The following is a 45597-nucleotide window of genomic DNA, read 5'->3' as shown; positions in this document are numbered from 1 at the left end:
TCTAAATACAACATAGAGCATTAATCCGACTTTCGCCGGGCTATTCTCTACTATAGGGAAGGTTGGATACGCGTTACTCACCCGTGCGCCGGTCGCCAGCATCAAAAGCAAGCTTTCGATCTGCTGCCCCTCGACTTGCATGTGTTAAGCCTGTAGCTAGCGTTCATCCTGAGCCAGGATCAAACTCTTCATTGTAAAAATTTGTTTGTTTCTCCTATTATAAAATAGAAGTATATCTGTCTCAGAACAACTATCCAAATTCAAGAAATTGAAACGGTTTGTTCATTTACCCAAGAGCATTTCTGCTCTTGCTTCTTGTACTACTTCTGTTTATGTAAATCTTTCAAAGAACTCTTTCTTTTAGTGCTTGTCAGGTGGTGTTCCTGATTTGCGGGTGCAAAGGTACAACAAATTTCAATACCAACCAAACATTTTCCAAAAAAAATTCCCAAAAACATGAAAGTTTTCGGGAATGTTTACAATCTCTGTATTACACCTTATATATAATATATAGGCAAATACGAAATTCTATATTTTTGAGGTTTTTATTCAAAAATCTCCTCGATGTCGTTTTCGCCACCAGAATCGTCGGTCTCGCCGCCACCCATCGGACAAGGATCGAAACCGGCGGGAACATCAAACACCTCGTCCTGGTGATATCCTAAGCGGGCATTTTTATAAACCTGCTGCATGTAGAGTGCGAAAATGGGCAGTGCACCCGAGGCTCCCTGACCCATGGCCATAGAGTTGAAGTGGATATCACGATCGTCGCCACCTACCCAGCAGGCGTTAACCAATGTGGGGGTAAGACCTACGAACCAGGCATCGCTATTATTATTGGTGGTACCTGTTTTACCTGCCAGCTGACCGGTGAGGTTATACTTGAAGCGCAGACGACTGGCGGTACCGCCATCAACTACATTGCGCAGCATATATATCATCTTATGTGCACTCTCCTCGCTAATCACCTCGTTCAAACGGGGCTGGAACTGGGCAATCACATTACCCTCGCTGTCCTCGATCTTAGTTACGAACATGCACGCAGCGCGGATACCATGGTTAACAAATGCGGTATAAGCACTGGCCATCTCGCCTACACTGATGTCGCAAGGACCCAGACAGAGGGCCATCGAAGGATGGATATCGGGGTTGCGGATACCGTACTCGTGAAGCAGATCGACGAAGGCACGGGGATTGAGCTTACTCATGAGGTAGGCCGAAATCCAGTTGTTTGACTGCTGCAAGCCCCACTTCAGGGTTACCATCTCGCCGTAGCGGGCCTTACTACCGTTGCGTGGCGTCCACGACTGACCGGCCACGATGTAGGTCTGCTGTACGTTAGGCGCCTCGTCGCAAGGGGTAAAACCATTCTCCATGGCGAGCGAGTACAGATAGGGTTTGATGGTAGAACCAACCTGGCGGCGACCTTCCATCACCATATCGTAAGCAAAGTGCTCGTAGTTAAGACCACCCACGTAGGCCTTTACATAACCATTCTGTGGACACATGCTGATGAAGCCAGTACGCAGGAATGATTTGTAATATTTTATCGAATCGAGTGGCGTCATAATGGTATCCACCTCGCCGTGGTAAGTGAAGACCGACATCTTGGTCTTGGTACGGAACGAACGGTAGATCTCGTCCTCGGTTGCCCCACTCTCCTTGAGCACACGATAGCGCTCGCACTGACGGATAGAACGATTCAGAATCTGCTCTACCTGGGCAGCGGTGAGGTTGGCCGAATAAGGGGCATTCTTCTTTGACTGCATCTCCTTATCGAAGGCGGGCTGCAGGAACTTTACCACGTGCTGGTAGGCAGCTTTTTCGGCATACTCCTGCATGCGCGAATCGATGGTGGTGTAAACCTTCAGGCCATCGGTATAGATGTTATAATTCTCGCCATCGCGCTTCTTGTTTTTGTTACACCAACCGAACAAAGGGTCTGTCTCCCAGTTAATTGAGTCGGTGACGAACTTGGCCATATTCCACGAAGGATAGTTGGCACGGACGGGTTTTTTGGCGGTCATGTACTGGCGCAGGTACTCACGGAAATACTGTGCCAGACCTTCCTTATGGTCGGCCACATGGAACTTGAGAGTGAGTGGCTGGGTGCTGAGCGAATCGTAGGCTTCGGGGGTAAGGTAGCCGGCCTTTACCATCTGACCGAGCACCACGTTACGACGGTCGCGACTGCGCTCGGGATTGCGTACGGGGTTGAAGTAAGAAGGGTTCTTACACAGGCCCACGAGTGTGGCCGACTCGGTAACGCTCAGGTCTTTTGGCTCCTTGCTAAAATAGGTGTTGGCAGCTGTCTTGATGCCCACCGCATTGTGCAGAAAGTCAAAATAATTCAAGTACATGGTAATAATCTCGTCCTTGGTGTAGGTACGCTCCAGTTTGACGGCTATCACCCACTCGATGGGTTTCTGCAGCAGGCGCTCGACGGTGGAGTGAGCCTGTTCGGAATACAACTGCTTGGCCAGCTGCTGGGTGATGGTGGATCCACCACCGGCACTCTTCTGACCTAAGATACCTCTTTTTACTATCGCGCGCGCGAGGGCGATGAAATCCACGCCCGAATGATCGTAGAAGCGCACATCCTCGGTAGCCACCAATGCCTGAATGAGTGATGGAGCGATTTTATTGTAATCTACCATCACACGATTTTCACGATTATAATTCCAGGTGCCCAACAGCTGGCCATCGGCAGAATAAATCTGGGTGGCGAAGCGACTGATGGGGTTCTGAAGGTCTTCGATAGGTGGCATATAACCAATCCAACCCTTATCGATGGCGTAAAAAGCACCGGCCGTGGCCAGGATGGTTAATGTCAATAATGTCCATAGAAAATAGACAAATAGCTTTCTCATATCCTCTTTTTAGTTACTTTTTGGTGCAAAATTACTATTTTCTTTCAAAATACGGCACGGAAATCAGAAATATTGTGTAATTTTGCGCCGAGAAAATTAAATTATTGATGAAAAAGCATAATTTTGTAACAATTGCCGATCTCACTCGAGAGAAGATCCTCTACATGATTGAGATGGCGCAAGAGTTCGAGAAGCACCCCAATCGTGAGTTGCTGAAGGGCAAAGTTGTGGCAACCCTTTTCTTCGAACCCTCAACCCGAACCCGACTTAGTTTTGAAACAGCAGCTAACCGTCTGGGTGCCCGTGTTATCGGATTTGCCGATCCGAAGATTACCAGCGGCACCAAGGGCGAGACACTGAAGGACACCATCCTGATGGTATCGAACTACGCCGACGTGATTGTGATGCGCCATTATATCGAAGGCGCCGCCCAGTATGCTTCGGAGGTAGCCCCAGTGCCCATCGTGAATGCCGGCGACGGCGCACATCAGCACCCCTCGCAGTGTATGCTTGACCTCTACTCGATCTACAAGACGCAGGGCACGCTGGAGAATCTGAACATCTATCTGGTGGGCGACCTGAAATACGGACGAACGGTACACTCGCTGATTATGGCCATGAGGCACTTCAACCCCACCTTCCACTTTGTGGCGCCGAAGGAACTGGCCATGCCGAAGGAATACAAGATTTATTGCGACGAACACGGCATTAAGTATCAGGAGCACACGGCGTTTAACGAGAAGGTGATAGCCGATGCCGACATATTATATATGACGCGCGTGCAAAAAGAAAGATTCAGCGACCTGATGGAATACGAACGCGTAAAGAACGTATATGTGCTGAACAACGACCTGCTGAAAAACGCCAAACCTAACATGAAGATATTGCACCCGCTGCCACGCGTAAACGAGATTGCCTACGAGGTGGACGACAACCCACATGCTTACTACATACAACAGGCCGGTAACGGACTGTTTGCCCGCGAGGCCATCTTCTGCGATGTGCTGGGAATTACACTCGACGAAGTTAAAACAGATAAAACTATTATTCATTGAACATTGAACATTGAACATTATGAATAAGAAGGAGCGATTGGTTGCCGCGATTGAGAACGGCACTGTGATTGATCATATTCCAACCGACAAGACATACCAGGTGGCCAGCTTGCTGGGACTGTTTACACTGAAAACACCTGTTACCATCGGTTTTAACTATCCCTCGAAAAAGGTGGGCTCGAAAGGTATCATCAAGGTGAGCGATAAGTTCTTTACCGACGACGAGGTGTCGCGCCTCTCGGTAGTTGCACCTAACGTGATACTGAGCATTATACGCGACTACGAGGTGGTTGAGAAGCGCAGTGTGGTTACACCATCGGAGATTAAGGGCATTGTGAAGTGTAATAACCCCAAGTGTATTACCAACAATGAGCCGATGAAGACCCACTTCCACGTTGAGAACGGCATTCTGACTTGTCACTACTGCGAGAAGGAGCAGGATATCAACAAAGTGGAACTGTGCTAACATTGAACATTGAGCATTGAACATTGAACATTGAACATTTTTTCCCCAATAAACAAAACAATGAACAGAGACAACACAATCTTCGAGTTGATTGAGAAAGAGCATCAGCGCCAGCTGAAAGGCATTGAGCTGATTGCAAGTGAAAACTTCGTAAGCGACCAGGTGATGGAAGCCATGGGATCTTACCTGACTAACAAGTACGCCGAGGGTTATCCTGGACACCGTTACTATGGTGGTTGCCAGGTGGTTGACGAGGTTGAGCAGTTGGCTATCGACCGCGTTTGCAAGCTTTTCGGTGCTGAGTACGCTAACGTACAGCCTCACTCAGGTGCTCAGGCTAACGCTGCCGTACTGCTGGCCGTACTGAAGCCAGGCGACACATTCATGGGATTGAACCTGGATCACGGTGGTCACCTGTCGCACGGATCACGCGTAAACACATCTGGTTTGATCTACAACCCCATCGGTTACAACCTGAATAAGGAGACCGGTCGCGTAGATTACGACGAGATGGAGCAGCTGGCACTGGAGCACAAGCCAAAGCTGATTATCGGTGGTGGTAGTGCCTACAGCCGCGAGTGGGACTACAAGCGCATGCGTGAGATTGCCGACAAGGTTGGCGCACTGCTGATGATCGACATGGCTCACCCTGCAGGACTGATTGCAGCCGGACTGCTGGAGAACCCTGTGAAGTACGCTCACATCGTAACATCAACAACCCACAAGACTCTGCGTGGTCCTCGTGGTGGTATCATCCTGATGGGTAAGGACTTTGAGAATCCTTGGGGCCTGAAGACACCAAAGGGTGTAACCAAGATGATGAGTCAGTTGCTGAACTCAGCCGTATTCCCCGGACAGCAGGGTGGTCCTCTGGAGCACGTGATCGCTGCCAAGGCTGTGGCTTTCGGCGAGGCTCTGCAGCCTGAGTTCAAGGAGTGGGCTAAGCAGGTACAGAAGAACGCTAAGGTACTGGCCGACGAGCTGGTTAAGCGTGGCTTCGGAATCGTTAGCGGTGGTACCGACAACCACTCAATGCTGGTTGACCTGCGCTCTAAGTATCCTGAGCTGACTGGTAAGGTAGCTGAGAACGCTCTGGTTGCTGCCGACATTACCGTTAACAAGAACATGGTTCCATTCGACAGCCGCAGCGCTTTCCAGACTTCTGGTATCCGTCTGGGTACACCTGCCATCACCACACGTGGTGCTAAGGAGGACCTGATGGTTCAGATTGCAGCCTGGATTGAGGAGGTACTGAACGATCCTGAGAACCCAGAGGTTATCGCAAGCGTTCGCGCCCGCGTTAACGAGAAGATGAAGGATTATCCTTTGTTCGCTTATTAATAAATAAAAGCCCCAGCCGATTGGCTGGGGTTTTTATTTGTTTTATTTCAAATTATCATTGAAATGATTGATGGCCTGGCGGTACAGGTGGTTGCGGGTGTTACCACCCGAGATGCCGTGATTGCGGTTGGTATATACTAACTGACGGAAATCCTTATCGGCCTGTACCAATGCCTCTACGTATTCGGCGGTGTTCTGATAGTGAACGTTGTCGTCGGCCAAACCATGGCAGATGAGCAGCGCACCATGCAGGTTGTTGGCACGGGCGATGGGGTTAACCTCGTCGTAGCCGCTGGCATTCTCCTTAGGTGTACGCATGTAACGCTCGGTATAGATAGAGTCGTAATAACGCCAGCAGGTAGGAGGCGCGATGGCCACACCGGCACGGAACACAGGGCGACCCTCGGACATCGACATGAGGGTGTTCCAGCCACCATAGCTCCAACCCCAGATGCCGATACGATCCTTATCTACATAACTCTGATTACCCAGCCAAAGGGCTGTCTCTACCTGGTCGCGAGCCTCGAGCTCGCCCAGGCGCAGGTAGGTACACTTCTCGAATTCGGCACCACGACCGCCGGTACCACGGTTATCAACGCACACGCAGATATAACCCTGCTGACACAGATACTGCTCGAGGATGGCACCATTGCCAGCCATGCCCAGGCCCCACTGGTTGAGCACCTGCTGCGAGCCAGGACCGCCGTACTGATACATGATGACGGGATACTGCTTGTTGGCATCGAAGTTGGCGGGCTTAACCATATAACCGTTCAGCTGCACGCCCTCGCTGGTGGTAAAAGTAAACATCTGCTTCTGGCCCAGCTCGTAATCGGCCAACTTTGCCTTGAGCTCGTGGTTGTCGATAAGTGTGGTGAGCTTTTTGCCGTTATTCTGGCAGATGGTGTACTGGGCGGGATTGTTGATATCGCTCCAGATATTGATAAAGTACTTGAAGTTCTTGCTGAAAATGGCGTTGCTGACACCCGACTTAGGAGTGAGCGCCTCTACCTTGCCATTCTGGTGGGCCACCATCACCTGCTGCTCGGTAGCACCAGTGGGGTTAGCGGCAAAATAGGTGTCGCCGGTCTTCTCGTCGTAACCGTAAACGGCCTTAACCACAAAATTCTCGTGGACAATCTGGCGCAGCAGCTGTCCGTTCAGGTTGTACAGATACAGATGGTTGTAGCCATCGCGCTCGCTGGGCAGCAGGATGTGCTGATCGGTGAGCTGGATGTCGTCGAGCACCTCTTCCTTGATGTACTTATCAACCTTATCCTCGATAGCCAGCTTGCAAACGGTTGAGAGCGGGTTGGCCATATAGATACGCAGCACGTCCTGGTGGCGGTTCATGGTCATGATGGCCACCTTGGCAGGATCGCTGGTAGCTTTGATACGGGGGATATAATCCTCGGCACCCAGGGGCACATTGATCTTGCGGGTCTGATGACTCTTGATATCGTAGCTCCACACGCTAACCTTGGAGTTAACCTGACCGGGCACGGGGTACTTATAGGTGTAGTCGCCAGGGTACTCGGCAAACTCGGTGCGGGTGGGCTTCAGGCCCTTGAACAGCTGCATAGAGTACTGCTTAACGGCGCTCTCGTCGTAACGGATCCACAGAATCTGCTTAGAGTCGGCTGTGAACACCATCGACGAGTTGGTTGAGAACTCCTCCTCGTACACCCAGTCGGGGATACCGTTGATCACCTCGTTGCGCTTGCCGTCCTTGGTAACCTGACTCTCGGCATTATCGTAGAGCAGCTTTACCAGGAAGATGTTGTTGTCGCGTACGAAGGCAATCTGGTTGCCATCGGGCGAGAACACGGGCGTTTGCTGAGGACCGCCATCCGACAGGGGCTCCAACTTGTTGTTGCGGATGCTATATATATAATAGGTGGCGGTGAACGAGCGACGATAGATGGCCTTGGTGCCAGTCTGGATGAGCAATCGGGTGCCATCGGGACTCATGATGTAACCATCCACCTCACTGATCTCAGCGCCACGGGCGGTGGCTGCATCGAACAGCACGCCTACCTGTTTGCCGGTTTTAAACGAGTAAGTAACAATCTGCTTACCATCGCTGCTAATCTGCGCGTAGGTCTCGCCATCGGCCAAGGGGTAAACGGCGCTGATGGACTTACTGCGGAACTCGCCCTTGGTAATGTCGGTGAGCGTAATCTGCTTGCCAGCCGAAGCACTCACAGCCAGCGCCAGCGACACGCCAAGCGAGAATAATCTTAATTTCTTCATATTTTTCGAGTTTTTACTGTTTCAGACTGCAAAGATAGCGTTTTTTTCGTTAACTTTGCACACTGATGGATTTAAATAAAGTGAATACACCCTATTATAACGACTACGGCACGTGGATACGACGCCAGTTTCCGTACCGTGTGCAGAAGATATCGATAGATGCCGGCTTTACCTGTCCGAACCGCGACGGACGGATATCAACGGGCGGCTGCATCTACTGCGACAACCGCACGTTTAACCCCTCGTACTGTCAGCGACGCCTGAGTGTGAGCGCGCAGCTGGCCGAGGGCAAGCAGTTTTTTGCGCATAAGTATCCCGACATGAAGTACCTGGCTTATTTCCAGGCGTTTACGAATACATACGCCCCTATCGAGCAGTTGAAAGCGCTGTACGAAGAGGCGCTGGCGGTTGAGGATATCGTGGGCATTGTGATTGGCACACGCCCGGATTGCGTATCGGACGAGCTGCTGGATTACCTGGCCGAGCTGAACCAGCGTACATTTGTGCTGGTGGAGTACGGACTGGAAAGCTGCAACGCCGCAACGCTGCAACATATCAATCGCGGACATACGTTCGAGCAGTCGGTATCGGCCTTGGAGCGCACCCACCAACGCGGATTGCTCACCGGCGCGCACATCATCCTGGGACTGCCGGGCGAGGATGCGGCCGAGAGTCTGCGCCAGGCCCCTATCCTATCGCAGCTGCCCATCGACATTCTGAAGATTCATCAGATGCAGATTATCCGTGGCACCAAGTTGGCCGAGATGTACGAACGCGAGCCGTTCCACATCTACAGCGTGGATGAGTACATCGAACTGATTGCCCAGTACATACAACGCCTGCGACCGGATATGGTGCTGGAGCGTTTTGTGTCGCAATCGCCTAAGGAACTGCTGATTGCGCCGCATTGGGGACTAAAGAACTACGAGTTTACCAACAAACTGGTAAACTACCTGAAGCAGAATGATATACACCAAGGTCAGTTGGTTTTGCGGAACTCAGAATAGTTGTTGTTTCGCAGCATCTGGTCGATGGTAAGGTTGTGGCTCTTCATGTAGCGATCAACCATACGGGTATAAACGGTGTTGAACACGTGCTTGCCGTAAGCCTGATTGATGACCCATTGGATTTTGCCGATATGCATGTCGCGCTCCTGCTGACTGAGGGCGCGGTCCTGCGGCATGGGGTACAGACTGAGCAGGTAGAACCCGGCGCAATCGGGCACAATGTAGCTGCGGGTCATCGTGGCCAGCTGACTCTTGGAATAGCCGTAGAGCGGATTCTTGTAAAGGGGATAATCGCTGCCCAGGTACTTATCCAAGCAGATACCGATAGAGCCGTTGCCCACAATCACACTCTGATCGAGCGAACCAATCTGGGCATACACCTCGGGTACCTCGATGCCAGGGATATGCTCGCGCAGATACTTGAACACCTTGGTAAAATCGGCATTGATATCATCCATGCTGGCATACTGCTGCTCGGCCTCGGAAATGATCGCCTGCAAGGTAGAATCCTGATAGAATCGCAGGAACTTGGTGTTAATCTGCTGATCATCCACCTTACCGATACGCAGCACATCCTCGATAAGCGTGCGGGTTTGCATGGGATAAGCGGTGTTCATCTGCTGCAAAGCCGAAAAATCGCCGGTGGTAAGGTACAGACTCTGGATACGGTCGTAGCGATCAACCTTAACAATAAGGTCGTCGCCTGCTGTAAATTGCCATTCACAGCTAATGCATCCAAAGAGCACTATCAACAGGAAATAATATACCTTGCGCACGGGCTATTTTTGTGGGGTAATGATATACTTATGTTAAAAAATTCGTTGCAAATATACTAAAAAATATTTTAAAAACCAAATTTTAACCTAAAATATTTAAATAAAAGTATAAAAACCTGCACATTTTTGTTTATTTGTGTAAAAATCGGGGGCCGTTTGATGGTTTTTGTGTACTTTTGCTCTCTGCTAAGACAAATAAAAAAGATGAAGAAGAAAATGATAACGTTGGCACTTGCTGCCATCAGTGTGATGACCGCCCAGGCTCAGCAGCAGCTGACCGTGAGCGTTACTAACCCATCGGCTGCCGCACGCACCGATCAGGCGGTGATAATCCCCCTTAACAGCTACGGCGAAGTGCGCCGCGCGCTGGTTACCTGCGAGGGCAAGGAGATACCCTGTCAGCTAGATGATCTGGACCAGGACGAGGTGTTCGACGAGCTGTGCTTTTTGACCGATCTGAAGGGCAAACAGCAGTTGAAGTACCAGGTACAGCTGTTTACCGACCTGTGCGACGAACCTGCCAAATACCCTGCCCGCGTGTTTGCCGAAATGCTGATTCGCAACGACAAGGTGAAGGAGAAAAACAAGCACAACAACTTTATCGAGGCCATCACCGCGCGCGGCGACTGCGCTAACTCGTACAACCTGCAGCACCATCACGGCGTGGATTTTGAGAGCGAGCTGAACGGTATCCGCATCTACTTCGACAAACGTCAGACACTGGACCTGTACGGTAAGTTCCAGAAGCGCCTGGAGCTGGAGGAAACCCAGTTCTACACCCAGCCTGAACAGAAGGCTCAAGGTTACGGCGACGATGTGCTGTGGGTAGGCAACACCTTTGGACTGGGTGCGTTCCGCGGTTGGGACGGAAAGCAGCCCACGATGATTGAGCCCGTAGCCTCGCGCACACAGCGCATCATCTCGTACGGTCCGCTGCGCGCCATCGTAGAGTTAGTAGATAAAGGTTGGCAGGCACCATCCACCAACACCTACCACCCATCACCCATCAACCTAACGATACGCTACATCCAGTACGCCGGTCATCGCGACACCGATGTAGAAGTATATTTCACCAAGAAGCATACCGACGTGAGCAACTACCGATTCTCTACCGGTGTGATTAACGTGAAGGGTTCGGAGGAGTTTACCGACCATAAGGGTTTGCGCGGCTGTTGGGGCAGCGACTTCCCCACAGGCGACACCATCAACTTTAAGCGCGAAACGGTGGGCTTGGGTATATTGATACCCCAGCAGTACATGGCCAGCGAGGAGCCAGCCAACAAAGATAACTATGCTTTTGTGGTAAAAGCCAACCAGAATATACTGAAGTACAAGATAGCGTATACCTCTGATAACGAGACATTTGGCTATCATACCGCTAAGGATTGGTTCAACTTCCTGAAGCTGTGGCGCAAGGAGGTTGAACAGCCCGTAAAGGTGGTGATTACCCAGCCATAACTAAAGGGGCAAGGCACTAAACAGCTTGCGACCTTTAGCGTAATACTGCCAGAGCAAAGAGAACGATTTTTGCTCTGGTATTTTTATGGTCTGACGCGAAGCCTGAATGGCTTGGCGGTCGGCTTCAAAATCTTTCTTCCAACGTTTAAAAGCGCGACGGGCACGGTAGATGGCCTTGAAGTCGCCCCAGTTACGACCCAGAATCAGGGTTTCCCAGGCGGCCAGGTAATCCAGGAACCAGCGCCAACGCATCACGTGCTGCAGCTCGCCATCGGGCAGGCATTTATACAGCATCGTCAGGTTGTTGCGGAAGTTCAGGAAGGTCTTCATCGGGTTACCCTTAGGCAGCGTGCCGCCACCAACGTGGTACACGTAACTATCTGGAATGCAGACGATACGGCGACCACGAATGCGCAATCGCCAACACATATCAATCTCTTCGTTATGGGCAAAGAACCGGGCATCCAATCCGTTTACAGCCCAGTAATCGGTGCTGCGAATGAGGAGCGCGGCGCCTGTGGCCCACAGGATATCGGCCACATCGTCGTACTGTCCGTTATCGGCCTCGACGGTATCGAAGATTCGACCGCGACAGAAGGGATAGCCAAAGCGGTCGAGATAGCCACCGCTGGCACCGGCATACTCAAAGCGGTCCTTATCAAAGATGGAGAGCAGCTTGGGCTGACAGGCAGCCACATCGGCATGGGCATCCAGGTACTCGATCATCGGGGTGAGCCAATGGTGGGTAACCTCGATATCGGAGTTGAGCAGCAGGTAGTACTCGGCCTGGATCTGTGCCAAAGCCCGGTTGTAACCCTCGGCAAAGCCCCAGTTCTGATCCAGCACAACCAGCTTTACCTCGGGGTAATGCTGCTGCAGGAACGCCAACGAATCGTCGGTTGATGCGTTATCGGCTACATAAACCGTGGCCTCGTCCTTTGAGTAATTAAGCACGGAGGGCAGATACTGCTCGAGCATCTGGCGACCGTTCCAGTTGAGTATGACTATTGCTACTTTTTCCATTTTTTCGCGCGCGTACATTATATAATACACATTAACGACTCCTTATCGCGGGTCATCTCGCCCAGCTTCACACTGATAAGCTGATTATCGAAATCGGGGTTGGCATCCTTGGCGGGCAGCTCTACACGGATATAGTTCTTTGTAAAACCGTGCATGGCACGACCGCGGGTAGCCTTCTCGAACAGCACCTCGGCCTGCTGGCCGATATAACGCTCGTAGAAAGCATGGGTTTTCTGATCAGAGAGTTCCAGCAAGCGCTTTACACGCTGCTTCTTCTCCTTCTCGGGAACCACGTAGGGGATGCTGAGGGCCGATGTGCCTGGGCGCTCGGAGTATGGGAACACGTGCAGCTGAGTAACATCCAGGCTATCCAGGAACGTGTAGGTCTCCTCGAAGCACTCGGGTGTTTCGCCACGGCAGCCCACCATCACATCCACGCCGATAAAGGCATCGGGCATCAACTCCTTGATACGGTGGATCTTCTCGGCAAACAGCTCGCGATCGTAATGACGATGCATGAGCTTGAGCACCGTGTTGCTACCACTCTGCAGGGGGATGTGGAAGTGCGGCATGAAGGCACGGCTCTTGGCGCAGTACTCGATGAGCTCGTCCGAAATCAGATCGGGTTCGAGCGAGCTGATGCGGTAACGCTGAATGCCCTCTACCCCATCGAGCGCCTTAACCAGGTCGATAAACTTCTCGCCGGTAGTCTTACCAAAGTCGCCGATGTTCACACCGGTGAGCACAATCTCCTTACCACCCTCGGCAGCGGCCTCCTGGGCCTGCGCTACCAGCGAGGCAATCGTTGGGTTGCGCGAAAAACCACGGGCGTAGGGAATAGTACAGTAGGTGCAGAAGTAATCGCAACCATCCTGCACCTTCAGGAAATAGCGCGTGCGGTTACCCTTTGAGCAGCTGGGCGCAAAGGATTTGATATCCTTGGTTTTCTCACGATAATACTTAGCTGTGGGGGCGCCTGTCCAGGCATCCGACAAGAACTGAACCAGGTTGGCCTTCTCGTTAGAGCCTAACACCAGACTTACACCCTCGATCTTTGCCACCTCGTCGGCCTCGAGCTGGGCATAGCATCCCGTTACCACCACAAAGGCACCGGGATTCTCGCGCACCAAGCGGTGAATGGCCTGACGACATTTCTTATCAGCCACCTCGGTTACCGAACAGGTGTTTATCAAACAGATGTCGGCCTGCTCGCCTTTCTGGGCAGTACTTACGCCCAGGTCCTGAAGCATCTTACCAAAAGTAGATGTTTCTGAGAAGTTCAACTTACATCCGAGTGTAAAATAGGCAGCCTTTTTGCCTTGAAATGCTGAGGTATCTATCATATATAAAATAGGTGTATTGTTTGCGGGCACAAAGGTACGACATTTTTTGCAAAAAACACGCATTTTGAGCCATTTTTAAGTTATGTGCGAAAATTACACTAAATTTAACATTTCGTAAGTGGTTGATTTACAGCGTTTTGCGAAAAAGTTACAAAAACCCCTAAAAAAAAATCGAAAAAAATGATACGTTGTATTAAAATAATGCTTACCTTTGCATCGTTTTAATAAACAAATGATTGTTTTACAGATTTTAAAAGCTTAGAAAAAATGAAGAAATTGGTATTCATGTTCGTAGCAGTTGCTGCTATCTCTTTCGCATCATGTGGTAACAAGGCTCAGGCTCCTGTACAGGACACTGACTCTATCGCCGAGGTAGTTGACACTGTAGCTGACAGCCTCGCTGTTGACACAGTTGCTGCTGATTCAGTTGCTCAGTAATTGAACGAACGATTGAGAGAAAGAGCCCGTAGAACTCAGTTCTGCGGGCTTTATTTTTGTTCTGTCCCCAACCCAATGTTATTATTAGGTTAAGGCGCGCGTTTTTCTTGCGCAATCAAAAAGTGTTGCTTATATTTGCAACGTGAAACTTATAAACCAAAAAAGTTATGAAGAAAACCTTCCTTATCCTGGCCATAGCCTTTACAGCTGTTAGTGCCAACGCTCAGTTCCTGTTCCGCATCAGCGGCAAGAAAATCAAAGAGCCATCTTATATCCTCGGATCAGTACACACGTTGCCCGGCTCTCTGCTCGACAGTATCCCCGAATTTATCGAGGCCGAATCGAAATGCCGTCAGCTTTATGCCGAGTACGATATCAGCAGTCAGCAATCCATGGCCCAGGCACAGGCTGCAGGACAGCAGGCTATCAGTCTGCCCGAAGGGAAAAACATCTTTGACGTACTGAATCAGGACCAGATAGACCTGCTGAACACGCGCTTTAAAGAGACTTTCCAAGTGAACTTTACCGACTCGGTGATGAAAAGCGTATGGAACTATCAGCCCAACGTGCTGATTACCACATTCAGCTTGATATTTACAAGTCAGGAGATGCAGAAACATCCCGAGTTAGGCATGACCGGCACACCGATAGACATGTTCTGCATCAATCGTGCCAAGGAGCGCGGATTAAGCTTCGGACAGCTCGACGAGGTACAGCCCGAGGATAAGCTGAAAAAGATGCGCGACTCGCTGAATGCCAAGATCGACGTGCAGGTTGACTCGCTGGTGGCTTTTCTGAGCGACATGGGGCATCGCAAACAGATGATAGCCGACGAGCTGAACACGGTAGCCAAGACCGGAACCTATTGGAAAGAGGGCGATTACGATAGTTTTGCACAATCAGACTACTGGATTTCGCAGGTTAACAAGCAGCCCGAACTGTTTAAGGCCCGCAACGAGCGATGGTTGCCCAAAATCAAAACCGCCATCAGCCAAACACCAACCCTATTTGTATTCGGCGCAGGACATCTGATTGGTCAGTCGGGCATTATCCAACTGCTGCGCAAAGAAGGCTATAAAGTAGAACTAATAAAGAGAAAATAATGAAAGTACTTAAAGTTAACTACTCAAAAAAGTTGCCCGCCATAGGACTGCTGATTCTTGTTCCATTGGTTGGCGTTGTGGCATACTTTTCTATGTGCAACGAAGACGCCTTCAGATTCGTTAGTGCATTCGCTGCTGTCATGTTCGTTAATTTAGCGATCGAACTGATCAGAGGTTGGCGTCGCATCGTTGTCAACGACGAGTGCATAGAGGTAAAAAGCAGGTATAAGTGGACGGTCTGCTTCCGCGACGTAGAGGATTTCTATCCCGTAACCTATAAAGGTCAGTATCTGATTGGCATACACTACAAGCAGGAACACGAGAATTATCGTACCGATGAGTATCTGGACGAAACCCGCGAAACACGCATGGCCTATAAACTCAGTCCCGGTGCTCCCTACGAAATCCCCACACGCTACTTGGACATCAAGCCCCAAGAGCTACTGAAGCAACTAAACGAGAGATTACATCTCCAGAAAATAACAAGCCGCACAGAATAGTGCGGCTTATTTTTTGCTTACCAAACCTGCCAGGCAGCTATCTCTTTAAGCAGTCGACTCATGGCGCGCTCGCATTCTTCGGGATACGTGAGGGTTTGTACAAACCAGAGTTTGCGATGACGCACAAACTTTGCATAAAAGCGGCGCCCGGTAATCTTACCTGTATCGCTATGCAGCGAGCCTGAAAGAATAAAGAAGTCCTTACCCGTGCGTTGATGCGTGGCATGCAGCTCAGCTGCGTATTTGTTGGCAGCCTGATCGACGCTGAGCGAGTCGGCATTACGTTGCACAAAGGCCGCCAGCACAATCTCGATGCTATCCTGCCAAAAACTGAACCTGCAGCAGCCTTTCTCCATCAACGAATCGTCGGAAGGTTCAAAAAACATCGGGTATTTAATGGTGTAATCGTAATCATCATCGTGATAAGTCACCAGCCGTGTCTGCGTCATCGCCCGCTCCAGCTTCTCGGCCAACGGACGGTCATTACATCCACCACAGTTCGACATATATACCATAAAAATCACAAACGCACCAAACGCTAAAAATAAGAATCTCCTCATACCTGTAGTTTTTGACTGCAAAGGTATGAAGAGAATATAAAGAGAGAGAATTATTTGGCTGACATTTGTCTGACAATTCACTGACAGCGATCGAACTATCTGAATTTCAGTTGCTTACTTTTTAAGTCGTTCGATGCACATATCGAACAGATTCTGGATAAAATCGTCGCCGGTGACCTCTTTCAGCTTCTTGATCTCGCTGATAACCAACTTCTTTTCGTCGGCCTCAAGTCCATCTGCGTTCTTGCAGAGATTATAAATCGAGGTGGCGTGATGGGTAGCGGTATTGCCATCGGGATTCTTCAGGAAGAACTTCTTGTAGGTGTTGAACTCGCTGAGCCAGATATACGACGACTTGGGTGCATCGATAGAATCGAGGTTGAACTCAAAGTTGTCTCCAAACCCCTTAATGTTTTCAAGCTGATCGCCTACAGCCTCCATAATCTCGTCGATCTTCAGCGGCTTTCCATTCAGAGTAACGCTTGCTATGCGCCCCTTTCCATAGGATTTGCGTGCTTCGGGCTTCATGGCATAGGTGACGGCCAGTCGGACTATAGCCTCGCCATTCTGCTCTACCCAGTCCATCGCATAGCAATAACGGTATTTCTTGGTAGCGTCATCCTCATCATTAAAGCAGGCATAGACATAATTAGCTCCTTCCTTGGTGCCGATAGCTACCGACTGCTTGCCATCGCCTACAGCAATCTGAATGCGACTATAGTGAATAACGCTAAGCATCGTTTCGTGCCTTTTCTTATCAACCCTTTCATTCACTTCATCCTGGCGATGTGTACCCGTACGATAGGTGTAAGCAACATCCTTATCCTTCTCGAAAGCCTCCTGGATATTCTTGATGTGCTTACGTGCCTGAGCCGAAGCTAAGGTAAAGTCGTACACATCGGCCTGGGCAGTTTTCTGTCCCGTTTCCGGGTCGCGCTCCAAGGTGTGCTGCGTCTTGGTTTCTACTATCTTATCCTTCAGCAGGGCATCAAATGCCTTCTGAATGTTCTGCTGCGCCATCAGGGTTGAGGGCAGCGCCATCAGCATGGCCGACAGAATTAAGTTTTTACTCTTCATATGCAATAAAATTTGTTTGTTCGTTAATATATACTATGGTACCATCTTCTTGCATCACGGGAATGTAGCCGTAAGCGGCCATCTTCGCCTCTATCATCTCGTCTTCAGCCTGTGCCTGGGCTTTAACCTGCGCCATCAGGGCATATGCCTTATCGATATCGTGGATAGTGGGCACTATCTTGCGCTTGCTGCGCTTCTTGGCGGGGGCAGGCTGGGCAGCCGCCTTGGGTGCCAGCACCGTATCGGTATGAACCGTCTCGTTTTGAGGCATCACCATCTCGGTTTCCGACTGTACCGTTGTGGTATCGGTCTGGGCGGTGAGCGGTGCTGCGGGCACAAACGCCGACTGATGAGAGGGAACGGCCAGATACACCACACCGGCAACAACGGCTGCAGCGGCCAGGCTCCAAACCATCCAACGGCGACGGCTTTCGGGTTTCTGCTCTGCGGCGGGCTGAATATCAGCAGGCTCTGCAACGGGCTGCATGGCCTCGATCTCCTGGAACAGCTGCTGGTAGCAGGTCCACTCCTCGGGGATGTTATCGCCCTTGAAGTAGCTGCTCAGGATATCCTCCTCGTCGAGCGTAGAAGTGCCGTCCATATATTTGGTAAGCAACTCCTGAATGTATTCCTTGGTGTACTGTATCATAACTCGTTTCGCTGTTTGATTTCTTGTAATAATGTTCGTCGGGCTCTGGCCAGCAGGGTACTTACCGATGTGGGCTCGATGCCTAACAGTTGGGCTATCTCTTCGTGACTGCGCCGCTCTACTTGTCGCATATAAAGTAAGGTGCGCTGCGTGGTGGGCAGCTGGGCCAGCCGGGATTGCAGCCATTGCTCGTTCTCCTTGCTCTCCAGCTCTTCGTGTGGACTGGTTGTTAGCCCCACCACGGTGGCCTCGTTGAGCGCCTCGGTAGGTTTTCGCCTTTGGTGGTTTCGCAGCAGATGTTTCGACATCAGCGACACGATGGCCTCTACCGATTGGTATTGCTCCAGTTCATGGTGCATCTGCCACAGACGAAGCATCACATCCTGTGCGATGTCCTCGGCCTCTTCCTTACCCGCACCATAGTGGAGACTTACGCTGATGGCTTTTTCGCGCCACGTGCGGGCTATCTGTTCGAATGCATTTTTTTCCATTTACTTTTGCTTTACAATCATTAGACACATAAACGGTCCGAAACCAAACAAGCATTAACTGTATTTAACAAAAAAATCTCCCCATACATGGTATGAAGAGACAAGGTGTTTATGTGATAACTATTTGATTTTCAATTCGTAAGCTTTTCCGCGGTCGGCCTCAATCTTTAAATCTGAATGGGCCTCGATGATGGGCTTTAAACGACGGATAAGCGTGTAAAGCGTTTCGCTGGCGTCGTCCTTTTTAGGCCATAACGTGTCGCAGATTTCGGTTTTCGACAAGCTGTGATTGGGTGAACGGAAAAACATCTCCATCAGCTGTAGCTGCATGGGCGTGAGTTTTACCACGCTGCCTTTGGCATCAACAATGCGGCCATCCAGCAAAGCCAACCCGCCATAAAGACCCTCAATCATCTGTCGGCGGTGCTGATACAAACAGAACATACCCCACAGCATAGCCAAGGTGCAAAAAGCTAAGGCGGGACGTTGTTCCGACATCGAGAAAATGGTAGCAGCTGAACACTGGGCCTCGCAACGGAACGCATGCTGACGGGTATCGACAGCCAGCAGGGCCTGACCGCGCAGGGCATCTAACTGCAGATGGCGGTTAAACACTTTAATGGTATCGGCAGTAATCACATCGCTCTGCTGCTCGTCGAGGGCAAAAGCCAAAGCCTGACTCATATCCTTCTGGACCAGACATTCGGTAGCGCGATAGCTACTGAAACTTGTAACTGCCGATGCGGCAATCAGCATCAGGAACACCAATACGGCGTATTTCTGTTTCATCTTCATCAAGGTTTATTATTCTGGTTGCAAAGATAAGCACTTTCGGGCAGTTAAGCAAGGCTTTTACATTATTTGGCACAAAAAAATCCCGAGGGAGAACCCTCGGGACGCTGTGTCATAATAAATAATGATGCCTTACAGCATGTTATTAATTGTTATGATTTAATCTTTTTGAGTTATGCCTCAGCAGGAGCATCGATTGCCTCGAGAGCCTCAGCCTCGTCGGCAGCCTCAGCAGCCTCTGCCTCGTTAGCAGCAGCCTTCTTTGCATCAGCAGCAGCCTTGATGGCAGCCTCAGCGTCAGCAGCAGCCTGCAGCTCAGCAGCATTCTCAGCAACTACCTTTACAGGGAGCTCAACGATAACCTCCTTGTGGAAGTGTACCAGAGCTACATAGTCGCCAACCTTCTTGGCATCCTTCATGGTGATGATCTTGCGATCAACCTCCTTACCCAGCTTAGCGAGCTCGTCGGCAACCTGAGCAGCACCAACTGAACCATAGAGCTGGCCAGTTACGCTTACCTTAGCGGCAACCTCTACAACTACACCATTGAGCTGAGCAGCCTTCTCCTCGGCAGCAGCCTTGAGGGCAGCCAGCTTGTGAGCCTGCTGCTTCAGGTTCTCTGCGAGAATCTTCTTAGCTGAAGGGCTAGCGATAACACCCTTACCCTGAGGGATGAGGTAGTTACGGCCATAGCCAGACTTTACATTCACGATATCGTTCTTGAATCCCAGACCGATAATATCTTCTTTCAGTATAATTTCCATAATCTTGCGTCCTCCTCTTTAATTATTTCATCAAATCGGTTACGTAAGGCAGCAGTGCGATCTGGCGGGCACGCTTAACGGCCTGAGCCACACGACGCTGATACTTCAGAGATGTTCCAGTGATACGGCGGGGAAGAATCTTACCCTGCTCGTTGAGGAACTTCTTCAGGAACTCGGGATCCTTGTAGTCGATGTACTTGATACCGCTCTTCTTGAAACGGCAATACTTCTTCTTCTTTGTATCGATAGAAGGAGCTGTCAAATAACGGATTTCACTCTGTTCTGCCATAGTTTAAGCCTCCTCTTTTTTACCAAGCTTTGCACGACGCTTCTCGGCGTACTCAACTGCATACTTGTCAAGTTTAACAGTCTGGAAACGAATTACCTTCTCGTCACGACGGAAAGCAGTCTCCAATGTCTTAATCACTTCTGGCTCAGCCTTGAACTCTACCAGGCAGTAGAAACCTGTAGACTTCTTCTGAATAGCATAAGCCATCTTCTTCAATCCCCAGGCCTCTTCGTTGATGATCTCTGCACCCTTATCGGTGAGAACCTTCTTGAATTTTGCGGCCGTTTCCTTCATCTGTTCATCAGACAAAACGGGAGTTAAAATGAAAACGGTTTCGTATTGATTCATACTACTTAATAAAATAAATTAATAATGTTATTGCTTAAAGCGGGTGCAAAGGTACAAAATTTTTATTGAACATTGACCATTGAACATCGAACATTCCTATGATTTAAGAATATTTAATATTTTTCGCCTCTTTTCTGTTGCCGAACGTGCAAAACAGCGCCTAAAACAATGAAAATCAGACCGGTAAGTAACACCAGGTTATAACGGGTGAAGCCGGTAAGATAACTAACCAATAAAAGGAGAGCACCGGCCAAAACCAGTGCTACTCCCAAATATGCTTTTATGATTCCTCTTTTCACCATGCCCGGTTTACTCATCGTCTACCTCAGGAGTAATGAGCTTGTAGCCCTTACCATGAATATTGATAATCTCGATCTGTGGATCGTCCTTCAGATGCTTGCGCAGCTTAGTGATGTAAACATCCATAGAGCGGGCATTGAAGTAGTTATCATCAATCCAGATAGTTTTCAGAGCGAAGTCGCGCTGCAGAATCTCGTTTGAGTGACTGCAGAGCAGAGCCAGCAGCTCGTTCTCCTTGGTGGTAAGCTTGGTCTGCTTCTCGCCAATCTGCAGCAACTGCTTCTGGGTATCGAAAGTGAACTGACCCAGGCGGTAAACAGTAGATTCGCGGCTCTTCTTACCCTTAGTGCGGCGCAGAATGGCCTCAATACGGAACACGAGCTCCTCCATTGAGAAAGGCTTGGTGATGTAATCGTCGGCACCCAGCTTGAAACCTTCGAGGATATCCTCCTTCAGGGTCTTAGCTGTGAGGAAGATAATGGGCACGTCTGTGTTGGCAGAACGAATCTCCTGAGCGAGTGTGAAGCCATCCTTCTTAGGCATCATCACATCGAGCACACAGATGTCGAATTTTGTCTTGAGGAAAGCCTTGAAGCCTGCCTCACCATCAGCACAGAGTTCTGCAACAAAGCCTTTGGCCTGCAAATACTCACGGAGCAGCATTCCGAGGTTCTCGTCGTCCTCGCAAAGCAAAATCTTAATTTTGTCGTCCATCATCGTTAAATTTTAAAGTGTTATTAATTAAATTATATTTGTATTATCACGTTTATTGTTCGTCCTCCTTCAGGATGGGCAGCGAGATAGTAAAGGTGGTACCCTTGCCCAGCTCGCTCTCGCACTTGATCTCGCCCTCGTGCAGGTTGATAATCTTCTTCACGTAGGCCAAGCCAAGACCGAAGCCTTTCACATCGTGCACGTTTCCTGTATGAACGCGGTAGAACTTCTCGAAGATCTTCTTCACGTTCTCCTTCTTGATGCCCAGACCGGTATCGCGGATTGAGAAGCACAGACGATCCTTCTCGTTCCAGGTCTTGATATAGATATCGATAGGCTCATCGGGCTTGCGGTACTTCACAGCGTTGTCCATCAGGTTGGTGATAGCGTTCTGGAAGTGAACCTCGTCCACGAAGATAGCTGAATCAACAGCCTCGATATCGGTATAGATCTTACCGCCGGTATGCTCTACACGGAGCGTGAACGACTGGGCGATATTCTCAACCATCTCGTTCAGGTCGAGCTCCTTCTTCTTGAATACAATGCTCTTCTTATCGAACATCGACATCTGGAGCACCTTCTCAACCAGGAAACGCAGACGCTTCGACTCGTCGGAAATCACACCTCCCAGGTGCTTGGCCATCTGCTCCGACTTGGCTACGCTGGGGTCGTTCATCATCTGGGCTGCCAGCGAGATTGAGGCGATAGGTGTCTTGAGCTCGTGGGTCATGTTGTTGATGAAGTCGTTCTTAATCTCGGTGAGTCGCTTCTGACGGAAGATGACCACGATGGTGAATAGGAACGTGAGCAGCAGCACAAAGGTAAAGATAACTGCCGGGATCATGAAACGCACACTTGAGAAGATGTACGAACTCATGTCGGGGAAGTGGATTTTTACCACACCCATCTTTGATGAGGGGTCGTGACTGAACAGCGTTTGTGAGTAAACACTCTCCTCGCCCTCGGATGAGTATTCGGGACAACGGTACACCTCGCGACCATCGGCGGTTTCCACGCGGAAGTGGTATGGGATGTTGATACCGTTGTTGAGCAGTTCGGTACGGATATCCTGATCGAGCAGCTTGAAGTTGATGCGCTCCTTCAGAGGTTTATCGCTGGCGGTATAGAGGATGTTGTAAACTACCTCGTCAAGCAGCGCCTTCTGATATACATAACGGTTGCGCACAATCTCCTGCAGCGACTTAGAGGCCTCGGAGATGCTGTTCTTATCGGTACGCAGAATCATGGCCTTGGGCACGTTGGCGGGACGGATGGCAAACGTTTTGAGCTCGAAGCTTGAGTAAACGGTACCATCGTCGGCAGCTACAGCAAACTGGTGTGAGTGCTTAATGGTGCCGTCGAGACCATCCACCATCACAGAGTCCTGCTTATAGGCCTTGCGCTCGGTTTCCTTCACATCCTTCTCGAGATAACGCAGGGTCTCGTTCATCTCCAGGTTACGCGATGCCTGATAGAGGCTACGCTTAACCGACTCGTCGAGCTGTTCCTTCTTCATCTTCGCCATCTCCTCGATGTACGAGATCTGAAGGTACAGAAGCCCTACAAATGAGAGGCCCATGACTATTGCTATGATCCAAATCGTACTTTTCTTCATATCGATTGCAAAGATAAGCTATTTCTTAAAACGACGTACCGAATTTGTTAATTATTTCGGGCTGATTTCGCAAATTTAACAAGATTATGACATTTTAGTTGCAAATATACAATTAAAAAAGAATCCCTGCTAACCAAATAGCAGGGATTCTACCATATTCAATGTACAAATAATAGGGGCGTATTAATCCTCGTCCTTCATCTCCTCCTCGTGCTGCTTGATCAGCGCCTGCTGGATATCGTTTGGCACGAGCTCGTAGCTTGAGAAGCTGGTAGAGAACGATGCACGACCACCGGTGATAGAACTGAGGGCGATAGAGTAGCTTGAGAGCTCCTTGAGAGGAATCTTAGCACTCAGCTTCTGATAGCCAGCCTCAGAATCCATACCCATGATGATGGCACGACGGCCCTGCAGGTCGCTCATTACATCACCCATGTAGTCGCCTGGTACGAGCACCTCGAGATCGTAGATAGGCTCGAGCACCTTTGGACCGGCCTCCTTGAAGGCAGCCGAGAAGGCGTTACGGGCAGCCAGCATGAACGAAAGCTCGTTAGAGTCAACTGGGTGCATCTTACCATCGTAAACAATCACGCGAACGTCGCGAGCATAAGAACCGGTGAGTGGGCCCTGCTCCATGCGCTCCATGATACCCTTAAGGATAGCAGGCATGAATCGCATATCGATAGCACCACCAACAACCGAGTTGATGAATACCAGCTTGCCGCCCCAGTCGAGGGCAATCTCTTCCTTACCCTTGATGTTCATCTTGAACTCCTGACCGTTGATCTTGAACGATGTAGGATCGGGCATGCCCTCGGTGTAAGGCTCTACAATCAGGTGTACCTCACCAAACTGTCCGGCACCACCCGACTGTTTCTTATGACGATAGTCGGCACGGGCCATCTTAGTGATAGTCTCACGATAAGGAATCTTTGGCTCGATATACTCGATCTGAATCTTCTCGTTGTTCTCCATACGCCACTTCAAGGTACGCAGGTGGAACTCACCCTGACCATGAACGATAATCTGGCGCAACTCCTTAGACTGCTCAACAACCCATGTAGGATCCTCCTGACGCATCTTCTGCAGAGCGGTCATCATCTTCTCGGTCTCGCTCTCGTTAACGGCCTTGATGGCACGAGAGAACTTAGAGTTAGGATACTTGATGAAGTTGAACTTATTCTCGACATCCTTACCATTCAGGGTGTTACCAGTCTTTACATCCTTGAGCTTAACGGTACAACCGATATCGCCAGCTACCAGCTGATCAACCTGAATACGGTTGGCACCGGCACAAGCGTAGATAGTACCTATGCGCTCCTTTGAACCACGATCGGCATTGGTAAAGTCGTCGCCGCTCTTAACGCTACCGCTCATTACCTTGAAGTAAGATACCTCGCCGATATGGGGCTCGACACCTGTCTTGAAGAAATAGAGTGATGCAGGTGCGCTGGCATCGGCAGGAACATCCTGACCGGCAGCATTCTGGATAACAGGCATATCGCTTACAAAAGGAACCACGTTACCCAAGAACTCCATCAAGCGGCGAACACCCATGTCCTTACCTGCACAAACGCAGAATACAGGGAAGATGCTGCGTGTTACCATACCCTTACGGATACCCTCACGCATCTCGTCCTCGCTCAGGTCCTCGCTCTCAAAGAACTTCTCCATCAGTGTATCGTCGCCAGCGGCAGCAGCCTCAACCAGCTTAGCCTTCATCTCCTTAGCCTTCTCCAACTGATCGGCTGGGATATCCTCGATGATAGGAGCACCACCCTCGGGTTTCCAAGAGTACTTCTTCATCAGGAGCACGTCGATAACAGCATTGAAGCCAGGACCTGTGGCGATAGGATACTGAACGGGCACACAGTTAGGACCGTAGATCTCCTTGAGCTGGTTGAGAATCTGATCGAAATCGCAGTTCTCGCGATCCAGCTGGTTTACCAGGAAGATAACGGGTTTCTTGAGTTTCTCGGTATTGCGGAAGGCATTCATCGTTCCTACCTCGGGGCCATACTGACCGTTGATAAGAATAACAGCCTGATCGGTTACGTTCATTGCAGTAATAGAACCACCTACGAAGTCATCAGAACCTGGGCAGTCGATGATGTTAAGCTTCTTGTTGTTCCATTCTACATGAAAAACAGTTGAGAACACCGAGTAGCCATATTCCTGCTCAACGGGGAAGTAATCGCTCATGGTGTTCTTACTCTCTACAGAACCGCGGCGCTTGATGATGCCAGCTTCGTAGACCATACTTTCGGCAAGAGTTGTCTTGCCGCTACCCGCACTGCCAATGAGTGCAATGTTTTTGATTTCGTTAGTTTGATATACTTTCATATCGTTTCAGTTTTAGGTGAATACTTATTTTATCGGGGACTAAATTAGTTATTTTTTGAGAAAACACCAAAACTTTCTTCCAAATTTTAAACTAAATTTGTAATTTTGCCGGCAAAATTCGAAAATAATGGCAGGTTTATACGTACATATTCCGTTTTGTAGCAGCCGATGTGTGTACTGCGGCTTCTATTCTACCACGGGGCTGGCGCTTCGCGAGCGCTATGTTGATGCCCTTTGCCAGGAGATAAAAATGAGAAGCCTACCCACAACCCCTCCCCAAAAGGAGGGGAGTTTAGGCACTATTTATCTTGGCGGCGGCACACCCAGTCAGCTTACCATTCCACAGTTGCGCCGGATTTTTGATGCCATCTATATATATAATAAGGTGGAAAACGATGCCGAAGTGACCATCGAGGTGAATCCGGATGACGTAACACCCGAATTGGCTGCTGCCCTGCAGCAGCTGCCCATCAACCGTGTGAGCATGGGCGCACAGACTTTTAACGATGAACGTCTGCATTTTCTGCGCCGCCGTCACTCGTCAGCACAGGTGCATCAGGCTGTAGCAACCTTGCGCCAAGCAGGATTCCAGAATATCAGCATCGACCTGATGTACGGCTTTCCCAACCAGACACTTGAAGAATGGCAGGCGGATATCGACGAGGCGCTGCAGCTGAACGTGGAGCATATCTCTACCTACTGCCTGATGTACGAAGAGGGCACCCCACTCTACCGATTGTTAGAGCAAGGCAAGGTGGCCGAGATTGACGAGGAGTTAGAGCGAAAGATGTACTTTACATTAATAAACAACTTGGAATCAGCCGGTTACGAACATTACGAAATATCCAATTTTGCCCGTCCGGGCTATCGTTCGCGCCATAACAGCAGCTACTGGAAGGGCATACCGTATATCGGTATCGGCGCCGCTGCCCACTCGTTCGACATCCAGACACGCAGCTGGAACGTGGCCGATATCCAGCAGTACATCACCGCCATGGAGCAAGGCGAGCGATGCTTTGAGGCTGAGACGCTGGACGAGGACACACGCTATAACGATGCCGTGACCGTGGCCCTGCGCACCTGCGAGGGATTAGACCTGAGCACGCTGACCGACCAGCAGCGTACCTACTGCCTGAAAAACGCCCAGCGCCATCTGGAGGCGGGATTGCTGAAACTCAACGACCAAAAAATATCGCTCACAAAAGAAGGACTCTTTGTAAGCGATATGATTATGAGCGACCTGATGCTGGTTTAAAGCTTCAGACGTTTGATGGCGAAATAGAAGTATGCTATCAGCAACGGATAGCCTACATAATACAAGGTAGTGATGCTGAACACCACATAGATAACAGCACAAACGGCTGCCAATCCTACCAGATACATGATGGCCTCGCCCAGGGGCAAACGGTGGTACACATCATCGACGGTTGCCAACGACCAGATGATGAGCGCCCATACCGACGAGATGAATACGCCCAGCCAGAACGGCAGCGCAAACGGATTGAGCGAGGGGTGATAATAGAAATGTCGCCAGGTTTCGGGGGCAAACAGCTGGATGCTACTATACAGCACAGCCGACGAGGCTATGAGCAGACAGAGCGCTGTGGGATAGAACGAGGCGATATCATTGAAATGCACAATCTTACAACCCTTACGCATCAGGCGGCGCAAACCATAAGCGGCACCCGTGAGCACGCAGAAAGCCATAAACACCAGCAGGTGCTTATCGGAGAAGTAATCGATGAACTGACTGATTGGGTCATCGGGCGACACCTTTGAGAGAAGCTCGTTTTCGTGTACCCATCCAAAAGTAAGCTGATCGCGCGCCACCTTTACCCACACAGAATCGATGGTATCGGTGGGTACCGTCTTGATATCGGCCACCACCACATGCTCGTTGCGGCGCAGGGTGATAGAATCCTTCTTCATCTCCTCGCCCATCGACTGCAGCTCGAACGTTACCACATCGGGCACCGACATATCCTCGGGCTGCTGCTTAACCACCACCAGCGAATCGCCCGTTACCACAAAATTGTAGTTCTGGGTGTAATGATGGGTGGTGTAGAACGAGATGGAGTCGAGCTGTTTCTCGGTCAGATCCCAGGCATCGGGCGTGATGGGGCCACGGTTATAGCAGCCACATAACAGGATGGAGACGAACAGGAGACTAACGAGTCGACGCATAGACGTTCATCTGACAATGTTGACAATCAAACTCAAGACGGAATCGGCGTCCATCGCCTAATACGAGAGAAAGCGGTTCGTGCCACGTGGGGCGTTTGCCGCCGCGCTTTACGCAGTAGCCCAACGAATAACGGATGCAATGACGGCACTGCATGATAGGTCCGTCGCCACCTTTCAGCTCATAGGCCGAAAGCTCATCGGTACCATAGAAGGCAGCCGACTGGCGGTTGGAGATATTATTCTGATAACTGAGCTTGTCTACACCTGGATTAGCCCCCACCTTGGCCTGCTTTACCTGGCGCTGGGGCTGTACAAGGGCCTCGACCAGCTGGCGGCGCATGTCGGTGAGCTGACTATTGGGGATGAAATAATTAAAATCGTCGGGTACGTTAACCTCCTGACACTCATAGATGGTATCGCCCAGCTTTGAGAGCTGACGAACCAGATTCTCACGAGGCGACTTCTGGGCTATCTGATGTTCGGCCGCAAAGTGTACCGTTACACCTTCGGCACTTAGCTCAAAGCCATCAGCCACAGCACGCAGGGCTATGCTTACAGGAATCTTACGGGTAGCGCTGGGCTTAGAGAGAATACGCTCGAACTCCTGATCGTTGTTACGATAGAGCGACATGCCTGGGCGCAAACCAGCAGGCATCTTAAAAGGATAGATGCGATTACCCACCACGCGGTTGGCACGAAAGCCTTCGAACTGGCGATCCTGATTCAGGAAGCACAAGCCGTCGCCGTTAGCAAAGCTGGCGGTACCGGCCACGTTAAAGCTATCGTGACGAATCTCCTTAACTTTACCCACAAACTCGCCCACCGCCTTTGGTGTATCGAACGAGGCGATATTAGGCTGGCGACCATTCATAAAGTAAGTGGTGTAGCCGCGGTTAAACGTACGATTGAGATTGGGCGTAAACGTGTATTCGCAACGGCCCTTTGACGCACGACAATACTGGTCGGCATGCTTACGGATATAGGCGTTAAGGCGCTCGCTATAAGCAGCGGTTACGTTCTTAACGTAAGTAACATCCTTGAGGCGGCCCTCGATCTTAAACGATACGGCACCCGCCTCGATGAGTTTATCCAGATTATCGCTCTGGTTCATATCCTTGAGCGAGAGCAGGTAACGCTCATGTTCTATCTCCTCGCCATCGGCATCGACCAACGAGAAACGCATACGACAGAACTGGGCGCACTCACCACGGTTGGCGCTACGCTGGAAACAATGCTGCGAGGCATAGCAGATGCCCGAATAGCTAACGCACAAGGCACCATGCACAAACACCTCGAGTTCGATATCAGACACCTCGCGATGAATCTCGGCAATCTCCTCGGCCGAGAGCTCACGCGCCAGAACGGCACGCGAAAAACCTACCTGCTTGAGCCAACGTACCTTGTCGGCTGTGCGGTTATCGGTCTGCGTAGAGGCGTGAATCTCGAAAGGCTTACCGTTCATAAACTGCAGCAAGCCCATATCCTGCACCAGGATGGCATCTACGCCTATCCCGGCCAGCTGATCAATCAGTTTCTGCGCCTCGTCGAGCTCATGATCGTAAACGATGGTGTTGAGCGTAACATAGATTTTGGCACCAAACTGATGAGCATAATCACAAAGTTGGCGAATATCGTCGATGCTGTTGCCTACGGCTGCACGGGCGCCAAACTTGGGCGCACCGATATAAACGGCATCGGCACCATGATCGATGGCAGCTATGCCGCAAGCCAAATTCTTGGCTGGAGCTAAAAGTTCTAATGCAGTCACTAAGCTTATTTAATTTCGTCGATATTATACGGTGTTTCCTGGTAAACGTAGTAGTTAATCCAGTTGTTGTACAGCAGGTTGGCATGTGCACGCCAGGTTACTACTGGGGCGTTGTCAGGATTATCATCGCGATAGTAATTCTTTGGCATATCCACATCGTCGCGGATACCACGATCACGCTTATACTCATTGTCGAGTGTGTTTGGCGCATACTCCAGGTGACCGGTAATGTAGAACTCACGACCGCCACGCGCCATCACCATGCTGACACCACTCTCGGGTGACTCGGCCAGCAACGTAAGCTCGGGGTTGGCCAGAATATCCTCGCGATGTATCTCGGTATGACGACTGTGAGGCATCATAAACACATCGTCGAACCCACGGAAGATGGGCAGTTTGGTATCCACGGGTGTTTGTGGGAAGATGCCGAACATCTTCTTTTCCAAGGGGTACTTGGGCACACCATAATGGTAATAAAGGCCAGCCTGAGCTGCCCAACATATATATAAGGTACTGGTGACGTGGGTTTTGGCCCAAGCAAAGATATCGGTAATCTCATCCCAGTAGGTTACATCTTCAAAGTCCATCGTCTCTACAGGCGCACCTGTGATAATCATACCATCAAACTTCTCGTTGCGCATCGACTCAAAGTCGCGATAGAACATCATCATGTGCTCAATCGGCGTGTTCTTAGGGGTATGACTCTTTAACTTCATAAAGTTAATCTCCATCTGCAATGGTGTGTTTGAAAGCAATCTAACAAGATCGGTCTCTGTGGTTATCTTCAGAGGCATCAGGTTCAGAATCACAATCTTCAGCGGACGGATATCCTGTGTTGTTGCCCGCGAGTTATCCATCACAAAGATATTCTCGTTCTTCAGAATATCAATAGCGGGCAGTCTGTCTGGTAATCTTAGTGGCATTTCTTATTTTTCCTCTCTTTTTTAGAATTGCAACACACAACACGACACGTTGTCCAAGCCTCCAGCGGCCACAGCGGCATCGCAGAGGGTGTTGGCGTCAGAACCTTCGGCAAGAAGTGTGTAGATAATGGAATCTGGCAACATATCGGTGAGTCCGTCGCTGCACAGCATGTAAACATCGCCCTCCTTGATATCATCGGTTATGTTCACAATATCGATAAACGAGCTTGTAGCACCACCACCGATACAGTTAGTGATAACGTTAGAATGCTGCGAAGAGCCGAGCATGTTGCTGAGCGAGTGATCGGATGTAAGCTGGGTAAGATCGCCATCGCGGAAACGATACAAGCGACTGTCACCACAGTTCAGCGTGTAGAACTGGCCCTCGTAGAAGGCCAAGCCTACCAATGTGGTACCCATGCCTTTATACTGCTCGTCGGAGCGACCCTTTGAATCGATGATGTTGTTGATGGAGTCTAACCAATCCTCAAACTTATCTTTGATGGATTCGGGTCTAAGACCTGTGGGCAGATCGTGAAAATAGAACTCCAGGTTATGCAGCGCATCACTGCTGGCCACATCACCACGATTATGTCCACCCATACCATCGGCCACAGCCATGATATAACGGTCGCTATTGGTCAAGTCTACGCGTGTGCTAAAAGCATCATTCCTCACGAAATGACTGCCAAGCAGCACCATGTCTTCGTTCTGACTACGCACGCAGCCTACTTTGCTGGCTGCTGTCATGTGTATTGTTATCATTGTTTTTAAATATTACTATCTAATTACTACTTGAAGGTTGACATTGGCAATCGACAGCACGTCGCCATTCTTTAACGGGTTCTCGGTCTCGGGCTGGATAGGAGCCTGATTAATCCTGGTACCGTTTGACGAGTTCATATCGATAACAAACCAACCTGCGCCTGACTTGTACTTGAGCTGGGCATGAATACCCGATACGTACGAATTCTGCTCGAAGAACTGAACGTACGGACCCTTACGGCGACCGATAATGGCACCGTTCATAGCTGTGATACGTATATTGAGACTTTCGTTAACCAACGTCATCATCGGCATGCTTGAACGACCGGCACCTGCCTGAGCAATAGAGATAGCAGGACCTACCGATATGCTGGCTGCAATGTTCTGCGCATTGGATGTGCGTGGTGATACAGGCTGCTGTTGTTGTGCTGGTGGTACATTTGCGGCGCGCGATACTGAGGCACTGGGTGTAACGCTGATGTTTACACCAGGGCGCACAGCAGCCCCTACCCCAGGATTACCAGCAGGACTACCCATTGGGTTACCCATAGGATTAGCCATCGGGTTGCCCATAGGATTAGCCATCGGGTTGCCCATAGGAGCGCCCATGGGATTTGCTCCGGCATTGGCTGCTGCCATGCTACCTGCAGGCAAAGCCATCATGCCGCCGCAACGTGTGCAACGACGTCCAAGCCCCACATGACCGCACTGCTTACAGAACAGCAACTGCTGTCCACATTGGTCGCAGTAATGTGAATCGTCTTCTATTTCTTCTTTACAAGCTGGACAAATAATCATATTTCGTTAAATATCTTCTGGTAGTATAATCTGATATGTTTCCTTTGTAACCTGATCGGCCGGCAGCGCTGATACGCGCTCCGACAGGTGCTGGATAGTAGAATCGAGCAGGTTGCGCATCTCGCGGGCATTACCCCACGACTCGGTCTTGGTAAGAACCATCTTATAGATCTTGTCGAGTGCCTTAAGCTCAGCCTCAGGCGTAAACTGGTACTGCTCCTTCTGGGCCATGTGCTTGTAAATAGCCAGCAGCTCATCAGGATCGTAGTCGTCGATGTGCAACTTGTGGGTGAATCGGCTGGCCAGTCCGGCGTTCATCATCATGAACTCCTCCATCTTATCCTTATAGCCTGCAGCGATAACCACAAACTTACCACGATCGTCCTCCATACGTTTCATCAGCGTGTCGATAGCCTCCTTGCCGTACATGTCGCCGCCATCGCTCAAGGTGTAAGCCTCGTCGATGAACAGGATACCGCCCATGGCCTTATCGCACATGCTGTTCACAATCTTAGGTGTTTCGCCCATGTACTTACCAACCAACGTAGCACGACTGGCCTCGATGACACGCGATGTGGGCAGTATGTCCATGGCCTGGAGTATCTCACCCATCTTGCGGGCAATAGATGTCTTACCTGTACCCGGATTACCCGTAAGCACAAAGTTCATCGACATCTGCTGAACACTGCCAGCACCCATAGCGGCACGCTGCTTCATGAACATGCTCTGTACGGCCAGACGACGGATAGAATCCTTGACTGAGCGCATACCAATGAACTCTTCGAGCTCGTTGAGCACCACATCGAGCGGACGTGCGGTCTCGCCCTGAGACAGGGGAAGATCGGCGGTGGTGAGCGCAAACATGTCGCTCTCCTTGAAGTCGGGACTGGTCATCTGCTTTACCAGACGCTGACTCTGGCGCTCTACAGCCTCGTTGAAGATGCGGCGTGCCTCACGGGCATTACCGAAGTTCTTATCGCGGCGCAGATAGAGCTGCTCGAACATACGGTGAATAGCCGCCTTGGTCTCCTCATCGACGGTGAAGTTCTTGCCGGATGCGAGGTGCAGGAAGATCTCCGTGAGCTCGTCGGGCGTATAGTCGTCGAAGTGGATGGTTTGTGTAAAGCGACTCTTCAAGCCTGGGTTGGTATCGATAAAGTCGTGCATCTGGTCGGTATAACCAGCCACGATACAGATAAACTTACCACGATCATCTTCCAAACGTTTCAGCAGCGTGTCGATAGCCTCAGCGCCAAAGCTGTCGCCATCGTTCGACTTCAGCGTGTAAGCCTCGTCGATAAACAGTACACCACCCATAGCCTGATCAACCAGCTGGTTGGTCTTGATGGCTGTCTGACCCGAGAAGCCTGCCACCAGTTTAGAGCGGTCGGCCTCAACCAGTTGTCCGCGGGCCACAACGCCCAGCGTCTTAAAGATATCGGCCATAATACGGGCTACGGTGGTTTTACCCGTACCAGGGTTACCGGTAAACACATAGTGCTTGCCTTGGAAGGTGTTGGTTTCGCCACGTGCAATCTGCAGGTTCAGGAAGGCTGCCAGGTTGGCAATCTCCTTCTTCACACCCGAGAGACCAACCAGACCGTCGAGTTTCTTCAGACAGTCGTCGACGCTTACGGTCTGTGGTGCATCGTATGGGATATCGTCGCGTACAATGGTCATGAGCTCCTCGTTGCTCATCGCAGAAATATTTGCACCCTGCAGGCGCTGTGCCTGTTTCTTGCAAATCTGGTCGAAGAGCGTACGCATGGTACGACCGTTGGCAAAGTCCTTGTCGCGCGAGTCGTACATCTCCTTGATCATCTTCTGAGTAAGTGCCTGTGCATCCGGCGAGAAGATATACTTCTTCTGCTTGGCAAATACCTGCATAATCTCGAACAGCTCGGCTGGCGAGTAGTCCTTGATATCGAGGAAATAATTGAAACGGCTGCGGAAACCAGGGTTCACACGGAACAGGTTCTCCATCTCCGTGCGATAACCAGCGGCAATCACGATAAACTGTCCGCGATCGTCCTCCATACGTTTCATCAGTTTCTCCAAAGCCTGTGCGCCCTGGGCATCACGATCGCCCGACGCACTCACAGGAGCCAAGGTGTAGGCCTCATCCACAAACAGGATACCGCCCTTGGCCTTATCGCAAAGGGCATCAACCACCTTAGGTGTTTCGCCCTGATACTGACTTACCATCTTGGCACGGTCGACCTCAACTACGTGACCGCTATCCAGATAGCCGATGGCTGCCAGAATCTCGCCCAACTTACGGGCAATGGTGGTTTTACCTGTACCAGGATTACCAGTAAGAATAATGTGCATCGACATTTTCTCCTGCTCGCCCAGTCCACGTTCGGCGCGCTGCATGGCGTTCTGTACCGAGTAGGCCATCTCTTTTACGGCGGCCTTAACCTCGTCCATACCAATGTAGCTGTCCAGATCGCGCAGGATATCCTCAACCGAGCGCTCCTCGGGTACATAACCCGTGATGTCGCTCAACTCTACCCTTGTGGCATTGGCGCCACGACTGATATACTGGGTAAAGATATTCTCGGCTGTTTTATGGGCCAGGTGTCCGTTACCAAAGGTCTCGTCCTTAATCTTAACCTGATATTTAAAGAAACGCAATAACTGTTTATCAGCTTCGGGCGAGAAATCCTGTATGCCATACTTCAACTGCAGGTTCAGCTTACATATCTCGGTAAGCTCCTGGAAGTTTGGCGTGGTCATACGGAAGGTATACTTGAAACGGTTGGCTACGGCTGGGTTGCTCTCCAAGAAGTCCTCCAAACCCTTCGAGAGTCCGGATATAATCACAATGGGGTTATCCTCCCATTTGTCCATCTCAACAAACAGCTTGTCGAGCGGGTTCACCTGGTTAGAGTATTTATCGGGCAAAAGCTTCTGCACATTGTCGAAGAACAATATACCATTCTTTGCTTTCTTGATATTTTCATCCCATTTGTCGACGAATCGCTGGTAATCTACGGCATCTACCATCATCAGCTGGGGTTTTTCGATGATCTTATGCTGATAGAAGTAATCGCGCAGAATCTCGGCCAGCGCCGTCTTACCCGTACCTGTATCACCAATCACAATGGCATTGAGCGAGATACGGGCTTTAGAGATATCCTTGCGAGAGCGCAGAAACGTATAGGTATCGACAATGGTTTTCAGCTGGTTCTTCACCTCGTCGAGGCCAACCAGCTTATCAAGCAAGTCAGTAGTAACAAGCTGCTGTCCGCACCACTTGCAGAACTTTGCTTTGCTTCTGTTTTCTTTATGACAATTCTGACAAACCATTTTATATTATGCGTCTCTATCTATTTTCTTAATAATACTTTTTGGGGCCTCCTTCATGTGACTGTTAGGATTGGCAATGTTCAGCATCGATGGGCTGAAAACCACAAACGATACCACGAATACCAGCATCAGCAGGCTCCACAGCACGTAGTGAAGCACACTCTCGCCCGTGATAGAGCGAACCTGATCGGTAACATCGTTAAGCAAACCGAACTTAGAGCCTTTAAACTTGTACGAACGGGCCTTGAAGGTGTAGTACAACGGTTCTATCAAGTTCGATTTCATATCGTTTTCGAGCACCTCGGATATCAGTCGGCTGTCGGCCTTCTCATTACCACGGAAATCTGTGAGGTGACAAACCAGCATGTAGATAAGCGTGATTACGATAATGGCGATATTAAACAGCATGGGGTGCGATGCGCCAATATACTTTAATATAATAATAGGTATAAAGCACGTAAACGCGCCCACCAGTCCCCACAGGAACGAGAACATAAAGTCGTAGCCCTTGAAGAACGAGCGGGTGGCCACAATCATACCAGTCATTCCACCCAGAGGCAGACCGATACTGATAAAGGTATGCGTGAGGATATACTCAGGATTGGTAACGCCGAATATCAGCACGAATACCAACCAGATACCGCTCAGGGTGTAGAAGGCTGTACGCCAGATCTTCTCCTTGGTCTTGGCGCGCTTCCAACTGTCTTTTACAAAGGCCACACGGCGCTGGGTTTCGTCGCGGGCATCGATAAAGCGCTTATAATAACGCTGCGAAGGATCGATTTTTCCCATTGCCATCAACCAGTCCTCAACGGCATGCTCGTACGAGTACTCTACCGTAAAGTCGGCATTGGGGTCTTCGTGATAGAACACCGACATCCACTGCCCCATCGAGCCGTTGCGGATTTCGTTGCGGAACACCTGCAACTTCTTTGCCTGCAGGTTACGGCCGTCGGCGTACTCAATACCGTCGCCCATCATATAGGTAGGTGTAACGCCCAAGATACGACAGAAGCGGTAAACGGCCGTCTTCACATCGTAAGCGCCCATACGTTCGGTATTCTCCTCGCTCTTAAAGTCGAAGCAGCGCTTATGCTCGTTGTACATCTCGGTCCAGCCGTGCAGCTGGGCATAGTAAGCAAAACGACCGTCAAGTTCAGTAAAGTCCTTCATCTCCTCCTCGAACTCCTTCTCAGGAAGGTTCTGTGCCTTATGCAAACGCTCGTTGAGCAGTTCGCCCACCTGTATGGGAGTAAAGGCGCCGGCCAGATCATAAGCCGATTCGCGATTCAGGTTATAAAGAACCTTATAAGCCAAGTTTCGTGAGTAAGGCTGATCCAGCGTCATGATGCGCAGACTCTCGCACGCCATCTGGTCCTCGTGACTGTACATCCAGGCCAGCAGACGTCCGTCGGTCAGACTATGCCACTCGTCTTCGGTTATATCTTCATGACCAAAGGCGCTAACAATATCGTTAATTGCAGCCGATGGATGCTTTACCATAAATGGTATCTCAGGATCAACCTCGAGCACTATCTTCATGATAGCCACACGTACCTGCTCCTTATTGTTATGGTCTACTTCCTTAAAGTAAGAACGCAAACGATCAACATCGCAGCTGGTGTGGGTTTCCACATAAAGGTAGAAGTTATCGTTCGGGGCAGCCAACGATATGGCATACTCGTCCTGATTACTCAGCAGCGAGATACATACCGCATGGATATCCTCGCAGTTGGTTCCACGCACATCCTTATACGGATAGGCAGGGTCCATAGCGTACAGCGATGCCATCAAACCAGCACGCTGATCGATAGGATATTTCTTGGAAATGATATCTTTAACAATGGTGCTCAGCTTGTTGTTACCACAAGCGTCCAACCACTGGGTGATACGTCCGTTATACAGATAACCGATAGCCAAGCGCTCGTTGGCCAGCAGCATGGGCACCAGTTCCTGTACGTTCTCGGCCACCAGGTTACGCTCTGGATCGACAACGAAACTCTGGTACTTCAGGAATGGTGACGACAGGTCGACCTTCGGGCTCTCGCCTAAGAACCACTGCTCTACCTGCTCATAACCCCAACGGTTGATGGGGTTAACCACCGTAAGACCCATTACCAGCAACTTGATACGCTCTGGTAACTCGTTCATGCGTGGTATGCGACCCTCGTTCTTCTGGCGCATCATCACACGTTCGTTGGTACTCATCGGACTCTCGCCTAACCACAGCGTCATCAAACTGATACCCAAAGAGTAGTAGTCGGCCTTTGGCGAAATCTCTACCACACCATCAATTACGTCGGCATACATTTCGGGTGCCGCATAGATTGGGGTACGGGCCTGTGTGGTTTTATGCGACTTACCGTCTTCCTCCAGCATACTCGAAATACCAAAGTCGCCCAGAACCAGTTGGTTATGGTCCTTATCACGGAAGAAGAAGTTGCCTGGTTTGATATCCTTGTGCAGAATTCTGAGCTGATGACAGTAAGCCAAGGCTGCAGCACTCTGAAGAGCTATACGACGGAACTTGTTTATATCGCCTTCCAGATTGAACTCGGCCATCGAGCCACCCTGCAGGTACTCCATCAACTCGTAGTAACGGTGCTTACCATCCACATAGGTCTTACCAAAGTCGTACACCTTTACTACCATCTCAAAGTCGAAGTTCAGAACCGTCTGCAATATCTTACGGTTCACATCGAAATTGGGATAGTACACTTTCAGTACATATTCCTTGTTGTCTTTCTCAACCAGGAAAACCTCGGCCTCACCTGTATTCTCGCTCAGTACTGATACACGACGATACTCCTGCCCTTTCAGCGTGTAGATATTCTCATCAATCAGGTTACGTTGCAGGCGCTGTTTCTTGGCACGGTCGGTATTACTGGCCGACGAGATAATCGAGATGTTGACGTTGGGACGAACTTGAGCCTGAGCCTGTACTTGAGGCTGGGGCTGAGCACCACGAACGGTACTACCCATTGATGGTGCTGCAGGTTTAGGTGCTGCAGGCTGTGGGGTAACGGGCTGTGGTGCAATGGGCTGGTTGATACCAGGGGCACGAACGGTGCCATCCAAAGCCTTGGGAGCAGCTGGACGTGGCGCAGCAGATTGTGGTGTAATCGGCTGATTAAGGCCGGGTGCACGCACAGTACCATCCAATGCTTTAGGAGCAGCTGGACGAGGTGCTGCAGGACGAGGCGCTGCAGGTCGTGGTGTAATAGGCTGATTAAGGCCAGGTGCACGCACGGTACCGTCAAGTGGTTTAGGAGCAGCAGGCTTGGGGGCTTCCATCTTCGGCATATCAATGCGGATGGTGCCATCAAGCGGTTTGTCGGGCTCCTCACCCTTTGAAGGAGTATTCTGTGGGAAATCAAAGTTGGTTGCACGTACGGTCTTATCTACGTTCACCTCTTCGTTTCCGTTTACTTTATTTTGTGGAGTTCGATCCGTACTCATTAGATATCGTCTTTAATTTCTTTTCTTGTTCCCTTACCAAGTATAATCCATTTTCCGCCCATCTGCGGCTTGGCACATCCGCATGGACTTGAGTGGAGGGCGTGCTTAAAGTTGCACTGCCAAGCCAGACGTACACCCTGAGGCTTGCAGGCCATAGCATAGTTACGCACCTGAGCAGGCTTTTCCTGAGGCAGCTGTGCCATCTGGTCTAACAGTCGCGACAGCATATCCATACGTTCCTGCTTCTTCTTGTCGTATTCGTCTTTACTCATCACCTTATGGTCGGCCAGGTTGGCATCTACACGATCCAAACCACGATCCTGAGCCAACAGCATGAGTACGCGCTGGCGCAGCTCCTGACTCTTACGGTCACGCTCCTTATCCTGCTCGGTAACATAAGGCATCTGCAAATCCAACTTCTGCAACTCCTCGGCCAGTTTCTGCATCTGCTGGTACTCAGGCATCTCCATCACTTTCTCCTTCATCAGACGGGCCTCTTCGGTAAGGGCTGTACCACACTGCTTGCAGAACGAGAAATCATTATGGGTTCCACAAACAGGACAATCGATACCACCCACCGGATTACCGCACTCAGGGCAGTAGGCCTCGGCACCATGCAGATAGGCGCCGCAGAATGAGCACACGTCCTTACGGATATAGTGACGGCAACTTTCGCAGAAGTCGGCGTCGGCATCGACAGCTGCCCCACAATAGGGACAGGTGGCCATACCGATAGGCTCGCCGCACGAGGCACAGAAAAGTGCTTCGGCTTCGTTGAATGCGCCACAATGAGGACATTGGATACCATTAGCCGTATTGGCCTGCATGGCTTGCTGATACTGAGGTTGCTGTGCAGAGTGCTCACGATAAAGCGGCTCGGCACCTCGGCTTATTCGATCTGGGTTTTGTGTAATATCGTTCATCGTTGTTGGAATTTTAACTTAAGTTAGGTGCAAAGTTAAATAAAAAAATGAATCAAACAAAAAAAACCGCCGTAAATTTACATTTACGACGGCAAAAATCTATATTTTTTGATGTATTTTACCACAATTCGAGGCGTTCCTGCTTAGGAATAAACATCTTGTCGCCCTCTTTTACGCCAAAGGCCTCGTACCAAGCGTCGATGTGAGGCAGAGCGCCATTTACACGCCAACGACCCAGTGAGTGAGGATCGCTCTTGGTACGGTTGCGGATTTCAGCCTCAGTAATGTTACCAGCCCATACACCTGCGTAAGCGTGGAAGAAACGCTGATCGGCTGTCAGACCGTTCTTCTCGCCAAGAGGATTGCGCTTGGTAGCGTTCTTATAAGCAGTCCATGCTACCTGCAGACCACCGTGGTCGGCCAGGTTCTCACCCAGTGTCAGACGACCGTTACCATTCAGGTCGGGAAGCACCTTGATAGCGCTGAAGAAATCGGCATACTTATCAGTACGCCCTGTAAAGTTCTTTCCATCAGCATCCTTCCACCAGTCGTGCATATTTCCATCCTTATCAAACTGACGACCCTGATCATCAAATCCGTGAGTCATCTCATGACCGATTACTACACCGATAGCACCATAGTTAAAGGCATCATCAGCAGTCATATCAAAGAAGGGATACTGCAGAATACCTGCGGGGAAGCAAATCTCGTTGGTTGTTGGATTATAGTAAGCATTCACAGTCTGTGGTGTCATGTGCCAATCGTCGCGATCCACGGGCTTACCTACTGTATGCTCAATGTTGTGAGCATTCCAGAACTTAGCGCAAGCCTGCATGTTATCGTAAAAAGATTTAGCAGGATCAATCTCCAGCTTAGAGAGGTCGGTCCACTTATCAGGATAACCCACCTTTACATAGAATGTATTCAACTTCAGCAGGGCATTAACCTTAGTACTGTCGTCCATCCAATCCTGGGCAGCAATACGCTCACCAAGAGCAATCTGCAGGTTCTTAATCAGAGTCAGCATACGCTGCTTAGCAGCCTCGGGGAAGTACTTCTCGGCATAAATCTTACCAAGAGCCTCACCCATCACACGCTCAACCTGACCAGTGCTACGCTTCCACAGAGGATGATTCTCCTTGCGACCAGCCTTAATCTTACCATAGAAATCAAAGCTCTCAGCTGCAGCAGCATCGTTCAGATAGTTAGCCGAACCCTCAACAAGGCTCCACTCCAGCACGTCACGATACTCAGCAGGCTTCAGGGCACCTACTACCCTATTAGCGCCTTCCAGGAAGTCGGGCTGACCAACAACCATCTCCTGCAGGAACTTAGTGTCGATGCCCTTAGCGTTCATCACCTTAACCAAAGGCAGGTTAGGATACTTAGCCTCGAACTCCTTCAGAGTCATCTTGTTGTAGTTAGCCTCAGGATCGCGCAGCTCGGTACGACTCTTACTAACCTTAGCAAGTGCAGTCTCAACCTTCATAACGTTCTGCATCTTCTTGGTAGCAGCGCTCTTACTGAAACCAAACAGCTGGAACATTTTTACCACGTGCTTCTTGAAAGCCTCGCGAATACCGGCTGTAGCCTTATCGTTATCCAGGTAGTACTCCTTCTGACCGAGTGTCAGGCCACTCTGATAAATACTCAGAATGTTCTGCGTGGCGTTCTTCTCGTCGGCACCGAAGCCTGCATAGAAGAACTCCTGCTCGCCATAAGGAGCCTGCTCAAGCTGGATAGCCAGCAACTGCTTAACACTTTTAGCAGCCTCAAGTTTCTTAATAAGTGGCATAACAGGAGCCACACCTTCCTTATTACGACGTGTAGAGTCCATAGCCAACTTATAAAGATCGCTCAGTTTCTGCTCGATAGTACCCTTAGCATAAGTGTTGCTCTGCAGCTCCTTCAGGATACCGTTAATGCGCTTGTCGTTGTCTTCCTGCAAACGGTCGAAACTACCATAGCGCGAATAAGCTGCTGGCAGTGGGTTGTTCTTCATCCAACCACCACAGGCATACTCATAGAAGTCGTCACCCGGACGCACATTCTTGTTAAAGTCGGCCTCGTTCAAGCCTGATCCCAGCTCAGTCTGAGCCATCATCATCATTGAGACAGATGCCATTGTCATCATTGTTAAAAATCTTTTCATTGTTTTTTAGAGTTTATTGTGTTAATGATTCTAATTCTTCGCTTGCTTTCTCCCAACGCTCCACCTCTTCATCCAAGTCACGCTTAATGTCGGTGTACTCGGTTACCATCGTCATATCCGAAGCGTTTTCAGACTGCATCAGCAGCTCGTCCAGTTCCTTCAGGCGCTGCTCCAGCTGCTCAATCTTGGCTTCATGCTGCTTAACAGCCTTTTCCAAACGGTTCTTACGTTTCTGAAGTTCCTTGTGCTCGGCATAGCTCAGGGTTTTCTGAAGCACAGCCTCACCCTCAGGGGTAACCGATGGCGATGCACTCGATGTTGTAGTTGCAGCAGCTTTGGTGGCAGCCTTGGGAGCTGCCATCATCTGCGGCTGCGAACCCAACTGATTAAGGTCGTTAATCTTTTTTGTTCTCAGGAAGTCGTAGATACCGCCCAAATGTTCGCGTACCTTACCACCTCCAAACTCATAGACTTTGGTTACCAGTCCATCCAGGAACTCACGGTCGTGGCTCACAATGATAGCTGTACCGTCGAAGGCTTTAATGGCCTCTTTCAGTACATCCTTCGAAGGCATATCCAAGTGGTTGGTAGGCTCGTCGAGAATCAACAGGTTTACAGGCTCCAGCAGCAAACGGATCATTGCCAGTCGACTACGCTCACCACCACTCAGCACTTTCACCTTCTTATCACTCTCCTCACCGCCAAACATAAAGGCACCCAGGATATCATTAATCTTCAAGCGGACCTCGCCCTTTGCCACATAGTCGATGGTCTGGAACACAGTCAGGTTCTCATCCAGCAACTGCGCCTGATTCTGGGCAAAATAGCCTATCTGGATATTATGACCAACCTTCAGGTTACCTGTAAAGGGGATTTCGCCCATAATACATTTCACAAGTGTTGATTTACCTTCACCGTTCTTACCCACAAAGGCCACTTTCTCACCGCGCTTGATAGTAAGCGACACATGGTCGAATACTGTATGCGCACCATAATCCTTGCGTACCTCGTCGCAGATCACAGGATAATCACCACTTCGCAAACAGGGAGGGAACTTCAGGTGCATGGCCGAATTATCTACCTCGTCAATTTCGATGGGCACAATTTTCTCCAGCTGTTTTACTTTCTGCTGCACCTGTACAGCCTTGGTAGCCTGATAACGGAAGCGCTCTATAAACGCCTTCATCTCAGCCACTTCCTTCTGCTGGTTCTCGTAAGCCCTTAACTGCTGTTCGCGACGTTCCTTACGCAAAACTACGTACTCATCGTACTTCACCTTATAGTCGATTACCTTACCACACGATATCTCGAGCGTACGGTTCGACACATTATTAATAAAGGCACGGTCGTGACTTACTAGCACTACAGCACTCGAGCTCTGCGCCAAGAACTGCTCCAGCCACTGGATTGATTCAATATCCAGATGGTTGGTAGGCTCGTCGAGGAGCAATACATCGGGTTTCTGCAACAAGATTTTGGCCAGCTCGATACGCATACGCCAACCACCCGAGAACTCAGATGTGGGACGCTCGAAATCACTACGCTCAAAGCCCAGACCGGTGAGCGTACGCTCTATCTCGGCTTCATAGTTCTCAGCACCCATCATCATATAGCGCTCGTGCTCGGTAGTATATTTCTCAATCAGCTGCATGTAGCTCTCGCTCTCGTAATCGGTACGTTCAGCAAGCTCCTGATTCATCTTATCCAGGCGCTCCTTCATACGAGTGTTATCAGCAAAAGCTTTCTGTGCTTCTTCACGAACGGTGGTATCGTCCTGCAAAATCATGACCTGTGGCAGGTAGCCCACCTTTGTATCGTTAGGCACACTAACAGTGCCTGCGGTAGGTTTCTGCTGTCCACACAGTATTTTGAGCATGGTAGATTTACCAGCTCCATTTTTGCCCACAAGGGCTATGCGGTCCTTGTCGTTAATGACGAAACTGGCGCCATCAAACAAGGGTTTTACGCCAAATTCAACTTTCAGTCCTTCTACTGATATCATCGCTTGTCAACAAATTTATAATCCTTAAACTGCTCTTTGGGGAAACGCAGCATCTCATCGGTTATGCCTCCGCTCTGAAAGTCGCTAATCTTAATGGTAGTCCATATAAAAGCGATTTTAATGCGTACGCTTATCGGGTGATAGGTTTTACGCTCCAGCAAGGCGTGTATCTCCTTCATACCTTTGCGCCCCTTGATGAGCTTCAACGTTATCAGCAGTCCGTTGTCGGCCTCGGCTATACTATAGTTATAGTTCTCAGGCTCAAACTTAAACTTCTGCGAGTACTTATCACTCTTATTATTCTTGGCTGTGTGCAACTCCACCTCGCGTTTCTTTTTCTTAAAGGTGTACACATATTTGCCATCATTCCACGAGGTCATTCTCGCTTCATCGAACTTACTCTTCTTGCCTTTGTACCAGATGGTGCCTCGGGTTTTATAAATGCCAGTAATATTCACATCGTAGTGCAACGTAGCGCCCTGTTCACCAAACACCTGCTGGTAGGCATTGTTAAAAATGCGGCGTGCCTGTCGGCTGTTGGCGTTATCTTGTGCTTGCACGCTGCAAATGGTGCCAATCAGCATGATTACCGCTAAAATTATCCCTTTTCTCATTAATCTTTTCATTTTCGAACTGCAAAAATACACATTTCTCACGATTTATCACTATATTTGCACACAAATTAACGTAATTACTACTTATATTTATGCAAAAGAACGTTTTTTCCTGTCAAATTGCCACACAATTAGGCATCAGTCAGAAGTTCGTTGAAGCCACGTTAGCTTTGCTCGACGAGGGCTGCACCATACCCTTTATTGCCCGATACCGCAAAGAGCGTACAGGCGGACTGGATGAGGTACAGATAGCTGCTATCAGCGACCGTTACGAGAAGCTGCTCGATATACAGAAACGCAAGGAAACAGTTATCAAAACCATCACCGACCTTGATAAGATGACACCCGAACTCCAAGAGCGCATTAATCAGTGCTGGGATGCCACCGAAATCGAGGATATCTACCTACCCTACAAGCCTAAACGTCGCACCCGCGCACAAGTGGCCCGTGAACAAGGGCTGGAGCCACTGGCTCTGCTGCTGATGAAACAACGCGAGCGTGATCCAGAAGCAGCTGCAGCCAAGTTTGCAAAGGGCGATGTGGACAGCGTAGAAAGCGCCATCAAAGGGGCTCAGGACATTATTGCCGAGGTGGTAAGCGAAAACGAGAAATCACGCCAACAGCTACGTAATGCCTTTACCCGCCAAGCTGTTATCACCTCTAAAGTGGTAAAAGCCAAGGCCAATAGCGACGAAGCAGCCAAATATAGCGACTATTTTGACTGGAGCGAACCACTAAAACGTTGTTCGTCCCACCGTCTGCTGGCCATGCGCCGAGGCGAATCAGAGGGTATCTTACGCATCAGTATTTCGCCCAACGATGATGAAGCCCTTGAGCGCCTGAAGCACCACTATGTTTATGGTAACACCCCATGCGGCCGCTTGGTAGCCGAGGCTATCGACGATGGTTACAAACGTTTGTTGAAACCAGCTATCGAAACCGAGTTTGCCGCACAAAGTAAAGAAAAGGCCGATGAAGAAGCTATCCACGTATTTGCCGAAAATCTACGCCAACTGTTGTTAGGCGCCCCGTTAGGTCAGAAGCGCGTATTGGGTATCGACCCAGGTTTTCGTACTGGTTGCAAAGTAGTATGCTTAGATGCCCAAGGCAACCTGCTGCACC

General features: G+C 50.0%; 38 protein-coding genes and 1 rRNA gene (1 of these 39 cut by a window edge). 10 read left to right on the top strand and 29 right to left on the bottom strand.

All coding sequences use genetic code 11. The features are described 5' to 3' along the window. Window positions 1-195 (bottom strand): 16S ribosomal RNA (locus BLR73_RS11030); the annotation flags it as partial. Window positions 196-545: 350 nt separating this feature from the next. Next, a complete protein-coding gene (locus BLR73_RS11025; RefSeq protein WP_033151277.1) occupies window positions 546-2870 on the bottom strand; it encodes a transglycosylase domain-containing protein in 2325 nt (774 codons plus the stop codon). Window positions 2871-2977: 107 nt separating this feature from the next. Between BLR73_RS11025 and pyrB the strand changes: the two genes are divergently transcribed. Genes pyrB through glyA form a run of 3 tightly spaced genes read left to right on the top strand, consistent with a single transcriptional unit; the run spans window position 2978 to window position 5732 of the window. Beyond that, complete coding sequence (gene pyrB / locus BLR73_RS11020; RefSeq protein ID WP_013064233.1) at window positions 2978-3925, top strand: aspartate carbamoyltransferase; 948 nt, start codon at window positions 2978-2980, stop codon at window positions 3923-3925. 19 nt (window positions 3926-3944) lie between these two features. After that, window positions 3945-4391 (top strand): aspartate carbamoyltransferase regulatory subunit, encoded by a 447-nt coding sequence (locus BLR73_RS11015; RefSeq protein ID WP_013065436.1) that lies wholly within the window; start codon window positions 3945-3947, stop codon window positions 4389-4391. Between the two features lie 60 nt (window positions 4392-4451). Then, window positions 4452-5732 (top strand): serine hydroxymethyltransferase, encoded by a 1281-nt coding sequence (gene glyA / locus BLR73_RS11010; protein ID WP_013065107.1) that lies wholly within the window; start codon window positions 4452-4454, stop codon window positions 5730-5732. A 42-nt stretch (window positions 5733-5774) separates the two neighbouring features. Here glyA and BLR73_RS11005 read toward each other — a convergent pair whose 3' ends face one another. Beyond that, complete coding sequence (locus BLR73_RS11005) at window positions 5775-7985, bottom strand: S9 family peptidase (protein ID WP_091861977.1); 2211 nt, start codon at window positions 7983-7985, stop codon at window positions 5775-5777. A gap of 65 nt (window positions 7986-8050) precedes the next feature. Between BLR73_RS11005 and BLR73_RS11000 the strand changes: the two genes are divergently transcribed. After that, window positions 8051-8992, top strand: coding sequence for a tRNA modification radical SAM protein MnmL/YtqA (locus BLR73_RS11000; protein ID WP_091861974.1), 942 nt, complete (start codon window positions 8051-8053; stop codon window positions 8990-8992). Here the strand turns inward: BLR73_RS11000 and BLR73_RS10995 are convergent. Further along, entirely contained in the window at window positions 8965-9768 is an 804-nt protein-coding gene (locus BLR73_RS10995; protein WP_091861971.1) for a gliding motility protein GldB-related protein, read from the bottom strand. The genes BLR73_RS11000 and BLR73_RS10995 overlap by 28 nt on opposite strands. A gap of 204 nt (window positions 9769-9972) precedes the next feature. On the opposite strand from BLR73_RS10995, the gene BLR73_RS10990 reads away from it, so the two are divergent. Continuing rightward, complete coding sequence (locus BLR73_RS10990; RefSeq protein WP_091861968.1) at window positions 9973-11226, top strand: DUF4861 domain-containing protein; 1254 nt, start codon at window positions 9973-9975, stop codon at window positions 11224-11226. Here BLR73_RS10990 and BLR73_RS10985 read toward each other — a convergent pair whose 3' ends face one another. Together BLR73_RS10985 and mtaB are read right to left on the bottom strand one after the other, a co-directional pair. Then, window positions 11227-12249, bottom strand: a complete 1023-nt coding sequence (locus BLR73_RS10985; protein WP_013063275.1) for a glycosyltransferase family 2 protein — start codon at window positions 12247-12249, stop codon at window positions 11227-11229. It lies immediately after the preceding gene. Between the two features lie 17 nt (window positions 12250-12266). Beyond that, on the bottom strand, window positions 12267-13592 hold the full coding sequence (gene mtaB / locus BLR73_RS10980; RefSeq protein ID WP_041386582.1) for a tRNA (N(6)-L-threonylcarbamoyladenosine(37)-C(2))-methylthiotransferase MtaB: 1326 nt from the start codon (window positions 13590-13592) through the stop codon (window positions 12267-12269). A 267-nt stretch (window positions 13593-13859) separates the two neighbouring features. Here mtaB and BLR73_RS14390 point away from each other — a divergent pair, with 267 nt between their 5' ends. From BLR73_RS14390 to BLR73_RS10970, 3 genes are all read left to right on the top strand, one after another. After that, window positions 13860-14030: a PG1828 family lipoprotein gene (locus BLR73_RS14390; RefSeq protein WP_013064048.1), complete on the top strand. Its 171-nt coding sequence runs from the start codon at window positions 13860-13862 to the stop codon at window positions 14028-14030. 167 nt (window positions 14031-14197) lie between these two features. Beyond that, a complete protein-coding gene (locus BLR73_RS10975; protein ID WP_091861965.1) occupies window positions 14198-15133 on the top strand; it encodes a TraB/GumN family protein in 936 nt (311 codons plus the stop codon). Next, window positions 15133-15633, top strand: a complete 501-nt coding sequence (locus tag BLR73_RS10970; protein ID WP_091861963.1) for an STM3941 family protein — start codon at window positions 15133-15135, stop codon at window positions 15631-15633. The genes BLR73_RS10975 and BLR73_RS10970 overlap by 1 nt, the downstream gene beginning before the upstream one ends. 17 nt (window positions 15634-15650) lie before the next feature. Here BLR73_RS10970 and BLR73_RS10965 read toward each other — a convergent pair whose 3' ends face one another. The 12 genes from BLR73_RS10965 to BLR73_RS10910 form a co-directional block, all read right to left on the bottom strand. After that, a complete protein-coding gene (locus tag BLR73_RS10965) occupies window positions 15651-16193 on the bottom strand; it encodes a hypothetical protein (protein ID WP_143010940.1) in 543 nt (180 codons plus the stop codon). A 114-nt stretch (window positions 16194-16307) separates the two neighbouring features. Beyond that, the gene (locus BLR73_RS10960) at window positions 16308-17270 is read right to left on the bottom strand and encodes a hypothetical protein (RefSeq protein WP_091861958.1); all 963 of its coding nucleotides are present in this window, start codon (window positions 17268-17270) and stop codon (window positions 16308-16310) included. Next, window positions 17260-17919 (bottom strand): hypothetical protein, encoded by a 660-nt coding sequence (locus tag BLR73_RS10955; protein ID WP_091861955.1) that lies wholly within the window; start codon window positions 17917-17919, stop codon window positions 17260-17262. Before BLR73_RS10955 ends, BLR73_RS10960 begins: the two co-directional genes overlap by 11 nt. Further along, a complete protein-coding gene (locus tag BLR73_RS10950; RefSeq protein WP_033151266.1) occupies window positions 17916-18410 on the bottom strand; it encodes an RNA polymerase sigma factor in 495 nt (164 codons plus the stop codon). Before BLR73_RS10950 ends, BLR73_RS10955 begins: the two co-directional genes overlap by 4 nt. A 120-nt stretch (window positions 18411-18530) precedes the next feature. Then, window positions 18531-19199, bottom strand: a complete 669-nt coding sequence (locus BLR73_RS10945; protein WP_176763676.1) for a helix-turn-helix domain-containing protein — start codon at window positions 19197-19199, stop codon at window positions 18531-18533. Between the two features lie 176 nt (window positions 19200-19375). Beyond that, window positions 19376-19966 carry a 50S ribosomal protein L9 gene (gene rplI / locus BLR73_RS10940; protein WP_013064329.1) on the bottom strand — a complete coding sequence of 197 codons (591 nt, stop codon included), beginning with the start codon at window positions 19964-19966 and terminating at the stop codon, window positions 19376-19378. A gap of 22 nt (window positions 19967-19988) precedes the next feature. Further along, on the bottom strand, window positions 19989-20255 hold the full coding sequence (gene rpsR / locus BLR73_RS10935; RefSeq protein ID WP_013064765.1) for a 30S ribosomal protein S18: 267 nt from the start codon (window positions 20253-20255) through the stop codon (window positions 19989-19991). 3 nt (window positions 20256-20258) lie between these two features. Further along, a complete protein-coding gene (gene rpsF, locus BLR73_RS10930) occupies window positions 20259-20603 on the bottom strand; it encodes a 30S ribosomal protein S6 (protein ID WP_013063574.1) in 345 nt (114 codons plus the stop codon). A gap of 113 nt (window positions 20604-20716) precedes the next feature. Then, window positions 20717-20920 carry a hypothetical protein gene (locus BLR73_RS10925; RefSeq protein ID WP_081358222.1) on the bottom strand — a complete coding sequence of 68 codons (204 nt, stop codon included), beginning with the start codon at window positions 20918-20920 and terminating at the stop codon, window positions 20717-20719. Continuing rightward, entirely contained in the window at window positions 20913-21617 is a 705-nt protein-coding gene (locus tag BLR73_RS10920) for a response regulator transcription factor RprY (protein ID WP_013063842.1), read from the bottom strand. Before BLR73_RS10920 ends, BLR73_RS10925 begins: the two co-directional genes overlap by 8 nt. Window positions 21618-21669: 52 nt before the next feature. Then, window positions 21670-23232 carry a sensor histidine kinase gene (locus BLR73_RS10915; RefSeq protein WP_033151265.1) on the bottom strand — a complete coding sequence of 521 codons (1563 nt, stop codon included), beginning with the start codon at window positions 23230-23232 and terminating at the stop codon, window positions 21670-21672. A gap of 183 nt (window positions 23233-23415) precedes the next feature. Next, window positions 23416-25575 carry an elongation factor G gene (locus BLR73_RS10910; RefSeq protein WP_091861949.1) on the bottom strand — a complete coding sequence of 720 codons (2160 nt, stop codon included), beginning with the start codon at window positions 25573-25575 and terminating at the stop codon, window positions 23416-23418. A 127-nt stretch (window positions 25576-25702) separates the two neighbouring features. On the opposite strand from BLR73_RS10910, the gene hemW reads away from it, so the two are divergent. Then, window positions 25703-26830, top strand: coding sequence for a radical SAM family heme chaperone HemW (gene hemW, locus BLR73_RS10905; protein ID WP_091861946.1), 1128 nt, complete (start codon window positions 25703-25705; stop codon window positions 26828-26830). On the opposite strand, the gene BLR73_RS10900 is transcribed toward hemW, so the two are convergent. The 11 genes from BLR73_RS10900 to BLR73_RS10850 all read right to left on the bottom strand — a co-directional run bounded on the left by BLR73_RS10900 (window position 26827) and on the right by BLR73_RS10850 (window position 44475). Further along, entirely contained in the window at window positions 26827-27759 is a 933-nt protein-coding gene (locus tag BLR73_RS10900; protein WP_013064563.1) for a hypothetical protein, read from the bottom strand. The genes hemW and BLR73_RS10900 overlap by 4 nt on opposite strands. Further along, complete coding sequence (locus tag BLR73_RS10895) at window positions 27743-29527, bottom strand: peptidase U32 family protein (protein ID WP_091861943.1); 1785 nt, start codon at window positions 29525-29527, stop codon at window positions 27743-27745. Before BLR73_RS10895 ends, BLR73_RS10900 begins: the two co-directional genes overlap by 17 nt. Before the next feature lie 5 nt (window positions 29528-29532). Further along, a complete protein-coding gene (gene metA, locus BLR73_RS10890; protein WP_013063445.1) occupies window positions 29533-30450 on the bottom strand; it encodes a homoserine O-acetyltransferase MetA in 918 nt (305 codons plus the stop codon). Window positions 30451-30471: 21 nt separating this feature from the next. Next, on the bottom strand, window positions 30472-31215 hold the full coding sequence (locus tag BLR73_RS10885; protein WP_041385603.1) for a PP2C family protein-serine/threonine phosphatase: 744 nt from the start codon (window positions 31213-31215) through the stop codon (window positions 30472-30474). Between the two features lie 15 nt (window positions 31216-31230). After that, window positions 31231-32013, bottom strand: coding sequence for an FHA domain-containing protein (locus BLR73_RS10880; RefSeq protein WP_074684058.1), 783 nt, complete (start codon window positions 32011-32013; stop codon window positions 31231-31233). Between the two features lie 6 nt (window positions 32014-32019). After that, entirely contained in the window at window positions 32020-35325 is a 3306-nt protein-coding gene (locus BLR73_RS10875; RefSeq protein WP_084163169.1) for an AAA family ATPase, read from the bottom strand. Between the two features lie 6 nt (window positions 35326-35331). After that, a complete protein-coding gene (locus BLR73_RS10870) occupies window positions 35332-38784 on the bottom strand; it encodes a serine/threonine protein kinase (RefSeq protein ID WP_091861940.1) in 3453 nt (1150 codons plus the stop codon). Continuing rightward, the gene (locus BLR73_RS10865) at window positions 38784-39707 is read right to left on the bottom strand and encodes a zinc ribbon domain-containing protein (protein WP_091861937.1); all 924 of its coding nucleotides are present in this window, start codon (window positions 39705-39707) and stop codon (window positions 38784-38786) included. Before BLR73_RS10865 ends, BLR73_RS10870 begins: the two co-directional genes overlap by 1 nt. A 118-nt stretch (window positions 39708-39825) precedes the next feature. Beyond that, window positions 39826-41859 (bottom strand): M13 family metallopeptidase, encoded by a 2034-nt coding sequence (locus BLR73_RS10860; protein WP_091861935.1) that lies wholly within the window; start codon window positions 41857-41859, stop codon window positions 39826-39828. Window positions 41860-41872: 13 nt separating this feature from the next. After that, complete coding sequence (locus BLR73_RS10855) at window positions 41873-43861, bottom strand: ABC-F family ATP-binding cassette domain-containing protein (protein ID WP_091861932.1); 1989 nt, start codon at window positions 43859-43861, stop codon at window positions 41873-41875. Further along, complete coding sequence (locus tag BLR73_RS10850) at window positions 43858-44475, bottom strand: LolA-like protein (protein ID WP_176763675.1); 618 nt, start codon at window positions 44473-44475, stop codon at window positions 43858-43860. Before BLR73_RS10850 ends, BLR73_RS10855 begins: the two co-directional genes overlap by 4 nt. Before the next feature lie 92 nt (window positions 44476-44567). Here BLR73_RS10850 and BLR73_RS10845 point away from each other — a divergent pair, with 92 nt between their 5' ends. Then, window positions 44568-45597 carry the 5' end (the start) of a Tex family protein gene (locus BLR73_RS10845; RefSeq protein ID WP_091861926.1) on the top strand. 1166 nt of this gene lie beyond the right edge of the window, so 1030 of the gene's 2196 nt are visible here — the first part of the coding sequence; it begins with the start codon at window positions 44568-44570; the stop codon falls past the right edge of the window.

It is taken from the genome of Prevotella sp. khp1 (assembly GCF_900102205.1).
GTDB lineage: Bacteria > Bacteroidota > Bacteroidia > Bacteroidales > Bacteroidaceae > Prevotella > Prevotella ruminicola.
The sequence above is the reverse complement of the archived record's forward strand: the minus strand, read 5'-3'. Positions and strand labels throughout refer to the sequence as shown.

Bases quoted from the DNA above. Each gene is read 5' to 3' on its own strand.
- BLR73_RS11005 (WP_091861977.1), bottom strand. From the start codon at position 7,985: ATGAAGAAATTAAGATTATTCTCGCTTGGCGTGTCGCTGGCGCTGGCT.
- BLR73_RS10975 (WP_091861965.1), top strand. From the start codon at position 14,198: ATGAAGAAAACCTTCCTTATCCTGGCCATAGCCTTTACAGCTGTTAGT.
- BLR73_RS10865 (WP_091861937.1), bottom strand. From the start codon at position 39,707: ATGAACGATATTACACAAAACCCAGATCGAATAAGCCGAGGTGCCGAG.
- BLR73_RS10925 (WP_081358222.1), bottom strand. From the start codon at position 20,920: ATGAGTAAACCGGGCATGGTGAAAAGAGGAATCATAAAAGCATATTTG.
- pyrB (WP_013064233.1), top strand. From the start codon at position 2,978: ATGAAAAAGCATAATTTTGTAACAATTGCCGATCTCACTCGAGAGAAG.
- BLR73_RS10860 (WP_091861935.1), bottom strand. From the start codon at position 41,859: ATGAAAAGATTTTTAACAATGATGACAATGGCATCTGTCTCAATGATG.
- BLR73_RS10850 (WP_176763675.1), bottom strand. From the start codon at position 44,475: ATGAGAAAAGGGATAATTTTAGCGGTAATCATGCTGATTGGCACCATT.
- BLR73_RS10990 (WP_091861968.1), top strand. From the start codon at position 9,973: ATGAAGAAGAAAATGATAACGTTGGCACTTGCTGCCATCAGTGTGATG.
- BLR73_RS11000 (WP_091861974.1), top strand. From the start codon at position 8,051: ATGGATTTAAATAAAGTGAATACACCCTATTATAACGACTACGGCACG.
- rpsF (WP_013063574.1), bottom strand. From the start codon at position 20,603: ATGAATCAATACGAAACCGTTTTCATTTTAACTCCCGTTTTGTCTGAT.
- BLR73_RS10900 (WP_013064563.1), bottom strand. From the start codon at position 27,759: ATGCGTCGACTCGTTAGTCTCCTGTTCGTCTCCATCCTGTTATGTGGC.
- BLR73_RS14390 (WP_013064048.1), top strand. From the start codon at position 13,860: ATGAAGAAATTGGTATTCATGTTCGTAGCAGTTGCTGCTATCTCTTTC.
- BLR73_RS10955 (WP_091861955.1), bottom strand. From the start codon at position 17,919: ATGATACAGTACACCAAGGAATACATTCAGGAGTTGCTTACCAAATAT.
- BLR73_RS10945 (WP_176763676.1), bottom strand. From the start codon at position 19,199: ATGAAACAGAAATACGCCGTATTGGTGTTCCTGATGCTGATTGCCGCA.
- rplI (WP_013064329.1), bottom strand. From the start codon at position 19,966: ATGGAAATTATACTGAAAGAAGATATTATCGGTCTGGGATTCAAGAAC.
- BLR73_RS11015 (WP_013065436.1), top strand. From the start codon at position 3,945: ATGAATAAGAAGGAGCGATTGGTTGCCGCGATTGAGAACGGCACTGTG.
- BLR73_RS10985 (WP_013063275.1), bottom strand. From the start codon at position 12,249: ATGGAAAAAGTAGCAATAGTCATACTCAACTGGAACGGTCGCCAGATG.
- BLR73_RS10880 (WP_074684058.1), bottom strand. From the start codon at position 32,013: ATGATTATTTGTCCAGCTTGTAAAGAAGAAATAGAAGACGATTCACAT.
- BLR73_RS10965 (WP_143010940.1), bottom strand. From the start codon at position 16,193: ATGAGGAGATTCTTATTTTTAGCGTTTGGTGCGTTTGTGATTTTTATG.
- BLR73_RS11025 (WP_033151277.1), bottom strand. From the start codon at position 2,870: ATGAGAAAGCTATTTGTCTATTTTCTATGGACATTATTGACATTAACC.
- BLR73_RS10855 (WP_091861932.1), bottom strand. From the start codon at position 43,861: ATGATATCAGTAGAAGGACTGAAAGTTGAATTTGGCGTAAAACCCTTG.
- BLR73_RS10910 (WP_091861949.1), bottom strand. From the start codon at position 25,575: ATGAAAGTATATCAAACTAACGAAATCAAAAACATTGCACTCATTGGC.
- BLR73_RS10970 (WP_091861963.1), top strand. From the start codon at position 15,133: ATGAAAGTACTTAAAGTTAACTACTCAAAAAAGTTGCCCGCCATAGGA.
- BLR73_RS10870 (WP_091861940.1), bottom strand. From the start codon at position 38,784: ATGAGTACGGATCGAACTCCACAAAATAAAGTAAACGGAAACGAAGAG.
- mtaB (WP_041386582.1), bottom strand. From the start codon at position 13,592: ATGATAGATACCTCAGCATTTCAAGGCAAAAAGGCTGCCTATTTTACA.
- BLR73_RS10950 (WP_033151266.1), bottom strand. From the start codon at position 18,410: ATGGAAAAAAATGCATTCGAACAGATAGCCCGCACGTGGCGCGAAAAA.
- BLR73_RS10920 (WP_013063842.1), bottom strand. From the start codon at position 21,617: ATGGACGACAAAATTAAGATTTTGCTTTGCGAGGACGACGAGAACCTC.
- metA (WP_013063445.1), bottom strand. From the start codon at position 30,450: ATGCCACTAAGATTACCAGACAGACTGCCCGCTATTGATATTCTGAAG.
- rpsR (WP_013064765.1), bottom strand. From the start codon at position 20,255: ATGGCAGAACAGAGTGAAATCCGTTATTTGACAGCTCCTTCTATCGAT.
- BLR73_RS10875 (WP_084163169.1), bottom strand. From the start codon at position 35,325: ATGGTTTGTCAGAATTGTCATAAAGAAAACAGAAGCAAAGCAAAGTTC.
- BLR73_RS10885 (WP_041385603.1), bottom strand. From the start codon at position 31,215: ATGATAACAATACACATGACAGCAGCCAGCAAAGTAGGCTGCGTGCGT.
- BLR73_RS10915 (WP_033151265.1), bottom strand. From the start codon at position 23,232: ATGAAGAAAAGTACGATTTGGATCATAGCAATAGTCATGGGCCTCTCA.
- glyA (WP_013065107.1), top strand. From the start codon at position 4,452: ATGAACAGAGACAACACAATCTTCGAGTTGATTGAGAAAGAGCATCAG.
- BLR73_RS10960 (WP_091861958.1), bottom strand. From the start codon at position 17,270: ATGAAGAGTAAAAACTTAATTCTGTCGGCCATGCTGATGGCGCTGCCC.
- hemW (WP_091861946.1), top strand. From the start codon at position 25,703: ATGGCAGGTTTATACGTACATATTCCGTTTTGTAGCAGCCGATGTGTG.